53 protein-coding genes and 1 pseudogene (2 of these 54 only partly in view) are annotated in these 56386 nt (G+C 60.1%); 31 read left to right on the forward strand and 23 right to left on the reverse strand.

All coding sequences use genetic code 11. From position 1 onward, the window contains the following. The 7 genes from ACJ8HT_RS06750 to ogt all read left to right on the forward strand — a co-directional run. Window positions 1-511, forward strand: partial view of a Gfo/Idh/MocA family protein gene (locus tag ACJ8HT_RS06750; RefSeq protein ID WP_197652896.1) — the final stretch only. 773 nt of this gene lie to the left of the window's left edge; the window shows 511 of its 1284 coding nt (coding positions 774-1284); the start codon falls outside the window, past its left edge; the stop codon is at window positions 509-511. A 17-nt stretch (window positions 512-528) separates the two neighbouring features. Beyond that, window positions 529-1434 (forward strand): ROK family protein, encoded by a 906-nt coding sequence (locus ACJ8HT_RS06755; protein ID WP_197652977.1) that lies wholly within the window; start codon window positions 529-531, stop codon window positions 1432-1434. A 332-nt stretch (window positions 1435-1766) separates the two neighbouring features. Continuing rightward, complete coding sequence (gene agaR / locus ACJ8HT_RS06760) at window positions 1767-2537, forward strand: transcriptional repressor AgaR (RefSeq protein WP_087762745.1); 771 nt, start codon at window positions 1767-1769, stop codon at window positions 2535-2537. A gap of 25 nt (window positions 2538-2562) precedes the next feature. Further along, a complete protein-coding gene (locus ACJ8HT_RS06765; RefSeq protein ID WP_197652897.1) occupies window positions 2563-3729 on the forward strand; it encodes an SIS domain-containing protein in 1167 nt (388 codons plus the stop codon). 9 nt (window positions 3730-3738) lie between these two features. Continuing rightward, window positions 3739-4593, forward strand: a complete 855-nt coding sequence (locus tag ACJ8HT_RS06770) for a tagatose bisphosphate family class II aldolase (protein WP_197652898.1) — start codon at window positions 3739-3741, stop codon at window positions 4591-4593. Between the two features lie 307 nt (window positions 4594-4900). After that, window positions 4901-5212: a hypothetical protein gene (locus tag ACJ8HT_RS06775; protein ID WP_197652899.1), complete on the forward strand. Its 312-nt coding sequence runs from the start codon at window positions 4901-4903 to the stop codon at window positions 5210-5212. A 219-nt stretch (window positions 5213-5431) separates the two neighbouring features. Continuing rightward, on the forward strand, window positions 5432-5962 hold the full coding sequence (gene ogt / locus ACJ8HT_RS06780; protein WP_049198299.1) for a methylated-DNA--[protein]-cysteine S-methyltransferase: 531 nt from the start codon (window positions 5432-5434) through the stop codon (window positions 5960-5962). Here the strand turns inward: ogt and ACJ8HT_RS06785 are convergent. Both ACJ8HT_RS06785 and ACJ8HT_RS06790 read right to left on the reverse strand, forming a co-directional pair. Continuing rightward, window positions 5959-6501 (reverse strand): YMGG-like glycine zipper-containing protein, encoded by a 543-nt coding sequence (locus tag ACJ8HT_RS06785; RefSeq protein WP_197652900.1) that lies wholly within the window; start codon window positions 6499-6501, stop codon window positions 5959-5961. The genes ogt and ACJ8HT_RS06785 overlap by 4 nt on opposite strands. 16 nt (window positions 6502-6517) lie before the next feature. Further along, a complete protein-coding gene (locus ACJ8HT_RS06790; protein ID WP_060418645.1) occupies window positions 6518-6853 on the reverse strand; it encodes a hypothetical protein in 336 nt (111 codons plus the stop codon). A gap of 393 nt (window positions 6854-7246) precedes the next feature. Between ACJ8HT_RS06790 and ACJ8HT_RS06795 the strand changes: the two genes are divergently transcribed. After that, window positions 7247-8011, forward strand: coding sequence for an FNR family transcription factor (locus ACJ8HT_RS06795; protein ID WP_004938278.1), 765 nt, complete (start codon window positions 7247-7249; stop codon window positions 8009-8011). A gap of 126 nt (window positions 8012-8137) precedes the next feature. Further along, complete coding sequence (gene uspE, locus ACJ8HT_RS06800; RefSeq protein WP_004938281.1) at window positions 8138-9100, forward strand: universal stress protein UspE; 963 nt, start codon at window positions 8138-8140, stop codon at window positions 9098-9100. 56 nt (window positions 9101-9156) lie between these two features. Here uspE and pntB read toward each other — a convergent pair whose 3' ends face one another. From pntB to ACJ8HT_RS06815, 3 genes are all read right to left on the reverse strand, one after another. Further along, the gene (gene pntB / locus ACJ8HT_RS06805; RefSeq protein WP_049198296.1) at window positions 9157-10551 is read right to left on the reverse strand and encodes a Re/Si-specific NAD(P)(+) transhydrogenase subunit beta; all 1395 of its coding nucleotides are present in this window, start codon (window positions 10549-10551) and stop codon (window positions 9157-9159) included. Window positions 10552-10561: 10 nt separating this feature from the next. Beyond that, the gene (gene pntA, locus ACJ8HT_RS06810; protein ID WP_197652901.1) at window positions 10562-12091 is read right to left on the reverse strand and encodes a Re/Si-specific NAD(P)(+) transhydrogenase subunit alpha; all 1530 of its coding nucleotides are present in this window, start codon (window positions 12089-12091) and stop codon (window positions 10562-10564) included. A 149-nt stretch (window positions 12092-12240) separates the two neighbouring features. Then, entirely contained in the window at window positions 12241-12510 is a 270-nt protein-coding gene (locus ACJ8HT_RS06815; protein WP_194572271.1) for a hypothetical protein, read from the reverse strand. Between the two features lie 118 nt (window positions 12511-12628). On the opposite strand from ACJ8HT_RS06815, the gene ydgH reads away from it, so the two are divergent. From ydgH to ACJ8HT_RS06835, 4 genes and pseudogenes are all read left to right on the forward strand, one after another. Continuing rightward, complete coding sequence (gene ydgH / locus ACJ8HT_RS06820) at window positions 12629-13579, forward strand: DUF1471 family protein YdgH (RefSeq protein ID WP_197652902.1); 951 nt, start codon at window positions 12629-12631, stop codon at window positions 13577-13579. A gap of 243 nt (window positions 13580-13822) precedes the next feature. Beyond that, window positions 13823-15191, forward strand: a pseudogene (locus tag ACJ8HT_RS06825) (amino acid permease). Between the two features lie 223 nt (window positions 15192-15414). Next, the gene (locus ACJ8HT_RS06830; protein ID WP_197652903.1) at window positions 15415-15900 is read left to right on the forward strand and encodes a hypothetical protein; all 486 of its coding nucleotides are present in this window, start codon (window positions 15415-15417) and stop codon (window positions 15898-15900) included. Between the two features lie 33 nt (window positions 15901-15933). Then, a complete protein-coding gene (locus ACJ8HT_RS06835) occupies window positions 15934-16329 on the forward strand; it encodes a pyridoxamine 5'-phosphate oxidase family protein (protein ID WP_197652904.1) in 396 nt (131 codons plus the stop codon). A gap of 100 nt (window positions 16330-16429) precedes the next feature. Here ACJ8HT_RS06835 and ACJ8HT_RS06840 read toward each other — a convergent pair whose 3' ends face one another. Next, on the reverse strand, window positions 16430-16840 hold the full coding sequence (locus ACJ8HT_RS06840) for a hypothetical protein (protein WP_038880297.1): 411 nt from the start codon (window positions 16838-16840) through the stop codon (window positions 16430-16432). Window positions 16841-17024: 184 nt separating this feature from the next. Between ACJ8HT_RS06840 and folM the strand changes: the two genes are divergently transcribed. The 4 genes from folM (at window position 17025) to ACJ8HT_RS06860 (ending at window position 21383) form a co-directional block, all read left to right on the forward strand. Continuing rightward, entirely contained in the window at window positions 17025-17747 is a 723-nt protein-coding gene (gene folM, locus ACJ8HT_RS06845) for a dihydromonapterin reductase (protein ID WP_060418637.1), read from the forward strand. Window positions 17748-17822: 75 nt separating this feature from the next. After that, the gene (gene rstA, locus ACJ8HT_RS06850; protein ID WP_197652905.1) at window positions 17823-18548 is read left to right on the forward strand and encodes a two-component system response regulator RstA; all 726 of its coding nucleotides are present in this window, start codon (window positions 17823-17825) and stop codon (window positions 18546-18548) included. Continuing rightward, complete coding sequence (rstB, locus tag ACJ8HT_RS06855) at window positions 18545-19849, forward strand: two-component system sensor histidine kinase RstB (protein ID WP_049198288.1); 1305 nt, start codon at window positions 18545-18547, stop codon at window positions 19847-19849. The genes rstA and rstB overlap by 4 nt, the downstream gene beginning before the upstream one ends. A 34-nt stretch (window positions 19850-19883) precedes the next feature. Then, window positions 19884-21383 (forward strand): carboxypeptidase M32, encoded by a 1500-nt coding sequence (locus tag ACJ8HT_RS06860; RefSeq protein ID WP_197652906.1) that lies wholly within the window; start codon window positions 19884-19886, stop codon window positions 21381-21383. 168 nt (window positions 21384-21551) lie between these two features. On the opposite strand, the gene ACJ8HT_RS06865 is transcribed toward ACJ8HT_RS06860, so the two are convergent. Then, window positions 21552-22457 (reverse strand): alpha/beta fold hydrolase, encoded by a 906-nt coding sequence (locus ACJ8HT_RS06865; protein WP_194572265.1) that lies wholly within the window; start codon window positions 22455-22457, stop codon window positions 21552-21554. A gap of 185 nt (window positions 22458-22642) precedes the next feature. Between ACJ8HT_RS06865 and asr the strand changes: the two genes are divergently transcribed. Together asr and ACJ8HT_RS06875 are read left to right on the forward strand one after the other, a co-directional pair. Then, complete coding sequence (gene asr, locus ACJ8HT_RS06870) at window positions 22643-22918, forward strand: acid resistance repetitive basic protein Asr (protein WP_025302975.1); 276 nt, start codon at window positions 22643-22645, stop codon at window positions 22916-22918. 294 nt (window positions 22919-23212) lie between these two features. After that, the gene (locus tag ACJ8HT_RS06875; RefSeq protein WP_197652907.1) at window positions 23213-24025 is read left to right on the forward strand and encodes a trypsin-like serine peptidase; all 813 of its coding nucleotides are present in this window, start codon (window positions 23213-23215) and stop codon (window positions 24023-24025) included. Between the two features lie 38 nt (window positions 24026-24063). Here the strand turns inward: ACJ8HT_RS06875 and ACJ8HT_RS06880 are convergent, their stop codons facing one another. Then, window positions 24064-24840 (reverse strand): AraC family transcriptional regulator, encoded by a 777-nt coding sequence (locus ACJ8HT_RS06880; RefSeq protein WP_060418628.1) that lies wholly within the window; start codon window positions 24838-24840, stop codon window positions 24064-24066. A gap of 101 nt (window positions 24841-24941) precedes the next feature. On the opposite strand from ACJ8HT_RS06880, the gene ACJ8HT_RS06885 reads away from it, so the two are divergent. Beyond that, on the forward strand, window positions 24942-26099 hold the full coding sequence (locus ACJ8HT_RS06885) for an MFS transporter (RefSeq protein ID WP_197652908.1): 1158 nt from the start codon (window positions 24942-24944) through the stop codon (window positions 26097-26099). Here the strand turns inward: ACJ8HT_RS06885 and hrpA are convergent. Then, window positions 26077-29964: an ATP-dependent RNA helicase HrpA gene (gene hrpA, locus ACJ8HT_RS06890; protein ID WP_197652909.1), complete on the reverse strand. Its 3888-nt coding sequence runs from the start codon at window positions 29962-29964 to the stop codon at window positions 26077-26079. The genes ACJ8HT_RS06885 and hrpA overlap by 23 nt on opposite strands. A 269-nt stretch (window positions 29965-30233) precedes the next feature. Here hrpA and azoR point away from each other — a divergent pair, with 269 nt between their 5' ends. Then, a complete protein-coding gene (gene azoR / locus ACJ8HT_RS06895) occupies window positions 30234-30839 on the forward strand; it encodes an FMN-dependent NADH-azoreductase (RefSeq protein ID WP_019452650.1) in 606 nt (201 codons plus the stop codon). A gap of 97 nt (window positions 30840-30936) precedes the next feature. Here azoR and ACJ8HT_RS06900 read toward each other — a convergent pair whose 3' ends face one another. From ACJ8HT_RS06900 to ACJ8HT_RS06910, 3 genes are read right to left on the reverse strand one after another with little or no spacing between them, the layout of a single operon-like run. Then, on the reverse strand, window positions 30937-31260 hold the full coding sequence (locus ACJ8HT_RS06900) for a YdbL family protein (protein WP_126179477.1): 324 nt from the start codon (window positions 31258-31260) through the stop codon (window positions 30937-30939). Between the two features lie 8 nt (window positions 31261-31268). Then, the gene (locus tag ACJ8HT_RS06905; RefSeq protein WP_197652910.1) at window positions 31269-31466 is read right to left on the reverse strand and encodes a YnbE family lipoprotein; all 198 of its coding nucleotides are present in this window, start codon (window positions 31464-31466) and stop codon (window positions 31269-31271) included. Beyond that, window positions 31463-34075, reverse strand: coding sequence for a YdbH family protein (locus tag ACJ8HT_RS06910; protein ID WP_197652911.1), 2613 nt, complete (start codon window positions 34073-34075; stop codon window positions 31463-31465). Before ACJ8HT_RS06910 ends, ACJ8HT_RS06905 begins: the two co-directional genes overlap by 4 nt. 468 nt (window positions 34076-34543) lie before the next feature. Between ACJ8HT_RS06910 and ACJ8HT_RS06915 the strand changes: the two genes are divergently transcribed. Then, window positions 34544-35536 carry a 2-hydroxyacid dehydrogenase gene (locus tag ACJ8HT_RS06915; RefSeq protein WP_194572258.1) on the forward strand — a complete coding sequence of 331 codons (993 nt, stop codon included), beginning with the start codon at window positions 34544-34546 and terminating at the stop codon, window positions 35534-35536. 50 nt (window positions 35537-35586) lie between these two features. Continuing rightward, window positions 35587-36015: a heat shock protein HslJ gene (hslJ, locus tag ACJ8HT_RS06920; protein WP_194572257.1), complete on the forward strand. Its 429-nt coding sequence runs from the start codon at window positions 35587-35589 to the stop codon at window positions 36013-36015. 29 nt (window positions 36016-36044) lie between these two features. Here the strand turns inward: hslJ and ACJ8HT_RS06925 are convergent, their stop codons facing one another. Both ACJ8HT_RS06925 and ssmE read right to left on the reverse strand, forming a co-directional pair. Continuing rightward, on the reverse strand, window positions 36045-36299 hold the full coding sequence (locus tag ACJ8HT_RS06925; RefSeq protein ID WP_197652912.1) for a DUF333 domain-containing protein: 255 nt from the start codon (window positions 36297-36299) through the stop codon (window positions 36045-36047). 499 nt (window positions 36300-36798) lie between these two features. Then, window positions 36799-37131 (reverse strand): multidrug efflux SMR transporter SsmE, encoded by a 333-nt coding sequence (gene ssmE, locus ACJ8HT_RS06930; protein WP_004930487.1) that lies wholly within the window; start codon window positions 37129-37131, stop codon window positions 36799-36801. A gap of 238 nt (window positions 37132-37369) precedes the next feature. On the opposite strand from ssmE, the gene nifJ reads away from it, so the two are divergent. From nifJ to ACJ8HT_RS06950, 4 genes are all read left to right on the forward strand, one after another. Then, window positions 37370-40903, forward strand: a complete 3534-nt coding sequence (gene nifJ / locus ACJ8HT_RS06935; protein ID WP_197652913.1) for a pyruvate:ferredoxin (flavodoxin) oxidoreductase — start codon at window positions 37370-37372, stop codon at window positions 40901-40903. 242 nt (window positions 40904-41145) lie between these two features. Beyond that, entirely contained in the window at window positions 41146-42066 is a 921-nt protein-coding gene (locus ACJ8HT_RS06940; RefSeq protein ID WP_197652914.1) for a GNAT family N-acetyltransferase, read from the forward strand. A 249-nt stretch (window positions 42067-42315) separates the two neighbouring features. After that, a complete protein-coding gene (gene ttcA, locus ACJ8HT_RS06945; RefSeq protein ID WP_110157925.1) occupies window positions 42316-43254 on the forward strand; it encodes a tRNA 2-thiocytidine(32) synthetase TtcA in 939 nt (312 codons plus the stop codon). A gap of 147 nt (window positions 43255-43401) precedes the next feature. After that, the gene (locus ACJ8HT_RS06950) at window positions 43402-43800 is read left to right on the forward strand and encodes a VOC family protein (protein WP_123895062.1); all 399 of its coding nucleotides are present in this window, start codon (window positions 43402-43404) and stop codon (window positions 43798-43800) included. 218 nt (window positions 43801-44018) lie between these two features. Here ACJ8HT_RS06950 and zntB read toward each other — a convergent pair whose 3' ends face one another. After that, window positions 44019-45002: a zinc transporter ZntB gene (gene zntB / locus ACJ8HT_RS06955; RefSeq protein ID WP_049198274.1), complete on the reverse strand. Its 984-nt coding sequence runs from the start codon at window positions 45000-45002 to the stop codon at window positions 44019-44021. 228 nt (window positions 45003-45230) lie between these two features. On the opposite strand from zntB, the gene ACJ8HT_RS06960 reads away from it, so the two are divergent. After that, window positions 45231-46253: a hypothetical protein gene (locus tag ACJ8HT_RS06960; RefSeq protein ID WP_424141730.1), complete on the forward strand. Its 1023-nt coding sequence runs from the start codon at window positions 45231-45233 to the stop codon at window positions 46251-46253. A gap of 194 nt (window positions 46254-46447) precedes the next feature. After that, window positions 46448-46696 (forward strand): hypothetical protein, encoded by a 249-nt coding sequence (locus ACJ8HT_RS06965; protein WP_033648443.1) that lies wholly within the window; start codon window positions 46448-46450, stop codon window positions 46694-46696. Between the two features lie 158 nt (window positions 46697-46854). Here ACJ8HT_RS06965 and ACJ8HT_RS06970 read toward each other — a convergent pair whose 3' ends face one another. Then, the gene (locus tag ACJ8HT_RS06970) at window positions 46855-48489 is read right to left on the reverse strand and encodes a peptide ABC transporter substrate-binding protein (protein WP_197652916.1); all 1635 of its coding nucleotides are present in this window, start codon (window positions 48487-48489) and stop codon (window positions 46855-46857) included. A gap of 159 nt (window positions 48490-48648) precedes the next feature. Continuing rightward, the gene (locus ACJ8HT_RS06975) at window positions 48649-48999 is read right to left on the reverse strand and encodes a hypothetical protein (RefSeq protein ID WP_025302994.1); all 351 of its coding nucleotides are present in this window, start codon (window positions 48997-48999) and stop codon (window positions 48649-48651) included. Window positions 49000-49205: 206 nt separating this feature from the next. Here ACJ8HT_RS06975 and mpaA point away from each other — a divergent pair, with 206 nt between their 5' ends. After that, window positions 49206-49913, forward strand: a complete 708-nt coding sequence (gene mpaA / locus ACJ8HT_RS06980) for a murein tripeptide amidase MpaA (RefSeq protein ID WP_194572049.1) — start codon at window positions 49206-49208, stop codon at window positions 49911-49913. Window positions 49914-49916: 3 nt separating this feature from the next. Here mpaA and ycjG read toward each other — a convergent pair whose 3' ends face one another. Further along, window positions 49917-50891 carry an L-Ala-D/L-Glu epimerase gene (ycjG, locus tag ACJ8HT_RS06985; RefSeq protein WP_060418587.1) on the reverse strand — a complete coding sequence of 325 codons (975 nt, stop codon included), beginning with the start codon at window positions 50889-50891 and terminating at the stop codon, window positions 49917-49919. 225 nt (window positions 50892-51116) lie between these two features. Here ycjG and tpx point away from each other — a divergent pair, with 225 nt between their 5' ends. Further along, the gene (gene tpx, locus ACJ8HT_RS06990; RefSeq protein ID WP_004930536.1) at window positions 51117-51620 is read left to right on the forward strand and encodes a thiol peroxidase; all 504 of its coding nucleotides are present in this window, start codon (window positions 51117-51119) and stop codon (window positions 51618-51620) included. A gap of 57 nt (window positions 51621-51677) precedes the next feature. Here tpx and tyrR read toward each other — a convergent pair whose 3' ends face one another. The 5 genes from tyrR to pspC all read right to left on the reverse strand — a co-directional run. Further along, a complete protein-coding gene (gene tyrR / locus ACJ8HT_RS06995; RefSeq protein WP_102984598.1) occupies window positions 51678-53249 on the reverse strand; it encodes a transcriptional regulator TyrR in 1572 nt (523 codons plus the stop codon). Window positions 53250-53563: 314 nt separating this feature from the next. Beyond that, window positions 53564-54625, reverse strand: a complete 1062-nt coding sequence (locus tag ACJ8HT_RS07000) for a YcjF family protein (RefSeq protein WP_004930545.1) — start codon at window positions 54623-54625, stop codon at window positions 53564-53566. Then, the gene (locus ACJ8HT_RS07005; RefSeq protein WP_038880359.1) at window positions 54622-56019 is read right to left on the reverse strand and encodes a YcjX family protein; all 1398 of its coding nucleotides are present in this window, start codon (window positions 56017-56019) and stop codon (window positions 54622-54624) included. Before ACJ8HT_RS07005 ends, ACJ8HT_RS07000 begins: the two co-directional genes overlap by 4 nt. Beyond that, a complete protein-coding gene (pspD, locus tag ACJ8HT_RS07010) occupies window positions 56000-56266 on the reverse strand; it encodes a phage shock protein PspD (RefSeq protein WP_072035771.1) in 267 nt (88 codons plus the stop codon). The genes ACJ8HT_RS07005 and pspD overlap by 20 nt, the downstream gene beginning before the upstream one ends. Window positions 56267-56362: 96 nt before the next feature. Continuing rightward, a protein-coding gene (pspC, locus tag ACJ8HT_RS07015) for an envelope stress response membrane protein PspC (protein WP_004930552.1) crosses the window boundary here: on the reverse strand, window positions 56363-56386 show its 3' portion. Its footprint extends 336 nt past the window's final position; 24 of the gene's 360 nt are visible here — the last part of the coding sequence; the start codon falls outside the window, past its right edge — the gene reads right to left on this strand; the stop codon is at window positions 56363-56365.

Consider the following 56386-nt stretch of genomic DNA (forward strand, 5'->3'; position numbering starts at 1 on the left):
CCACAAGGCCACGCCCGGCTTTCTGCGCGTGCTGACGCCAGAACCCGACCAGACGACGCTGCGGGCGGCGCTGCGCGACGGGCCCTACGGCCGCTGCGTTTACCGCTGCGACAATAACGTGGTCGATCATCAGGTGGTCAACATGCAGTTCGCCGGCGGCCGCACCGCGTCGTTCACCATGACGGCCTTTACCCGCCACGAAGATCGCCACACCCGCATCTTCGGCAGCCGCGGCTGCCTGGAGGGCGACGGCCGCCATATCCGCATCACCTCGTTCCTCGACGACGGCGAAACGCATTACGACACCGACGCCGGCCAGGATCTGCACGTCATGGCCGGCCACGGTGGCGGCGACTACTACCTGATGCAGCACTTTATCGCGGCCATTCGCACCAACGATCCGAGCCAGGTGCTGGCCGGCCCGGCGGAAGCGCTGGAGAGCCACCTGATGGTGTTCGCCGCCGAACGCGCGCGCCGCGAAGCGGCGGTGATCGCCCTGAACGGAGCCTGACCATGAGCACGAGAGAGATGCGTTACGGCTTCGACATCGGCGGCACTAAGATCGAAATGGCCGCTTACGATCGCCGGCTCAATCAGGTGCTGCTCCAGCGCGTGCGCACCCCAACCGGCGATTATGGCGAGTTCGTGGCCTGCATCGCCGGGCTGGTCGAACAGGCGGACCGCGAGCTGCATACGCGCGGCAGCATCGGCATCGGCCTGCCGGGGATCACCGATCCCGTCAGCCGCCGCCAGCTGGCGGTCAACGTACCCTGCCTGACCGGGCATTGCCTGGCGGATGATTTGACGCAGGCGCTGGCGCGGCCGATCGCCATCGAGAACGACTGCCGCTGTTTCGCGCTGTCGGAAGCCAGCACGCCGCAAACCGCCCATCTGCCGCTGGTGTTCGGCGCCATCATCGGCACCGGCGCCGGCGGTGGCCTGGTGGTGAACCGGCAACTGCACAAGGGGCGCAACGGGCTGGCGGGCGAATGGGGCCATATGCCGATCTCCGCCCAGCTGGCGCAGCGTTACGATCTGCCGCTGTTCGGCTGCAACTGCGGGCTGACCGGCTGCTTTGAACGCTACGTCTCCGGCAGCGGGCTGCTGGCGCTGAGCCGCCACTTTGCCCATCCGGCCGCCGACGTGCCGGCGCTGGTCGCCAGCTATCGCGGGGGGGATCCGCTCGCACAGTGGCTGATGACCGTCTACGTCGACATTCTGGCCAGCGCGCTGGCCGGTTTGCAGCTGCTGCTGGACGTCGATGCCTTCGTGTTGGGCGGTGGATTGTCGAACGTCGGCGAGCTGTATCGGCTGCTGCCGACGGCGATGCGGCGCTGGCTGCTGCCGGGCGTGGAACCGGCTGCGGTATTCCCGCCGGTGCACGGTGACAGCAGCGGCGTGCGTGGCGCGGCGCTATTACAGGCGGCGGCATAAAAAAACAGTGAAAGCCCGGCGGCTGTCGAATGATCGCTGCGGCTTTCGCCGCCGCAGGGCCGAATAAAGCCATCGCGAGAATTGTCGACTGAAAAATAACGAATTTGCCGTTTTCACTTTGTGTTAATACCGCTTTCGGTTACCGCTAAACCGAAAGCAAAATTAAATATAACCAACTGATAGATATAGATATTTTAAAATTAATCGATTGCATTTCAGTGTTTCGTTTGCTGTAATTCGCCACGAACAACTGAAAGCGCTCCGGTCGGTATCGCTGCGGCTTATTAAGCCGCGGTCGGGCACGGCTACAGGTAAATCAGGAGTCTGCGTTAATGATCAATACCGCAAAACGCCGGGAATTAATTATCGACCAGCTGTGCCGCGAAGGCTCGGTGCGCGTGGAACAGCTCAGCCAGCAGTTTTCGGTGTCCAGCGTCACCATCCGCAGCGATCTGCGCCAGCTGGAAAAGCACGGCTGCGCGGTGCGCGCTTACGGCGGCGCCATGTTGAACAAACAGTTCGCCTTCGATCGCCCGCTGCAGGACAAGGGCCGCATCAACCGCGACGTAAAACACGCCATCGCCTGCGCGGCGGCGGCGCTGATTGAAGACGGCGACGCCGTCATCCTCGACTCCGGCTCCACCACCAGCCAGATGGCGCCGCAGCTGGCGGGCAAAAAGGATCTGGTGGTGATGACCAACGCGCTGAACATCGCCTTCGAACTGGCCAACAACGAGCAGATCGATCTGATGGTGGTCGGCGGCAGCGTGCGCCGCAAGGCCTGGTCGCTGTACGGCCCCGCCGCCGAACAGCAGCTGCGCCAGTACCGGTTCGACAAACTGTTTCTCGGCGTCGACGGTTTCGATCTGGCGGGCGGCATCACCACGCCGGATCCGGGCGAAGCGCAGCTGAACCGCGTGATGTGCGAGGTGGCGCGCGAAGTGATCGCCATCGCCGACGCCAGCAAATTCGGCCGCACCAGCTTTTGCATGATCCGCGAAATCGGCCAGATCCACCGCCTGGTCACCGACGGCCGCATTCCGGAACACTATCTGCAGGCGCTGCACCATTTAGGGATCGACGTGATTATCGCCGACCGTTAACCGAGGCTTTTAAGGAGTTGTCATCATGAACGCGTATTTCTCTTACGAGGCGGATTGGCTGAAGCAGCGCAACGCCTGGCACACCGCCGCAGAGATTTGGCAGCAGCCGGATCTGTGGGCGGCGCTGCACCGGCAACTGCAGGAGCAACAGGCGCAGTGGCAGCCGTTCCTGGCGCCGCTGTTGGCCAATCCTCGGCTGCAAATCGTGCTGTGCGGCGCCGGCAGCTCGGCGTTCGCCGGTCGCGCCCTGGCGCCCTGGCTGCGCGAACGAACCGGCCGCGACGTGGCAGCCTACGGCACCACCGATATCGTCGCCAACCCGCGGCAGTATCTCGATCCTGAGCGGCCGACGCTGCTGGTCTCCTTCGCCCGCTCGGGCAACAGCCCGGAGAGCGTGGCGACGGTGGAGCTGGCCGACCAACTGCTGCCGGAAAGCTACCACCTGATGCTGGTCTGCAACCCGGACAGCAAGCTGGCGCAGTATGCGCATCGGCGCGACAACGTCTGTTCGCTGGTGATGCCGCAAGGCTCCAACGATCAGAGCTTCGCCATGACCTCCAGCTTCAGCTGCATGATGCTGAGCGCAGCGCTGCTGCTCGGCCCGCTTTCGCTCGAGGCCGCCCAGGCGCCGCTGAACGCCATGGTGCAGCGCTGCCGCGCACTGCGCGAAACGCTGCAGCCACAGGTAAAGGCGCTGGCCGCCAGCGGTTTCCGCCGTTATATCACCCTCGGCGGCAGCTGCTTTACCGGCCTGGCGGAAGAGGCCTCGCTCAAGATGCTGGAGCTGACCGCCGGGCACATCGTTACGCGCTACGACTCGCCGCTCGGCCTGCGCCACGGCCCGAAATTTATGGTCGACGGTCAAACATTGGTGGTGGTGATGTTCTCCCACGGCGACTACGCCCGCCAGTATGACCGCGATCTGTGGAACGAACTGCAGCGCGACGGGCTGGCGATGCAGTTGGTCGGTTTGACCGGCGAACGCCAACCCCTGTCCGATGCCCTGCTGTATATGCACGACGCGGCTGACGATATCTGGCTGCTGTTCCCGTACCTGCTGTTCACCCAGATGCTGGCCTTCGAGAGTTCGCTGGCGCTGGGGTTGACCCCGGACAACCCTTGCCCGACCGGCGAGGTCAACCGGGTGGTGAAAGGCGTGACGATTTACCGTTTTCCTTCCCCAGAGCTGTAAGGAGATCCCATGTATCTGATAGCCAACCGAGAAATGCTGCTCAAGGCGCAACGCCAGGGTTACGCCGTCCCGGCGTTTAACGTTCACAATCTGGAAACCGTGCAGGTGGTAGCGGAAACCGCCGCCGAGCTGCGCTCACCGGTGATCATGGCCGGCACGCCCGGCACCTTCAGCTACGCCGGAACCGACTACCTGATCGGCATTTGCCAATCGGCCGCGCACCGCTACGATCTGCCGCTGGCGCTGCATCTGGATCATCACGAAGTGCTGGACGACATCGAGCACAAGGTGAAAAGCGGCATCCGCTCGGTGATGATCGACGGTTCCCATCTGCCGTTCGAGCAGAATATCGCCAAGGTGGCCGCCGCAGTGGCCCTGTGCCACCGCTATGGCGCCAGCGTGGAGGCAGAACTGGGCCGCCTGGGCGGGCAGGAAGACGACCTGATCGTCGATACGGCGGACAGCTTCTATACCGACCCGGTGGCGGCACGCGAGTTCGTCGCCGCCACCGGCATCGATTCGCTGGCGGTGGCGATCGGTTCCGCCCACGGCCTGTATCACGGCGAGCCGAAGCTGGACTTCGAGCGCCTGGCGCTGATCCGCGAACAGGTGGACGTGCCCCTGGTGCTGCACGGTGCCTCCGGCATTCCGGAAGCGATGGTCAAGCGCGCGATCTCGCTCGGCGTCTGCAAGGTCAACGTCGCCACCGAATTGAAAATCGCCTTCGCCGATGCGGTGAAAAGCTACTTTTCACAGCACCCGGATGCCAACGACCCGCGCAAATACATCGTCCCCGGCAAGCTGGCGATGAAAGAAGTGGTGGCGGAAAAGATCCGCATCTGCGGCAGCAGCGGCATGCTGTAAGCCTGCTCTCGCCCCCGGTTTCTACGGCCGCACCACGGGGGCGAAAACATCCCGCCATTCCCCGCTTTCCTGAGAGAGCGATCACAGCCTTTTACCCTGCCCGTGCCGGAAACCATTAACCAGTCTTCACTATGATCCAAATCATGGTTTTGCTCACCCTACCTCCCTATTATCAAATTCATTGGATGCAGGCAGTAGGAATTTTGCCCATTCGTTTTTATTTCGCCAGGCGAAATAGCTTATTTGATGAAAACAAGCGTGCTTGTTTTTTAATTGGCAGTATTTTTCACTCTAAGAGGAACAGCATATGAACCATTACTTAGCTGTATTAAGCGCATTGGTCATTCTGCCCTTCGCTCTGCAAGCAAAACCGCTTTCCGGCAGCCAGGTCACCTCCGGCGTCGTGCGCTTCACCGGCGCCATTACCACCCCGACCTGCACCATCACACATCAGGATGAACAGCTTATCTCCAACTGCTTCGGTAAAGTGACGGAATATCAGAACGGGTATATTTCCTCTTCGTTAAAAGAAATGCCAAAAGAATTAGTCTCTGCCGTCACCAGCGAAATGGTGAATAACAATCCCCATTTAAAGCGCGTGACCATCAGCTATAAGTAACGCCAACGCGTTAATGTCTGATGAAATAATAAACAAGACACGATCTGTCTTGATTACTTATAAATTTATTTTATAAATTTAACGTGCAATGACTCCCCGGCTTACCCTGAGCCGGCTATTTGGGCAACCCTGCGGTTGCCCATCAGCATGTCCGAAATCCGCCATCGCTTCCCCCGCTTTCATGCGATAATCGCCATACCAAACCGAGGAGTGATCCAGATGCAGACTTTTTTGATTGATCGTACCGCCACGCCGGTGGGAGAACTGGTGCTGATTGCCGATGAACAGGGGCGCCTGCGGGCGATTGACTGGACCGATCACGAAGCGCGCCTGATGAAGCTGCTGAATACCCACTACCGCGCCGATCGCTTCACCCTGCGCGAGCAGCGCGATCCCAGCGGGCTGACCGACGCGATGCAACGCTATTTCGCCGGTGAGCTGAGCATTATCGATCGGCTGCCGGTGATGACCGCCGGCACCGAGTTCCAACGCACCGTGTGGCAACAGCTGCGCCAAATCCCGTGCGGCGAGATCCTGACCTACGGCCAGCTGGCGCAACGTATCGGCCGCCCGACCGCCTCACGCGCGGTCGGCATGGCCAACGGTTCGAATCCGATCAGCATCGTGGTGCCCTGCCACCGGGTGATCGGTTCGCAGGGTGCGCTGACCGGCTATGCCGGCGGCGTGCAGCGCAAGCAGTGGCTGCTGCAGCACGAAGGTTACCTGCCGCAAGATCTGCTCTCGCGCTAGCGCGGCACATAGTCCGGCGGGACGCCATCCGCCGGGGCGGCGGGATAGTAGTCCGGCGGCACCGGCGATGAGGTGGCCTCACCATAACCGTAGGCCACCGGCACCTTGTTACCTTTGGCGTACATGCACTGCGTATACACGGTATCATAGCGGTCTTGCAGGTCATCGCTGCTGCGCCAGGCCGAGTTATTGGCCATCGCGCTGCCGACCAGCAACCCGCCACCCGCGCCGATCAGCGCGCCGGGGCCGGCATGACCGGATGCGGCGCCAATCAACGCCCCTGCCGCCGCGCCGACGGCCGTTCCCGCCACCGCCGTTCCCGTCGCCGCCGTTCCCGTCGCCGAATTGGCCGCCGTTTGCGTGCCGCCGCCAAGGCTGTTTTGCGCATAGCCGCGGCACATGGCCTCATCGCGATTGAATTGTTCGTAACTTTTCCCCGTGCCGGGCAGCGCGGTGACCCCGGGCCCGGAAGGCGCAGAGACGCAGCCGGCCAACAGCCCGGCCAGCGCCACTATCGGGAAAGCAAAAGAGTGTCTCATCACGCACCGCCTTTAATCACCGGGAGAACGGACCGTCTGGCACCACTTTCATCCAACCGTCAGGACAACGCGGCACCTGGGGGTAATAGCCCGCCGGGCGGCGGCAGTAGTAGGCATAGCTCGGCGGCTTTTCAATATAGGTCTGCGGCGGCGGCGGCGTGACATACACCACCGGCGGCGGCGGGTAATAGAGCGGCGGCGGCCCCCAGGGCACGCCGATCACCACGCGCGGCCCGCCGTAGTAATAACCGTGCCGGTAGTAGCCGTGGCCGTAATAGCCGTGGGCGAAGGCGGCGGCGCTGGCCGTCATCAACACCGCGGCGGCCGCCATCAACAGTATGCGCTTTTTCATCATCCACTCCCGAACAGGATCGTTCACCTGCCTTTCTGACCTTCAGCTTAACGCCGATGCGGCGCGGCTTTGCGGTGAGGATTCGGATGAATGCGACAAGCTTTCGCCAGTAAATGTGTCAAAGGATGATTGATTCACGCCGCTAAAACCTGTCAATGCGAGCCGCGCAGACCACCCGCGCCGATTGCCCTGCCTTATGCCGCCGGAATGGCGACCGCACGTTGCGCATAAGTGCCAAATAAATCTAGCGACTTCAGCGCGATACAGAATAATCGGCGGCATGTGTGCGCAAAATTCGCACACAATACCCCTATTCATGCTAATGCCACCCTTATCAGCTGCAGCAAAAGATGTTAAAATTGACTCATATCAATTATTGAATGAGCGTAATCTATGATCCCGGAAAAACGCGTGATTCGTCGTATCCAGTCTGGTGGTTGTGCGATCCATTGCCAGGACTGCAGCATCAGCCAGCTGTGCATTCCTTTCACCCTTAATGCCCACGAGCTGGACCAGCTCGACAACATTATCGAGAGGAAAAAGCCCATCCAGAAAGGCCAGACCCTGTTCAAGGCCGGCGACGAGCTGAAATCGCTGTACGCGATCCGTTCCGGGACCATCAAAAGCTACACCATCACCGAGCAAGGCGACGAGCAGATCACCGGTTTCCACCTGGCGGGTGACCTGGTGGGCTTCGACGCCATCGGCGGTCTGAAGCACCCAAGCTTCGCTCAGGCGCTGGAAACCTCGATGGTGTGCGAGATCCCATTCGAAACCCTCGACGATCTGTCCGGCAAAATGCCTAATCTGCGTCAGCAGATCATGCGACTGATGAGCGGCGAGATCAAAGGCGACCAGGACATGATCCTGCTGCTGTCGAAGAAAAACGCCGAAGAGCGCCTGGCGGCGTTCGTTTACAACCTGTCGCGCCGCTTCGCGGAGCGTGGCTTCTCGCCGCGCGAGTTCCGGTTGACCATGACCCGCGGCGACATCGGCAACTACCTCGGCCTGACGGTGGAAACCATCAGCCGCCTGCTGGGCCGCTTCCAGAAAAGCGAAATCCTCAGCGTGAAAGGCAAATACATCACCATCGAAAACGCCGACGCCCTGTCGGTGCTGGCCGGTACGCCACGCATCAACGTGACCGTCAACGCCTGATTCCCCTGCCGGATCAACATTTCACCGAAATTGTTGATCCGGCACGCTTCTGTTGTTGTTCTGTTTTTCAATGTTGGGTTACTCTGTAAATTAACAGACTGTTGATTTCAGCTGTAAGGAGGCCCTATGGCGAAGTATCAGAATCTTCTGGTGGCTATTGACCCCAATCAGGACGATCAGCCGGCATTGCGCCGCGCCGTGTACCTGGTAAAACGGAACGGCGGGCGCATCAAAGCCTTCCTGCCCATTTATGACTTCTCTTACGAAATGACGACCCTGCTCTCCCCGGACGAAAGAACGGCGATGCGGCAAGGTGTGATCAGCCAACGCGCCGCCTGGATCAACGAGCAGTGCCGCTTCTATCTCAACGACGGCGTGCCGATCGAAATCAAAGTGGTCTGGCATAACCGCCCCTTCGAAGCCATCATTCAGGAAGTGCTTTCCGGCCAGCATGACCTGCTGCTGAAAATGGCGCACCAGCACGACCGGCTGGAGTCGGTGATCTTCACCCCCACCGACTGGCACCTGCTGCGCAAATGCCCTTGCCCGGTGTGGATGGTAAAAGACCAACCCTGGCCGGAAGGCGGCAAAGCGCTGGTGGCGGTCAACCTGGCCAGCGAAGAACCCTATCACGATCCGCTCAATATCAAACTGGTGCAAGAAACCGTCGAACTGGCGCAGAACGTCAACCAGACCGAGGTTCACCTGGTCGGCGCCTATCCCGTTACCCCGATCAACATCGCCATCGAGCTGCCCGATTTCGATCCGAGCGTCTACAACGACGCCATCCGCGGCCAGCATCTGATCGCCATGAAGGCGCTGCGGCAGAAATTCTGCATTAAGGAAGAGTTCACCCACGTGGAAAAAGGTCTGCCGGAAGAGGTGATCCCCGATCTGGCCGAACACCTGCAGGCCGGCGTGGTGGTTCTGGGCACCCTGGGCCGCACCGGCATTTCGGCGGCCTTTATCGGCAACACCGCGGAACATGTGATCGACCATCTGAAATGCGATCTGCTGGTGATTAAGCCGGAGAACTTCAACTGCCCGATCGAGGCGGATGAAGACGATGAGCACGACGACGAAGATTAACCTTCACGCATAAAAAACGGGCCGCTAATAAGCGGCCCATTTTTTTGGTTGCTCAACTACTTCTGCAATGCCCGCAGAATCGCTTCCACGCTGTCTTTGGCGTCGCCGAACAGCATCTGGGTGTTCTCCTTGAAGAACAGCGGGTTCTGCACGCCGGCGTAGCCGGTGTTCATCGAGCGTTTAAACGCGATCACGTTCTGCGCTTTCCACACTTCCAATACCGGCATGCCGGCGATCGGGCTGCGCGGGTCTTCCAGCGCCGCCGGATTCACCGTGTCGTTGGCGCCAATCACCAGCACGGTGTCGGTATCCGGGAAATCTTCGTTGATTTCATCCATCTCCAGCACCACGTCGTACGGCACCTTCGCCTCCGCCAGCAGCACGTTCATGTGGCCCGGCAAACGCCCCGCGACCGGGTGAATGCCGAAGCGCACCTTAACGCCGCGCGCCCGCAGTTTCTCGGTGATTTCCGCCACCGGATATTGCGCCTGCGCCACCGCCATGCCGTAACCCGGCGTGATGATCACCGAGGTGGAGTTCTTCAGCTGCTCGGCCACCTCTTCCGCCGTGGTTTCACGGTATTCGCCCATCTCTTCGGCATCGCCGGTAGACGAACCGTCACTGCCGAAACCGCCGGCGATCACGCTGATAAACGAGCGGTTCATTGCCTTACACATAATGTAAGACAGGATCGCCCCCGAAGAGCCCACCAACGCGCCGGTGACGATCAGCAGATCGTTGCTCAGCATGAAGCCCGCCGCGGCCGCCGCCCACCCCGAATAGGAGTTGAGCATCGACACCACCACCGGCATGTCGGCGCCGCCGATCGAGGCCACCAGATGCCAGCCGAACGCCAGTGCGATCGCCGTCATCAACAGCAGCGTCACCACCTGCCAGCCCACGCTGTCGGTACGCACGAACGCCACCAACAGCAGGAACGAGATCACCAACGCCGCCAGATTCAGCTTGTGGCGGTTCGGCAGCATCAGCGGTTTGGAAGAGATGATGCCGCGCAGCTTGCCGAAGGCGACAATCGAACCGGTGAAGGTTACCGCGCCGATAAAGATGCCGAGGAACACTTCGGTCAGATGGATGTTCGCCATCACCGGCTCCATCGGCGCACCGTGATCCAGGTAGCTGTTAAAACCGACCAGCACCGCTGCCAGGCCAACGAAGCTATGCAGCACCGCCACCAGCTCCGGCATTTCGGTCATCTCGACCTTTTTGGCCAGATAGACGCCGATCGAGCCGCCGATGATCATGGCGATGATGATCCAGCCGACGTTGCCGGAATCCGGCCCCAGAATGGTGGCGATCAGCGCGATCGCCATACCGGCGACGCCGAACAGGTTGCCCTGCTTCGACGTTTCATGGCGCGACAGGCCCGCCAGGCTGAAAATAAACAAAATAGCGGCAACAATGTATGCAGCTGTAACCAATCCTCCAGACATTTGTTACCCCTTAGTTCTTGCGAAACATCTTCAGCATGCGCTGAGTGACGGTGAACCCACCGAAAATATTGATGCTGGCGATCAGCACGGCGACAAAGGAGAGGAAACTCACCCAGCCACCATGGCCGATCTGCAACAGCGCACCGACCACGATAATCCCTGAGATCGCGTTGGTGACCGACATCAACGGGGTATGCAGCGCATGGCTGACGTTCCAGACCACGTAGTAACCGACCACGCAGGCCAGCGCGAACACGGTAAAGTGCGACAGGAACTCTTTCGGCGCCGCATCCGCCAGCCAGCCGAACAGCAGGATCGCCAGGGCAATCAGGCCGTACTTCAGCCACGGCGAGGTCGGTTTGGCTTCGGGTTTGGCCACCGGTGCGGCGGCGGGTGCCGCTTTCGGCTGGGCGGAAACCTGGATCGGCGGCGCCGGCCAGGTGACTTCACCGCTGCGCACCACGGTAACGCCGCGGATCACCGTATCGTCGAAATCGATGTCGATCTCACCGTTTTTCTCTTTCGACAGCAGCTTCAGCAGGTTGACCAGGTTGGTGCCGTAAAGCTGCGAAGATTGCGTCGGCAGGCGGCTCGGCAGGTCGGTATAGCCGATGATTTTCACGCCGTTGTCGGTCACGGTAATGGTGTCGGCCACCGTCAGTTCGCAGTTGCCGCCGGTTTGCGCCGCCAGATCGACGATCACGCTGCCCGGTTTCATCGACGCCACCATCTCTTTGGTGATCAGCTTAGGCGCCGGTTTACCCGGGATCAGCGCGGTAGTGACGATGATATCGACCTCTGCCGCCTGCGCGGCGAACAGCGCCATCTCGGCCTTGATAAAGGCTTCGGACATCACTTTGGCGTAGCCGTCGCCGCTGCCCGCTTCCTCTTCAAAATCCAGCTCGAGGAATTCCGCGCCCATGCTCTGCACCTGCTCTTTCACTTCCGGGCGGGTGTCGAAGGCGCGCACGATGGCGCCGAGGCTGCCCGCGGCGCCGATCGCCGCCAGGCCGGCCACGCCGGCGCCGATGATCATCACCTTGGCCGGCGGCACTTTGCCGGCGGCGGTGATCTGGCCGGTGAAGAAGCGGCCAAATTCATGCGCCGCTTCGACGATCGCGCGGTAGCCGGCGATGTTGGCCATCGAGCTCAGCGCATCCATCGACTGGGCGCGCGAGATGCGCGGCACCGAGTCCATCGCCAGCGCGGTGACGTTGCGCGCCGCCAGCTTGGCCATCAATTCGGGGTTTTGCGCCGGCCAGATAAAGCTGACCAGCGTGCTGCCTTCGCGCATCAAGGCGATTTCGTCGTCTTGCGGCGCGTTGACTTTCAGGATCAGATCCGACTGCCACACTTCGTTTTCGTCGACCAGCGCCGCACCGGCGGCTTCGTAGGCGACGTCCTCAAAACTGGCCAGTTTGCCCGCCCCGCGTTCAATCGCGACGGTAAAACCCAGCTTCAGCAGTTGTTCCACCGTTTTCGGCGTGGCTGCGACCCGGGCTTCATTGGCCAACCGCTCTCTTGGTACACCAATACGCATAATGTTCCCTTCTCACCTGTCTTGGATGATGTTTATTATTTTCCTGCCCATAGCATGACGCCAACGGCGAGCGAGGCGTTAACTTGCCCGCAGTGATTTCAGACGCCAACTATAACCTACTGAAAATAAGGTCGATGATCCATAATTGCTTACGCATTCAGCTCTGTTTTTACATAAAAACGCCGCGCGTGATATGACAAATCGCAATTTACCGTGAAAAAATCCATACAGAACAGCGCATTCTGCGTGACAAGAGGTTTACGCCCGGCGTAACGATTTATGGCCACGCGCGGCGAAAAAGCATAAAAGTTATCATTTTGTGAATAATTAACACTAATGACACCAAAGCCGTTATTATGGAAACTTATGGCGATGCCGCCATCCGTGCGGCCCGCGTCTCCGTCGGCGATTTGTCGCACGGGATAACATAAAATGCTGAGACAGTTTTCAGAATTACATGTAATAATCGACGGCTGAATTACACTTAAACAGTTCAGTACGTTATAAACGTTAATGCGCTAGGCGAAAGGATTTTTTATGAAGCTGAAGACCACGATCATCGCGTCAGCCTTGTTATCACTCACCGCGCTGTCTGCTCATGCGGCGCAGGAGTTAACTCCTGAGAAAGCAGCGGCGCTGAAGCCGTTTGATCGCATCACGATTACCGGCCGCTTCAATGCCATCAATGAAGCCGTCGACGCCGTATCCCGCCGTGCAGACAAACTGGGTGCCGATTCCTTCTATATCCAGGACAGCAACAACAGCAACAACGGCGGCAACTGGCGCGTCACCGCAGACCTTTATCATAAAGATGCGCCAGAAGTGAGCAAAGCACCAAAATACCGCGTATTTAACGGCGTGAACGAACTGCCTAAAGATGAAGCCTATCTGCTGGAGCCTTACGATACCGTGAGCGTCAGCGGTTTCTACCGCAGCCAGCCGGACATCAACGACGCCATCTCCAAAGAAGCGAAGAAAAAAGGCGCTGCATCCTTCTTCATCGTGCGCCAGGTTGACGCCAACTCCGGCGGTAACCAGTTCGTCACCGCCTACATCTATAAGGCCGATGCGCCTAAACGCCGCGTGCAGAGCCCGGATGCCATTCCGGCCGATTCTGACGCCGGCCGCGCCGCACTGGCCGCCGGTGGCGCCGCTGCCGCGAAAGTCGAAATTCCTGGCGTCGCGTCTTCCGGTTCGCCAAGCCGCGACGTGGGCCGTTTCTTCGAAACTCAGTCCTCTACCGGCCAGCGCTATACCGTCACGCTGCCTAACGGCACCAAGATCCAGGAAGTTAACAACGTGACCGCCGCGCAGATGGTGCCGTTCGATTCCGTCACCTTCACCGGCCACTTCAACAGCATGACCGATGTCTCCACCGAAGTGGCGAAACGCGCGGCCGAGAAAGGCGCCAAGTACTACCACGTCACCCGTCAGTGGCAGAACAAGAGCGGCGGCAACCTGACCGTCAGCGCCGATCTGTTCAAATAAAACCCGCTTTTCGGTTTACCATCGGGCAGCCCTTGAGCTGCCCGTTTTTATTGCCGCTTTTTTCATCGCACGTTGAATAGTTTTTTGTAAATTCCGCATATTCAATCATTGCATCTCTAATCATCCCTCCGTAAAATTTGCCCAATTTTTAGGGCTATTGTCTATTCGCGCAGTGGTTGTTAATACATTGTTGCCGCCAAGCAGTTCCCTTCCAGTTGTTTATTCTGCGTTCAGGATCCGTCATTGGAAAAAAAACTCGGTCTTACCGCGCTAACCGCTTTGGTGCTCAGCTCGATGCTGGGCGCCGGCGTGTTCAGTCTGCCGCAAAACATGGCGCAGGTCGCCAGCCCCGCCGCGCTGCTGCTGGGCTGGGGGATCACCGGCGTCGGCATTCTGTTTTTGGCCTTCGCCATGCTGCTGCTTACGCGTTTGCGTCCGGATCTGGACGGCGGCATCTTCACCTACGCCAAGGAAGGGTTCGGCGAGCTGGTGGGCTTCTGCTCCGCCTGGGGTTACTGGCTGTGCGCCGTGATCGCCAACGTCTCGTATCTGGTGATCGTGTTCGCGGCGCTGAGTATCTTCACCGATCGCGGCGGCAGCGTCATTCTCGGTGACGGCAATACCTGGCAGGCGCTGATCGCTGAATCCGCCCTGCTGTGGATCGTGCATGCGCTGGTGCTGCGCGGCGTGCAAACCGCGGCCAGCATCAATCTGGCGGCCACCCTGGCCAAGCTGCTGCCGCTGGGGATGTTCGCCGTTCTGGCGGCGATCGCCTTTAAAATGGACGTGTTCACGCTGGATTTCAAAGGCATCGCCCTCGGCAAGCCGGTGTGGGAACAGGTCAAGGACACCATGCTGATCACCCTGTGGGTGTTTATCGGCGTGGAAGGCGCCGTGGTGGTTTCCGCCCGCGCCCGCAATAAGAAAGACGTGGGCCGCGCCACCATGCTGGCGGTGCTGTCGGCGCTGGCGGTGTATCTGATGGTCACGTTGCTGTCGCTGGGCGTGGTGCCGCGCAGCGAACTGGCCGAAATGCGCAACCCGTCGATGGCGGTGCTGATGGTGGAACTGATCGGCCCGTGGGGAGACGTGCTCATCGCCGCCGGCCTGATCATTTCCGTGTGCGGCGCCTACCTGAGCTGGACCATCATGGCGGCCGAAGTGCCGCTGCTGGCCGCGCAGCACGGCGCGTTTCCGCGCGTGTTCGGCAAGCAGAACCGCCATCACGCCCCGTCCTCTTCGCTGTGGCTGACCAACATTGCAGTGCAGCTGGCGCTGGTGCTGATCTGGCTGACCGGCAGCAACTACAACTCGCTGTTGACCATCGCTTCAGAAATGATCCTGGTGCCTTACTTCCTGGTCGGCGCGTTTCTGTTCAAGGTGGCTTACCGCCGCCGCGACCGGCGCCTGCGTCTATGGTTTGTGGCTGCTGTACGCGTCCGGGCTGATGCACCTGCTGATGTCGGTGCTGCTGTATGCGCCAGGGCTGTTGGTGTTCATGTATGCCCGCCGCGGCCACCGGGATATCAATCTGCTGAATCGCCTGGAAAAGAGCAGCATCTTCTTGCTGCTGGTGGCCACGCTGCCTGCCGGCTGGTTTATGTTGCACTAACATCGTCTGCCAATGCGGCTGCCCTGCAGCCGCATTTCGTTTCGCCGCTTCCCTCTTTTTTACCTCTCTCCCCGTTGTTGATCGGTCAATTGCCATGCTTGCGATCTTAAATGCAATTAATTATCATTATCATTTATAGCATCACCGGCAGGACACAGGTGAGGCCCCCGATGGCAAACATCAGGAGGTCTTGTTAAGACAGGCTGAAAATGGAAGGCATTTCATGGCTGAAAAACTGCTGCACGCACTCCCCCTGTTTGCCGCCTGGGAAGCGCTGATCGCCGAAGGCAACACGGCGTTCAATCAGCAACGCGATCGCCTGGCAATGACGCACTATCAACAGGCGCTGGAAGTCGCTCAGGCGATCCTCGCCGAGAAACCCTGGTTAAATGCGGACTATACCGCCAGATTTGAAGCGCTGAATATTTTCGAGTCAGCCCTTGCCGCGCTGATCGTCACGTTCAACAACATGACCCATCTGCGCCTGCGGCAAAAGCCCCTGCGCGGCGTTGAGCCGCACGTGCATCAGGCCCGGCTCGCCATCGAGCAGGTGATGGACGATACCTCGCTGTGCGAACAGATGCAGCAGGTCGCCGAACGGCACCTGCTGCGTTTCCGAATAGAGACGCTGCAGGTGCTGCGCGAACACCGGCTGCCGGAAACCAGCGTCTGCGCACTCACGGTAAACCATTCCGCCACCGTGCATTAACAACGACACCACGACCTGAGGGGTAATCTGCCAATGAATGAATTGAATGACGACATGAAGAAAATGCTGGCCAAACAGCTGCCTGTACAGGCAACCAGCAGCCCGAACGGCGTGCCCGATATCGGCCCCAAACGTTCTCTGCGCCTCTATGATGACCGTACGCTGATTTACAACGAAAATACCGGTGGCCAGACGCTGCAAAATATCAGGGAGGGATCGAAAATGGCCGTCGTGGTCATCGACCGCGAGGCGCTGGACGGTTACCGCTTCGTCGGCACCCCGGAACTGTTCCTGGCGGGCAAGCCGTTTGACAACGCGTTGGCATTTGCAGAAAAAAATGGAATGAAGCCGCCGAAATACGCGGTGCTCATTCATATAGACAGTATTTATACCCTGCGCTCCGGCCCCAATGCCGGGACCCGGCTTTAAAGGCAGGCCGCTACGCGGCGCGGAATTTCACGTTCATGGTTAGGCCATCGCGGTCAGTCAATTGCCTAACCATGAACGGGCGGCCGGTCGATGCAACCGGTCAGCTTTTAGGGGGAATGGTGACGGTCATACGCTCACCCACCAGGGCGATCGCGATGCCTTCCGCGCACTCTTTCTGAATGGCCGCCAGCTGTTGAGTCTCCAGCGCATAGGGCAGCTGAATATCAAACACCGTCAGGCCCTGCTGCTGCGCCAGGTCAATCAGGCGCACGATATTGGTTTCATCGCTGACCTGCGTTGACACCACCTGCAGCGCCAGCTCTTTCAACTGCTCTTTGCGCGTTTGTGACGTGGTCACGCGCGATTTCAACACCATGCCGAAGATCGGCATCACACCATAAATAGCATCAACAAAGCGCCAGTGCTTCCTGCACGATGCGGACAGAAAATCCATGTAGTCGAAACAGATTTTCTCACTGCGCGCGATGGATGCAAGGTGATTGCTGTTCATCCCCTCATTCCTCTCATGGCCAGTGTTAACCCGTGGTCTTTCAAGCCGCCGCCGGGCGGCAACCTGAAATGCATTGGGGATCTTACATCCAGAAATGGATAATCATGCGAAGCTTTAACGACTTTCCGCCGTATAATGGCATAATTCCCCTATTGTTTGCCAGTCTGTCCAGGAGCTTTAATCAATGGAACACCCCAACTCTGCCCCGGTGCTGATTACCGGCGGCGCGCGGCGCATCGGGCTGGCGCTCGCCAAAGCGTTTCTCGAGCGCGGCGTTCCCGTCATCATCGCCTATCGCAGCGAATATCCGGCGATGGCCGAGTTGAAAACCTTGGGCGCCTGCTGCATTCAGGGCGACTTTTCCACGCACGAAGGCATCTACCTTTTCGCCGACCGGGTGCGGCAGGTGGCACCCAAACTGCGCGCGGTGATCCACAACGCCAGCGCCTGGCAGGCCGAGTCGCCGGAGGTGCCGCCGGAGCAGGTAATGGCGGCGATGCTGCAGATTCACGTCTATACGCCCTATTTGCTCAATCAACTGCTCGAATCCTGCCTGACCGGCCAGGGCCAGGCCGGTGCCGACATCATCCATCTGACCGACTACGTGGTGGAAAAAGGCAGCGACAAACACATCGCCTATGCCGCCAGCAAGGCCGCGCTGGACAATATGACCCGTTCGTTTGCCCGCAAGCTGGCGCCGGAGGTCAAGGTCAACGCCATCGCGCCGGCGCTGATCATCTTCAATGCGGGCGACGATGAAGCCTATCGCCAGCAGGCGTTGGCGAAGTCGCTGATGAAGGTCGCGCCGGGCGAGAGCGAAGTGGTCAACCTGGTGAACTACCTGCTGGAGAGCCGCTACGTGACCGGCCGCACCCACGGCGTCGACGGCGGGCGGCCGCTGCGCTGACGCAAAGATCCGCATGGCGCATCCTCGCGGGCCGCGCTATGCTGAAATCCGCTTTTCTTATTAAAACACGGGCATATGCATAAAATTGTTTTTGTGGAAGACGATCCTGAAGTCGGCAAACTGATCGCCGCCTATCTGGGCAAACACGACATCGAGGTGCTGATCGAGCCGCGCGGCGACAGCGCGCAAGCGCGCATCGAGCTCGAGCAACCCGATTTGGTGCTGCTGGACATCATGCTGCCCGGCAAAGACGGCATGACGCTGTGCCGCGATCTGCGCCCCACCTTCCCCGGCCCGATCGTGCTGCTCACCTCGCTCGACAGCGACATGAACCATATCCTGTCGCTGGAGATGGGCGCCAACGACTATATCCTGAAAACCACACCGCCGGCGGTGTTGCTGGCTCGCCTGCGTTTGCACCTGCGCCAACACAGCCAGCAGCCGAAAGAAGAGTCGGTTCAGCCACTCACCCAGCACAACGCGCTGCATTTCGGGCTGTTGTGCATCGATCCGGTCAACCGTCAGGTCACGCTGGGCGAAGAAACCGTCACCCTGTCCACCTCGGATTTCGATTTGCTGTGGGAACTGGCTACCCACGCCGGGCAGATCATGGATCGCGAGGCGCTGCTGCAAAACCTGCGCGGCGTGAGCTATGACGGTATGGACCGCAGCATCGACGTGGCGATCTCCCGCCTGCGCCGCAAGCTGTACGACAATGCGCTGGAGCCGTTCCGTATCAAGACCGTGCGCAATAAAGGTTATCTGTTCGCCCCTAACGCCTGGGCATCGGTGCAACAATGAGAAAACTTTTCGTCCAGTTCTTCCTGTTGCTGTTCGTCTGTTTTCTGGTGATGGCGATGCTGGTCGGCCTGGTGTACAAAGTGACCGCCGAGCGCGCCGGCCGCCAGTCGATGGACGACCTGATGAAAAGTTCGCTGTACCTGATGCGCAGCGAGCTGCGCGAAATCCCGCTGAAGGACTGGAACAAGACCATCGCCACGCTGGATCTCAACCTGTCGTTCAAGCTGCATATCGAGCCGCTCGGCAAACAGGCGCTGAGCGAGGATCTGAAAAAACGGCTGCGGCTGGGGGAAATCATCGCCCTCGACGATCAGTACACCTTTATGCAGCGCATTCCGCGCAGCCACTACGTGTTGGTGGTCGGCCCCATTCCTTATCTGTTCTATCTGCATCAGATGCGCCTGCTGGATCTGGTGTTGCTGGTGTTTATCGGCATGTCGCTGGCGCTGCCGGTGTTTCTGTGGATGCGGCCGCACTGGCAAGACCTGCTCAAGCTGGAAAACGCCGCCCAGCGGCTCGGCGCCGGGCATCTGGATGAACGTACCCACTTCGATCCCACCTCCAGCCTGAGCCGGCTCGGCGTGGCGTTCAACCAGATGGCCGACAACGTCAACACCCTGATCGCCAGCAAGAAACAGCTGATCGACGGCATCGCCCACGAGCTGCGCACGCCGCTGGTGCGCCTGCGTTACCGGCTCGAAATGAGCGATAACCTGTCCGAAAGCGAGCAGCAGGCGCTGAACCGCGATATCGGCCAGCTGGAGTCGCTGATCGACGAGCTGCTGACCTATGCCCGTCTGGACCGTCCGCAGGTTGCGTTAAACATTGAACCCATCGATCTGCCAAAGTGGCTCGAGGACAAGGTCGATGATATCCGTCTTATTCATCAGGAACGCGACATCCAGCTCGATATCCCGCACGTCGGCGACTTCGGCGGCGTCGATCTGCGCCTGATGGAGCGCGTGCTCGACAACCTGGTCAACAACGCGCTGCGCTATTCCGAACAGCGTCTGCGCGTGGGCCTGTGGTTTGACGGCGACCTCGCCTGCTTGCAGGTCGAGGATGACGGGCCGGGCATCCCGCCGGAAGAGCGCGAACGGGTGTTTGAACCTTTCGTCCGTCTCGACCCCAGCCGCGATCGCGCTACCGGCGGCTGCGGGTTGGGGCTGGCCATCGTCCATTCCATCGCCGTCGCCTACCAGGGACAGGTGTTCGTCGAAGGCAGTTCGCTCGGCGGCGCCAGCTTCCGTTTCTGCTGGCCGGTGAAGCCGACATTCAGTTTAAAAGCCGATCTGGCGTAATACCGCCGGACCTTCTCATTGGAGCCGAATAATAATGACATCTGCACATTCCAACACGTCTGCTTACGATCACCTGCGCGCCCTGTTCAGCCGGCTGTCGCGTTTCGGCCACCTGTCCGCCATCGCCGGCTGGGACATGCAAACCATGATGCCGCCGGGCGGCAGCAAGGCGCGCTCCGAAGCGCTGGCCGAGCTGAGCGTGCTGCAGCACCAGATTTTAACGGCACAAAGCACCGGCGAGCTGTTGGATCGCGCACAGCAAGAGACGCTGGACGAACTCGATCGCGCCAACCTGCGCGAAATGCGCCGCCAATATGAAGACGCCGTGCTGCTGCCGGCGTCGCTGGTCGAAGCCAAGTCGCTCGCCGGCGCGCGCTGTGAACACGCCTGGCGCGCCCAGCGCCCGGCCAACGATTGGGACGGCTTCGTCGAGAACCTGCGCGAGGTGGTCAAGCTCAGTCGGGAAGAGGCGCAGATCCGCGCACAGGCGGCCGGCACCAGCCGTTACGACGCCCTGCTCAACCTGTATGAACCGGGCATGCGCAGCAGCGATCTCGACCGCATCTTCGGCGATCTGAAAACCTGGCTGCCGGATCTGCTGCAGCGCGTGGTGGCCAAACAGGCCAATGAGCCTTGCCAGACGCCGCAGGGCCCGTTCAATGTGGACACCCAGCGCCAACTGAGCCTCAGCGTGATGAAACTGCTCGGTTTCAACTTCGACAACGGCCGCGTTGACGTCAGCGCCCACCCGTTCTGCGGCGGCGTGCCGGAAGATGTGCGCATCACCACCCGTTACAACGAGAAAGAGTTTTTGACCGCGCTGCTCGGCATCGTGCATGAAACCGGCCACGCCCGCTACGAGCAGAACCTGCCGCGCGATCTGCTCGGCCAGCCGGTCGCCCTGGCCCGTTCCACCGCTATCCACGAATCGCAGAGCCTGCTGTTCGAAATGCAGCTGGCGCGCGGCAATGAATTCCTGAAAATCTTGCGTCCGCTGGTGACCGCGCAGTTTGGCGAACAGCCGCCGCTGGAAGAAGCCAACTTCATTCGCCTCAACCAGCGCGTTAAACCGGGCCTGATCCGCGTCGACGCCGACGAGGTGAGCTATCCTGCCCACGTCATCCTGCGCTACGAAATTGAAAAAGCGCTGATCGAAGGCGATATCGAAGTGGAAGACATTCCGGCGCTGTGGAATGAGAAGATGCATGCTTACCTCGGCCTCGACACCATCGGCAACTACCGCAACGGCTGCATGCAGGATATTCACTGGACCGACGGCGCTTTCGGCTACTTCCCGACGTACACGCTCGGCGCGATGTACGCCGCGCAGCTGTTCCACAGCGTGCGTCAGGCCCTGCCTTCTCTCGGCGAGGACATCGCCGCCGGCAACCTGCAGCCGCTGTTCCACTGGTTGCAGCATAACATCTGGCGCCACGGCAGCCGTTTCCCGACCGAGACGCTGATCGCCAACGCGACCGGCGAAGCGCTCAACCCACGCTACTTCCGTCAGCATTTGGAAAACCGCTACCTGTAATCTCCTCTGGCGCGGCCCTGCCGCGCCCTTTTCCCGCCTGTATGACCGGATAATGCTTCATAACGCACGTTCTGTGCCGACATCGCCTTGGCTACAGAGTGGCGGATGGCCACTCTGTATCAGTATGTTGTAACTAAAATAGCAAAAAAACGCCGGCGTTCCGGCCTCTCATCCCAGCGCATGACGGGCGATCATCGCTGCCAGCTGCGGCCTCAACGGGGCCGGCAGGTCATGCCCCATGCCCGGCATAATATGCAATCTGGCGTTGGCGACCGCGCGGGCGATCGCTACTCCCCCCGCCTTGCGCACCAGCCGATCGCGATCGCCGTGAATGACCAGCGTCGGCGCGGCAATGCGCCGGCTGTAGCGACGCAGATCGCCGCTGCCGAGCAACGCGGAAAGTTGCCGCTGCATGCCTTCCGGATCTACGCCCCGCTTCAACAGCCGATGCACCAACGCATCCAGCTCCGCCTCCTCCGGCGGGTAAAACCGGGTGCCGAGCGCGCGCATGAAGGTTTTCATTCCCTCGTGGCGCTGCTGCAGCGTCAAATCGGCCGCAGGCCGGCGCACCAACAGCCGCAGCAGCGAAGGTGCCGGCGGCGGCAACAGCGGCTGATTGGTGCTGGAGAACAAGATGCACAACGAGGCGACACGCTGCGGATAGTCGGCGGCCAGCACCTGGGCGATCATCCCCCCCATCGAAGCGCCCAGTACGTGAGCCCGTGGGATGCGCAAGTGATCGAGCAGATGCGTCGCGTCCGCCGCCATGTCCGCCAGGGTATAAGGCACCGGCGTTTGCCAACCGAGCTGGGCGCGCAGCATCAGCAGCCACAACGGCTGCGTGCGTTGCGCCTGCGTTTTGCCGGAAAGGCCGACGTCTCGGTTGTCATAACGGATCACCCGAAATCCCTTCTCCACCAGGGCGCGGCAGAAATCGTCAGGCCACAGCAGAAGCTGCGCGCCGATGCCCATGATGAGCAGCAGCGGCGGGTGCGCCTCATCGCCCCAATCCTCATAGGCCAGCGGCACCTCGCCCTGTTCAGTCACGCCACAGCGAATCGTTATCTCGTTCATTTTAAATCCCTTTTATCGCGCCTGGTGGTCATTATAGCAGCCATCCCCCTTGCCGCCGCCGCCCTGTACATTAGGTTACAAGCCGAAACCAATCACTCACGGAAAGCCGGGCGCCGTTTGCCTACTATCATCTCAACGGCCCCGCAGTGGGGTTGATACCCAAAAGTCATGTTGAGGATTCTGCGATGAAAAAAGTATTAGCTCTGGTTGTTGCCGCTGCAATGGGTCTGTCTTCCGTGGCTTTCGCTGCCGAGGCTGCCACCACCGCACCTGCGGCTACCGCAACCACCGCCACCGCTGCGCCGGCTAAAGCTCAGGTGAAACACCACGGCAAGAAAGCCCCGGTTCAGAAAGCTCAGGCGGCCAAAAAGCATCACAAAAAAGCCGGTAAGAAAGCCCCGGCTCAAAAAGCCCAGGCGGCTAAAAAGCACCACAAGAAAGCCAGCCACAAAAAAGCGTAATGACGTGAGGGTCCCCTCACCGCTTCAGGCTTGACGTGTACGACACCCGGTTCGCCGGGTGTTTTTTCATCAGGGGGTTCTCATTGATGCTGCGCCGCTACCTGTTCGAGATCGTTCTGACCGCCCTGATCCTTTGTGGACTGATCGCCGTCTTTTTTTACCTGTAGCCTGCCGCGTCGCCGGCGGGAAATTATTGAAAAATCAATTATTGCCCATCCACATGGCTGCTAAATCAGTCTATAGTTAGCATTCAGTGTGTTTATGGATGATCCGTATTTGTCAGGCAAGAGATCTATGCGCATATCCGTTTTACTGTTGCTGTGCTCACTCCCGCTCATCGCTGCTCAGGCGGCACGCGCCGACGGCCCGTCCAAGGCCGAGCAAACGCGTCTGTTTTTCGGCAAAGATGAACGAATCAAGGTCACGGATACCGCCGCCCAGCCGTGGCAGGCCATCGGCCAGGTCGAAACCGCCAGCGGCAATCTGTGCACCGCCACGCTGATCTCCCCGCACCTGGCGCTGACCGCCGGCCACTGCGTACTGGCGCCGCCCGGGCAACTGGATAAAGCCATCGCTTTGCGCTTCGTGGCAGGCAATAAATCCTGGCAGTATCAAACCGGCAATATCGAGACCCTGGTCGACAGCAAGCTGGGCAAAAAGCTGAAGCCGGACGGTGATGGCTGGATCGTGCCGCCCGCCGCCGCCGCCTATGATTTTGCGCTGATCCGGCTGAAAGACAAAAAGCCGTTGCCGATCGCACCGTTGCCGCTGTGGCAAGGCGACAGCAAGGCGCTGACCCAGGCTCTGAAACAGGCCAAACGGCTGATTACTCAGGCGGGTTACCCGGAAGATCATCTGGATGACCTTTACAGCCACCAAAACTGCAAGGTGACCGGCTGGGCCCAGCAAGGCGTACTGTCGCACCAATGTGATACCCTGCCCGGCGACAGCGGTTCACCGCTGCTATTGAAAACCGCCGACGGCTGGCAGCTGATCGCCATCCAAAGTTCGGCGCCGGCAGCGAAAGATCGCTATCGTGCCGATAACCGCGCCCTGGCAGTGCCCGGCATCCGCGAAGCGCTGGACGCCCTGGCCGCAGGCAAATAATCCTCTCTCAGCGGCGCATTATGCGCCGTTGTGCTTTTTCACCCCCCTTGCATATAGCGCCGCGGCGTGGTGCCGGTGAACTGACGGAAAAAGGCGATAAACGCGCTGTCGCTGGAAAACCCCAACCGCTGCGCCACCGCGCTGACCGACGGCAACGTCGCCAGCAGTTCGATCGCGCGCATCAACCGCCACTGCTGGCACCACTGCTGATAGCTCAGGCCGGTTTCCCGCACAAACAGCCGCGTCAACGTTTTGGCGTGCAGATTCAAGCGCTGCGCCAACGCCGCCAACCCCGGCAACTCGTCACTCTCCGGCAACGTGGCCAGCCAGGCGGCAAGACGCCTATCCTGCGGCAGCCGCAGCTGGGTATTCTCGCGCTGCGCCTCGCTCAGCTCATTGATCAGCACCGCCAGCAAATCGCGCGCCTGGGGCTGCGCCAACGCAGAGTCCAGCGGCCAGTGCGCGATGCGCTCGACGATCGCCGCCAACAGCGGGTTCACCGCCAGCACCGCAGCCTGTGGCGGCATGGCGGCGGTCAGCGCCGGATCGAAATACAGCGAGCGATACGCGACGCGGCCGCGCAGCTGCACCCGATGCGCAATGCCGCCCGGTATCCAGACGCCGCGCGTCGGCGGCAGAATCAGCCACTGCTGCGCCAACGTGACCGTCATGCACCCCTGCGGCGCATACAGCAGCTGCGAGCGCTGATGCCAATGCAGCCCGGAGTCGTGCTCCGCCAGTTCGGCCGCAATGCCGAGCACCGGCGCCGGCAGCCGATCCGGGTCGAACGGGTGATGCTGTTGAATCAGCGCCATCAAATTGTCCTATATCCGTTGTTTTTTGTCCGAATGATTGTAATCGAACAAAATGTCGCTCCCTATACTGGCCGCATTAACTTTTAGGGAGAATGTGCATCATGCAACGCTTATCTTTACCGCTGCTCGTCACCGCCATCATGACGCCGCAGATCCTGGAAACGCTGTACAGCCCGGCGCTTACCGCCATCCGCAGCGATTTCGGCATCAGCGCCGCGCAGGCCGGGCAGACGTTATCCATCTATTTCTTCGCCTTCGCCCTCGGCGTCGCCTTTTGGGGAGCCTTCTGCGATCGGTTCGGCCGCCGTCCGGCGATGCTGGCCGGCCTGGCGCTCTATCTGGTCGGCGCCGGCATCGCGCTGCTGAGCGGCAGCTTCACGCTGTTGCTGGCCGCCCGTGCACTGATCGCCTTCGGTGCCGCGGTCGGTTCAATCGTCACGCAAACCATGCTGCGTGACGTCTATCAAGGCCCGGCGCTGGGGCACATGTTCGCGTTGGTCGGCATCGCGCTTTCCATCAGCCCGCTGCTGGGAATGCTTGCCGGCGGCGCGCTGGTCGCCTGGGGCGGCAGCGCGGCGATCTTCATCGCACAGGCGGCCTGGGCGCTGGCGCTGCTGCTGTGGAGCTACGGCACATTGCCGGAAACGCGGCAGCGGCAGACCGCAACGGCCGCCGCACCGGGCATTGCCCTGACGACGATGTTGCGCGATCGGCACATCTGGTGTTCGGCACTGCTGGTCGCCAGCTTCAATATCATGGTGTTCAGCTACTTCAGCCTGGCGCCGTTCATGTTCGAAAGGCTGGGGTTGAGCAGCCAGCAGTTTGGCTACTCGGGCGTGATGCTGGCGCTGGGCAGCCTGGCGGGAGCGCTGTTGAACCGCCACCTGCTGGCGCGCGGCGTCAGCGCCAAGCGTCAGATCCTGCTGGGCGGGTTGCTGGCGGTGGCCAGCGGCGTGGCATTGTTCTGGTGGCAACACAGCCTGTGGATGCTGCTTCCCTGCGCGCTGGTGATGCTGGCGTTCGGGTTGGCTATCCCGAATGTGCTGAGCCAGGCGCTGACCCGCTACCGGCAGCAACTCGGCACTGCCGGCGCGTTATTCGGGCTGCTGTACTATCTGCTGATCGGCCTGGGGTTGACGATCGCGGCACGCGGGCAGGATTTGGCCGCCACGCTGCTGCTGTGCGGCCTGTTGAGCCTGTGGTGTGCCGGCCGCTTGCCGGCCGGCGCACCTGAGCTTAGCCCGAAAGCTGCTCGATAGTTTGCAAAATGCGCTTGTCGGAGATCGGGTAAGGCGTACCCAACTGCTGCGCAAACAGGCTGACGCGCAGCTCTTCGATCATCCAACGCACCGCTTTCACCTCTTCCTCCTGCTGTCGCTTCGGCGGCAGCTTGTTCAGCCACTGCTGCCAGGCCTGCTGCACCTGTTCCACCCGCAGCATCTGCGCGCGATCGCGGTGCGGATCGATAGCCAGTTTTTCCAACCGACGCTCGATCGCCTGCAGGTAACGCAGCGTGTCCGGCAGGCGTTTCCAGCCGTTGCCGGTCACGAAACCGCGGTAGACCAACCCGCCGAGCTGGGTCTTGATGTCCGACAGCGCCAGCGCCAACGACATGTCCACCCGGCCTTTCAGCCGTTTGTTGATGTTGAAGACCGCTGTCAGGATCTGCTCAACCTGCTTGGCCACCTCGACGACCGTGTCGTTCAGCTCGGCGCGGATCTGTTCCTGCAGGCGGGCAAAGCCTTCCTCTTGCCAGACCGGGCCGCCGTGTTCGGCGATCAGCTTATCGATGCCACACGAAATGCAGTCGTCGATCAGCTCCAGCACCTTGCCGTACGGATTGAAATAGAGCCCCAGCTTGGCCTTGTTCGGCAGCTTTTCATGCAGATATTTGATCGGCGAAGGAATATTCAGCAACAGCAGGCGGCGCGTGCCCTGCCACATCGCCTGTTGCTGCTCGCTTTCGCTGTCGAACAGGCGGATCGCCACGCTGTCCTTTTCATCCACCAGCGCCGGGTAAGCCTTCATCGAATAGCCGCCGCGCTTCTGCTCGTAAAACGCCGGCAGTTGGCCAAAGCTCCAGACATGCAGATTGCTCTGCTCCAGCCCGTCGTCGGCCACCGCCGACAGCGTCTCCTGCACCTTCTCTTTCAGCTGCAGGCGCAACGCGGCCAGGTCTTTGCCTTCGCGCAGCGTCTGGTTTTTCTCGCCCACCACGCGGAAGGTCATCTTCAGGTGATCGGGCACCTGATCCCACTGCCAATCATCACGTGACACGGTCACGCCGGTCATGCGCCGCAGCTCGCGCTCCAGCGCGTCCAGCAGCGGCAATTCCAGCGCAGTGACGCGGCCAAGGAACGCCTCGGCGTAGTTCGGTGCCGGCACGAAGTTGCGGCGCACCGGCTTCGGCAGCGATTTGATCAGCGCAATCACCAGCTCGCGGCGGATGCCGGGGATCTGCCATTCGAAGCCCTGCTCCTCCACCTGGTTGAGGATCGGCAACGGAATGTGCACCGTCACGCCGTCGGCGTCGGTGCCCGGCTCGAACTGGTAGCTCAGCCGCAGCTTGAGGTTGCCCTGATGCCAGAAATTCGGGTAGTCGAGCGCGCTGATCTTGTTGGCGCCGTCCTTGATCAGCATCTCTTTTTCGAAGTTCAGCAGGTCCGGCTGCTGTTTGGCCGCGCTCTTCCACCAGCTGTCGAAATGACGGCCGGAAACCACGTCGTTGGGGATGCGGCGATCGTAGAAGCCGAACAGCGTTTCGTCGTCCACCAGAATGTCGCGGCGGCGCGATTTATGCTCCAGCTCTTCCACCTCGGCGCGGAGCTTTTGGTTGTCGCGGAAGAAGGCGTGGCGCGTCTGCCAGTCGCCCTCCACCAGCGCATGGCGGATAAACAGCTCGCGGCACAGCAGCGGATCGATGGCGCCGTAATTGACCTGGCGCGCCGCGACGATCGGCAGACCGAACAACGTGACTTTTTCGCTGGCCATCACCGCCCCCTGCGATTTCGACCAGTGCGGCTCGCTGTAGCTGTGTTTCACCAGGTGCTGAGCCAGCGGCTCAATCCATTCCGGTTCAATGCGCGCGGCGATGCGCCCCCACAGGCGGCTGGTTTCCACCAGTTCGGCCACCATGGTCCACTTCGGCGGCTTCTTGAACAGGCCGGAGCCGGGGAAGATCGAGAAGCGGGCGTTGCGCGCGCCGGTAAATTCCTGCTTGTCCGCATCCTTCTGGCCAATGTGCGACAGCAAGCCGGTCAGCAACGCGGTGTGCACGCTGCGGTAGTCGGAAGGCGTGCTGTTGATCGGCAGCCCCAGCTCTTTCACCACCTGGCGTAGCTGGGTATAGATATCCTGCCACTCGCGCACCCGCAGGTAGTTGAGGAAATCGTTGCGGCACAGCCGGCGGAACTGGCTGGAAGAATTCGCCTTTTGCTGCTCCTGCAGATAATCCCACAGGTTGACGAACGCCAGGAAGTCCGAGTCCTTGTCGGCAAAGCGGCGGTGTTTTTCATCCGAGGCCTGCTGCTTGTCCATCGGGCGCTCACGCGGATCCTGAATCGACAGCGCGGCGGTGATGATCATCACCTCGCGCACGCTGCCGCTCTTCTGCGCCTCCAGCACCATGCGCGCCAGACGCGGGTCGATCGGCAACTGCGCCAGCTGGCGGCCCTGCGGCGTCAACTGATAGTGGCCGTTATCGGCGGTGGTGATCGCCCCCAGTTCTTCCAGCAGGCGCACGCCATCCTGAATATTACGCTTGTCCGGTGCCTCGACGAACGGAAACGCGGCGATGTCGCCCAGCCCCAGCGAGGTCATCTGCAGAATGACCGACGCCAGGTTGGTGCGCAGAATTTCCGGATCGGTAAACGCCGGCCGTGACAGGAAGTCCTGCTCGGAGTACAGACGGATGCACACCCCTTCCGACACGCGGCCGCAGCGCCCTTTACGCTGGTTGGCGGAGGCCTGCGACACCGGTTCGATCGGCAGGCGCTGCACCTTGGTGCGGAAACTGTAGCGGCTGATGCGCGCGGTGCCCGGATCGATAACATACTTGATGCCCGGCACCGTCAGCGAGGTTTCCGCCACGTTGGTGGCCAGCACGATGCGCCGGCCGTGGTGCGACTGGAACACCCGGTTCTGCTCGCTGTTCGACAGGCGTGCATACAGCGGCAGCACTTCGGTGTGCGGCAGATTGAGGCGGTTCAGGGCGTCGGCGGTATCGCGGATCTCGCGCTCGCCGCTCATGAAGATCAGAATATCGCCCGGACCTTCGCGCCCAAGCTCATCCACCGCATCGAAAATCGCCTGCAGCTGATCGCGATCGGTATCGTCGCCGTCGTCGACCACCGGGCGGTAGCGCACCTCCACCGGGTAGGTGCGGCCGGAAACCTCGATGATCGGCGCATTGTTGAAATGGCGCGAGAAGCGCTGCGGATCGATGGTCGCCGAGGTGATGATCACCTTCAGATCCGGGCGCTTCGGCAACAGTTCGCGCAGGTAGCCGAGAATAAAGTCGATATTGAGGCTGCGCTCGTGCGCTTCATCGATGATCAGCGTGTCGTACTGCATCAGCAGGCGGTCCTGCTGAATTTCCGCCAGCAAGATACCGTCGGTCATCAGCTTGACCAGGGTATTTTCCCCCACCTGATCGTTGAAGCGCACCTTGTAGCCGACGCTGCCGCCGAGCGGGGTTTCCAGCTCGTCGGCGATGCGGTTGGCAACGGTGCGCGCCGCCAGGCGGCGCGGCTGGGTATGGCCGATCAGCCCTTTCACCCCGCGCCCCAGTTCCAGACAGATCTTCGGCAGCTGGGTGGTTTTCCCCGAGCCGGTTTCCCCGGCGACGATCACCACCTGGTGATCGCGAATGGCGTTTAAAATGTCCTGCTTTTTTTGGCTGACCGGCAGGCTTTCCGGATAGGTAATGCGCGGGCAAGACGCGGCGCGCGTCTGCACTTTTTGCCGCGCCGCCGCGATGTCGCTTTCTACTTCGGCGGCAACCGCCAGCTGGGCATCGGGATTTTTGATTTTTCGTGCGCCCTGCAGGCGACGACGCAGGCGTTGTTGATCGCGGAGCATCAGCTCACCCAGTTGGGCCGGCAGTGCCTCGAGCGGAGATTTCACGTTCGGTGTTCCTTGTTTCTTCGCCGCCAAGGCCAGGCTTAGCAACGGTTTGGTGTTTTTTTAGCGATTTTTTTACTTTAGCCGCACAGCCTATCACAAACGGCTTTCTCCCCCTACTTCCGCGAGTAAAGCGTCGCCATGTCATTCAATAAAATCGAACGAAGATCTCGAAATATTGCGCTATCACTGTTGGGGGAATGTGAATAGCATGTACTTCATGCAAGGGACGCTGAGTCCTGATGTCACTGTCACAACGTAAGGAATTATCGATGAGCAAAGTATTGGTTCTGAAATCAAGCATCCTGGCGACCTACTCTCAGTCTAACCAACTGGCCGATTTCTTCGTAGAGCAATGGAGCAACGCCCACAGCGGCGACACCATCACCGTACGCGATCTGGCCGCGCAGCCAATCCCGGTGCTGGACGGTGAGCTGGTCGGCGCGCTGCGTCCTTCCGATGCTCCGTTGACCCCGCGTCAACAAGAAGCGCTGGCCCTGTCGGACGAGCTGATCGCCGAGCTGCAGGCCAATGACGTCATCGTGATTGCCGCACCGATGTACAACTTCAACATCCCGACCCAGCTGAAAAACTATTTCGACCTGGTTGCCCGCGCCGGCGTTACCTTCCGCTACACCGAAAACGGTCCGGAAGGCCTGGTGAAAAACAAACGCGCCGTGATCCTGACCAGCCGCGGCGGCATCCATAAAGGCACCCCAACCGACCTGGTAGAACCTTACCTGCGTCTGTTCCTGGGCTTCATCGGCATCACCGACGTGGAGTTCGTCTTCGCGGAAGGCATCGCCTACGGCCCGGAAGTGGCGACCAAAGCCCAGGAAGACGCCAAGGCGGCCCTGTCTCAGGTGGTTGCTGCCTAAGCCCCTGCCGGACAAGACTCCAGTCCTGTCAAACCCGCACTACCCTCATAATAATCATCTATCCGTATCTCTTGGCGCGCCAGACGGCGCGCTTTTTTTATTTCTTCAGCCACTGGCCGTTGATGCCGCGTACATACTCGCCGCTCTGCGCCCGCGTCACCAGCTTCTGCCCGGCCATGCGCGCCACTTCGTCGACCGCGATATGGTTGCCGTCCGCCACTTCCTGATACTTCTCGGCGCGGCCGGCGTTGATGCGCTTCACCAGCGCCAGCGTTTCCGCGTCCTGCTTCACCGGCGCAATGTAGCCGCTCAGGGTTTCGCCTACCCGCCCTTGCTGCTTCGCCTCATCCAGCGTCAGCGCCATCGCCACGCTGCTGAACAACCAGGCGGCGCCGGCCAGCCACAAATAACGTTTTTTCATGTCGGCTCCTAGAACAGACCGCTTTGGGTTTTCAGCAGGTTTTCGACGTCCTTATCCACCTTGATATGAATTTCATGCTCGATCTTGACGTTCATATTGATGGTGATCGGATCCTTCGGCGTCGCCACCTCGATGCGCGGCACGCAGCTGCTCAGCAGCGAAACGCACAGCACCGCTGCCAGCGCCGGCACACTCATGATTTTCATTGTTGTTCCCCAGGTTGTGAGAGGGCCTGCTCCAGCCACTCCTGTAAATTGTCGCCGAAGCGCAAACTGCGCCACAGCTGAAACACGTTTTCCTGATGGCGATAGTTCAGGATCACCTCGCGCTTGGCGCTCTTCTGCGGATTGATGCCGTCGATGCGCGCGCTCAACGTCAGCTCGCCCAGGTTGTCGAGATCGACCCGGGCGTGCGAACGGTTGATTTCCATGTAGCGCAGCCAGTCGATCGCCGCGCCGGTCGCCAGGTTGTTGCTGCCGATGGCGTCGGCCATGTCTTTGTCCAGCCGCAGCGTCAGGGTGCCGGCATTGGCGATCCAGCCGTTTTGCACCAGCCATTTCGGGTGGTTCAGGAACAGCGGCAGCTCGCCGTCGACGCGGCCGGACATGGCGAACTGCTTCGGTTTCAGGGCGGTGAACAGCGCGCTGAGATCGACCTTGTCCAGCTTCAGCACCGCGGCGTCATGCTGCGGCAACCGCAGCGCCGACAGGCTGATATGCCCGTTGAGCATGTCCACGCCGACGTTGCTCAACGTCAGCGGCTGCCTTTCGCTGTAGGGATAAGTGCCCTGCAGATCGGCGGAAATGTTCTGCATCTCGAACAGGTTGGTGAAGGACTTGATGCGCAGCGATACCGGCTGTTTGGTACCCAGCAGCCACTGATGCTGCTTGAACCGGTACGACAGGATGAAATCCAGACCGCTCATTTCGCCGTCCTTCAGCCACATGCCGCCGTTTTTCACCACCCAGTGGCCGCCGGCTTCGAAGCCCTGCTCGCGGGCGGCGGAAAACGCCGACTGCGCATAAAACTCGCCCTCGCGCAGCGTGAGATTGAGATCCGGCGCGAGCAGCGGCTGGAAGACCTTCAGCGACTGTTTCGGCCACCAGCCTTCGCCACGCAGGCGTTCACCGTCCCAGCGGCCGCGCAGCGCGATCGGCCCGATCTGCTGCGCCTGCAGTTTGCCCTGCAGCTGGAAACTGTCCGGCGAACGGCCGTTCAGCTGCAGCGCCAGCACCGGCGCCGGCAGATGGCCGCCATCGCTGAAGCTGACCTTATCCGCCGCCAGCTGCAGCTCGCCGTTGAACTGCGGGTTTTGTTCATCGCGCCGCCAGCGCAGCGGTTGGTTGAGGCTCAGGCGCGGCGCGGCGACCGTCACCAGACCGTATTTCAATTTGTCGAAGCCGGTGGAGAGTTTGTCGAGCACCAGCTCGCTGTCCTGCCAGCGGCCACTGCCGGCAACGTCCCAGGCGGCCTGCAGCGGCGGCAACCGGCCATTGCCCCAGTAGCGCCACTGCCAGTCACCCTTGTCCGGCCAGAAATCCTGCGCCTGGCCGTCCAGGTGCAGCTTGAAGCGCCCCCAATAACTGTCGCTGGCGCTCAAAATCGCCTGCAGGCGGCCGGTGATACCGGCGGCGGTCACCTTCACGCCCGCCAGCGGTAAACGCGCCTCCTCCAGCTTCATTTCCGACGTCACCTTGCCCCACAGGCGCAGGAGCGACCCCGGCTGCAGCACCAGCGTCGGATTAAGAATGCTGCCGCCAATCACGCCCGGAATCGACGCGGTGGTGGAGAAATCGGCCAGATTGGCCTGGCCGGTCAGCTGGAAGCGCAGATCGCTGTCGGTCAACCCTACCTTGCCCGGCCCGAGGGTGAGCACCGCATTGCCCTTGCCGTTGTGGCCGGCGGTGATCACGTTCAGCCGCGCGCTGATCTCCGTTTCATCCCACCCTTTGCTCCAGTCATGCAGCGCGATGTTCAGGCCGCCGTTCAACGGCTGCCCGCTGTACGGCCAACGCCACTCGCCCTGCTTGATGCTGAGCCGCTGCGGCGCGATTTCCCACGGCAACACCGCCAGCGGGCGATCGTCGCCTTTTTCGCTCACCGTCAACACGCCCTGCTGCTGCTGCCAGCGTATGTCCAGCAACACCGGTTTTTCCAGATAGGCGGTCTGCATTTCCCCCTGCAACGCCCCCTGCGTCGGCAGGCTGGCCAAATCCAGCGGAATGGTTATCTTGCCGGCGAGGTGCAGCGGTTGCGTGCTGTTGGGCGGGACAATGGTCAGACTTTGCAACGTCAGCTGCTGTTTTTCATCCAGCTGCGCCTCGGCGCTGAGATTCGGCCCCTGATAATGCAGGCGTTGCCCGTCAGGGCCGGAGGAAAGCTGCAGCTTGCCGGCGTAGCGCTGCCAGGGAATGAGCGTCAGATCATTAAGGGTGAGATCCAGCGACGGCAGCTCCCGCTGCAGCTGATCGAGCGCCAGCGGCGCGCTGTTGGCGTCGCCGCCCGGCAGTTTTGACAAACAGGCGCTGTCGACGCTGACCTTATCGCTCGACAGCTGCCAGCGGCCCTGGTGATAAGCCAGCCGCGTCGGCCCGACGTTGGCCAGCAGGCAATCTTGCGCGGTGAAACGCGCCCCCGCCAACGCCAGGCCGCCCTGACGCCAGTGCAAATTGCCCTGCAATTCCAACCGGCTCCCCGCCGGCAACCAATGCGATAACACTCCCGGCAGCCAGCGCGGCAGGGTTTGCCACAACGCCAATACCAGAATTGCGCAACCTGCCACCGTCCCTATGAATACTTTCAATCGCCTGGTCATTAAATGATTGCTTCGTTCCTGAGTTAGGCATTCGTTAAGTCTATGCCTGAATTGACAATAATGATGGCACGAATTTGACATAGGGTGAAGCTGAGTGCGGTTCCAGAAGCGATTTGCACCTTTTTGGCGCAAACGTGTGCGGGGTTGTAGATTTTCGTTACATATACATCACATAAATAGGACAGTTTTCAGACTTTTGTTATTGTCGTTACCGTTGATGATTAATAGTCTTGCAACCATTCTAATAAAAGTTTAGCTGCTAGCTAACTGTGTACTAGAGAAGCCATTCCCCACACCCCCGTGGGGATTTTTTTGCCGCCTGCCACCACCGTCGCCTTCCCTCAACCGTATCATGCCTCCGCAACTGCCCGGCAGCGGCCATATCGCCCGCGTCGCAAGGGGCTAACCAATTGTCGAATTTACTAAAATCTGTTAAATTGATCACAAAATCACGGTGGAGAAACCACGATGAAATTGGCGATATACAGTACTAAACAGTATGACCGTAAATATCTCGAACTGGTGAATCAGCAGTTTGGCTACGAGCTGGAATTCTTCGACTTTTTACTCAGTAAAAAAACCGCCAAAACGGCCGCCGGTTGCAAGGCGGTGTGCCTCTTCGTTAACGACGACGGCAGCCGTGAAGTGCTCGAAGAACTGGCGGCGCTGGGCGTCGAGATCCTCGCCCTGCGCTGCGCCGGTTTCAATAACGTCGATCTGGACGCCGCCAAAGAGCTGGGCATCAAAGTGGTGCGCGTGCCGGCCTATTCGCCGGAGGCCGTGGCAGAGCACGCGGTAGGCATGATGATGTGCCTGAATCGCCGTATTCACCGCGCCTATCAACGCACCCGCGACGCCAACTTCTCGCTGGAAGGGCTGATCGGCTTTAACATGCATAACCGCACCGCCGGGGTGATCGGCACCGGTAAAATCGGCGTAGCGACGATGCGCATTCTGAAAGGCTTTGGCATGAAGCTGCTGGCCTACGATCCCTTCCCGAGCGAACAGGCCCTGGAACTGGGCGCGGAGTATGTCGATCTGAAAACGCTGTACGCACAGTCCGACGTGATCACCCTGCACTGCCCGCTGACGCCGGAAAACCACCATCTGCTGAATGCCGACGCCTTCGCGATGATGAAAGACGGCGTGATGGTGATCAACACCAGCCGTGGCGCGCTGATCGACTCCACCGCCGCCATCGACGCGCTGAAGCAGCAGAAAATCGGCGCGCTGGGGATGGACGTTTACGAGAACGAACGCGATCTGTTCTTCGAAGACAAGTCGAACGACGTGATTCAGGACGACGTGTTCCGCCGCCTCTCGGCCTGCCACAACGTGCTGTTTACCGGCCATCAGGCCTTCCTGACCGAAGAGGCGCTGACCAGCATTTCTCAAACCACGCTGCAGAACATCAGCCAGTTGGAACGCGGCGAAGCCTGCCCGAATCAGTTGAACGCCTGAGCGTAACCTCGGGGCGCCCTTGCGGCGCCCTGTTTATTTGAGAGAACGCGATGAGAAAAACCACGGTAGTCGCCCTTGCGGCGCTGGCCTTAGCGGGGTGCAGCATGAAACCACACACGGCCGTCACGCCAGGCGATCTGTTGCATCACAACTTTGTGTTGCAGAGCGTGGATGGCGAAACGGCGAAACCACCGGCGGGCGGCGGCCTGCTCAATCTGGAGTTCGGCGAGAGCCTGCATGTCTCCGGCACGATGTGCAACCGCTTCTTCGGCCAGGGACAATTACGCGACGGCGTGCTGACGGTGAAACCGCTGGCCACGACACGCAGGCTTTGCCCTGATGAACAGCGCAACCGCTGGGATCGGGTGATCGGCACCGTGCTCGAAAACGGCGCCGAAGTGACGCTAAACGCCCAGCAGCTGACGCTCAACGGCAGCGGCCACACGCTTATCTATACCCTGCGCGATTGGGTGTATTGATCCTGCACGCCAGGCCTGGCGCCGCGGGCTTACCCGGCGCACCTGCCCAGGCCCAGCGTGCGTTCTTCGCACTGCTTGCCGTTCGGCATCTGGCACATGCGCAGCGCTTCACCGTTCAGGTTGTGCGCGATGGTGGTGACGCCGCCGACCGCCGCGCAACCGGCACTGGTCTGCAACGTATTGATTCTGGCACTGTTGCCCTGCTGTACTGGCTCTTCGTTATTGCTGCTGCAGGCGGCTAAAAGCAGCACGGCGCTGGCAAGCAGCCATTTTGATGTCGTCATTATCCCACTCCTGAACCCGGAACTGCGCTGTGTAAAATCGCCATTGCTGATAACGCGCGTCACTTGGCGGACACGTTTCGCTATCTTTGATGCAAACTTGTTTAATCTAGCTCGATATATAAATAATGAAAATATATTCCAGCCATTATTTGTCGTTTTTTTGCGCCGACGGGACATTTATTTTGTTTGCAGAATATTTCCGCACCGGCGCGCGGCGCCAAACGTGACGGCACCACCCGCTGCCAAGCCCCGCCCGGACGCAGAAAGTGATAACGTCACCGCGGCCGATGGGGCATTTTCTCCCGCAATATCGGTATTCATTATCTTCGCGTGCTTTCAGTATGACGGCGCATTTTTTGCTACCGGAGAGGAGGATATTTGCGTCTATGCTGACGGCGCTAAGTAATTAGCATTCCACTATTTTCAGTGAATGATGGCTGAATTCTTCAACCGGCGCGACTTGCTGTCACGCCGGGCTTTTTTCACATTAAAATAACACTCAGTGCACCGAGGCTTTGGACAGTAAATTAATCACCAGCACGCCGGCAATAATTAATCCCATGCCGACGATCGCCGGCCAATCCAATTTTTGCTGATAAACGAATACCGCGGCGACCGACACCAGCACGATGCCCATGCCCGACCAGATCGCATATACGATGCCCAGCGGCATGCTCTTGACCACCATCGACAGCCCCCAAAATGCCACGCCGTAGCCCAGCACCACTAGCAGCGACGGCCACAGGCGGGTAAAGCCTTCGGAGGCTTTCAACATGGTGGTGGCGATCACTTCCGCGACTATCGCCATCGTCAAATACATAAATGCGCTCATGGTTTTCTTCTGTCAGTTTGCCGATGCGCAATTATGACGCGCCGGCAATAAATTGTCTTTAAACGGTGAAAACAATTTATTGCCGCAGCCATACAATCGGCGAGGAAATACCCCTTTGACGATTTATCACCCGCCACACAAACACGATAAAGCCACGTTCAAACCCTCTGTTAGACTTTTTTCCATTACTGCGAAAGTGCGCTTTCGCGGCTTTGTGAGCAATGAAAAGGTAACGTCGATGATAACTACAGATGGTAATAATGCAGTCGCTTCCGTGGCCTATCGCACCAACGAAGTGATTGCCATCTACCCTATCACGCCGAGTTCCACCATGGCGGAACAGGCGGATGCCTGGTCCGGCGATGGCCGGCAAAACATCTGGGGCGACATCCCCCGGGTGGTGGAAATGCAGTCGGAAGGCGGCGCGATCGCCACCGTGCACGGCGCCTTGCAAACCGGCGCGCTGTCGACCTCATTCACCTCATCGCAGGGTCTGCTGTTGATGATCCCGACGCTGTACAAACTGGCCGGCGAGCTGACGCCGTTTGTGCTGCACGTCGCCGCGCGCACCGTGGCCACGCACGCGCTGTCTATCTTCGGCGACCATTCGGACGTGATGGCGGTGCGCCAGACCGGTTGCGCCATGCTGTGCGCCGGCAGCGTGCAGGAAGCGCAGGACTTCGCGCTGATCTCGCAGACCGCCACCCTCAACGCGCGCGTGCCGTTCATCCATTTCTTCGACGGGTTCCGCACCTCGCACGAAATCAACAAGATCGTACCGCTCAGCGACGATACGCTGCGGCAAATGCTGCCGCAGGCGGCGATCGACGCTCACCGCAGCCGGGCGCTGTCGCCGGATCATCCGGTGGTGCGCGGCACTTCCGCTAACCCGGACACCTATTTCCAGTCGCGTGAAGCCACCAACCCGTGGTATGACGCCACCGGCCAACACGTGATCGACGCCATGGAGGCCTTCGCCGCCCTCACCGGCCGCCACTATCGGCCGTTCGACTATTACGGCCACCCGCAGGCCGAGCGCGTGGTGGTGGTGATGGGATCCGCCGCTGGCACCTGCGAAGAGGTGATCGACACCCTGCTGACCCGCGGCGAGAAAGTCGGCGTGCTGAAGGTGCGGCTGTTCCGGCCATTCTCCGCCCAACATCTGCTCGGCGCGCTGCCGGACAGCGTGCGCAGCGTCGCGGTACTCGATCGCACCAAAGAACCGGGCGCGCTGGCCGAGCCGCTGTATCTGGACGTAATGACCGCGCTGGCGGAAGCCTACAGCCGGGGTGAACGCGCCACGCTGCCGCGGGTGATCGGCGGCCGTTACGGGCTGTCGTCGAAAGAGTTCGGCCCGGACTGCGCGCTGGCGGTGTTCCACGAGCTGGCCCAGCCGCAGCCGCGCCCGCGCTTTACCGTCGGCATCTTCGATGATGTCACCGGGCTTTCACTGCCGCTGAGCGACGAAATCCTGCCGCAGCGCGCCTCGCTGGAAGCCCTGTTCTACGGTTTGGGCAGCGACGGCTCGGTCTCGGCCACCAAGAACAACATCAAGATCATCGGCAACGCCACGCCGCTGTATGCCCAGGGCTATTTCGTCTACGACTCCAAAAAGGCCGGCGGCCTGACGGTGTCGCACCTGCGCGTCAGCGAGCAGCCGATCAACTCGGCCTACCTGGTCAGCCGCGCGGACTTCGTCGGCTGCCACCAGCTGCAATTTATCGATAAGTACCAAATGGTTGAACGCCTGAAGCCCGGCGGCACCTTCCTGCTCAATACCCCTTACGGCGCCGACGAGGTCTGGTCGCGCCTGCCGCAGGAGGTTCAGGCGCTGTTGCACCAACGCCAGGCGCGTTTCTATATCATCAACGCCGCCAAGCTGGCGCGCGAATGCCGGCTCGGCGCGCGCATCAACACCGTAATGCAGATGGCGTTTTTCCACCTGACGCAGATCCTGCCGAGCGACGTGGCGCTGCAACAGCTGCAAGACGCCATCGCCCGCAGCTACAGCAGCAAGGGTCAGGAGATCGTCGAGCGCAACTGGCAGGCGCTGGGTGCCACCCGCGCCGCGCTGACCGAGATCCCGCTGCAGCCGGTCGACGCCAGCAGCCCGATGCGCCCGCCGGTGGTCTCGGACGCCGCGCCGGACTTCGTCAAAACCGTCACCGCCGCGATGCTGGCCGGGCTGGGCGATGCGCTGCCGGTTTCCGCCTTCCCGCCGGACGGCACCTGGCCGGTGGGCACCACCCAATGGGAAAAGCGCAACATCGCCGAAGAGATCCCGGTATGGCAGCCCGACCTGTGCACCCAGTGCAACCACTGCGTCGCCGCCTGCCCGCACTCCGCCATTCGCGCCAAGGTGGTTCAGCCGGCGGAGATGGAGCACGCCCCCGCCTCCCTGCAGTCACTGGATGTCAAAGCGCGCGATATGCGCGGCCAGAAATACGTGCTGCAGGTAGCGCCGGAAGATTGCACCGGCTGTAACCTGTGCGTCGAGGTCTGCCCGGCGAAAGATCGCCAGAACCCGGAGATCAAGGCCATCAACATGGCTTCGCGCCTCGATAATCTGACTGCGGAGAAAGACAACTACGACTTCTTCCTGCAGCTGCCGGAAATCGATCCGACGCAGCTGGAGCGCATCGACATTCGCACTTCGCAGCTGATCACGCCGCTGTTCGAGTATTCCGGCGCCTGTTCCGGCTGCGGCGAAACGCCGTACATCAAGCTGTTGACCCAGCTCTATGGCGACCGTTTGCTGATCGCCAACGCCACCGGCTGTTCGTCGATCTACGGCGGCAACCTGCCGACCACGCCGTACACCACCAACGCCGAAGGGCGCGGGCCGGCGTGGGCCAACTCGCTGTTCGAAGACAACGCCGAATTTGGCCTGGGCTTCCGCCTGACGGTCGATCAACATCGTGCGCGGGTGCTGCGCCTGCTGAATTCGCTGGCGCCGCAGCTGCCGGATCGGTTGGTCAATGCCCTGCAGATGGACGACGTGGCGCCGGAGCCGCGCCGTAAGCAGATCGCCGAACTGCGCACGCTGTTGGCGAGTCTCGAAGGCGAAGACGCGCGCCAACTGGCGGCCGACGCCGACTACCTGGTGGATAAATCCATCTGGCTAATCGGCGGTGATGGTTGGGCCTACGACATCGGCTTCGGCGGTTTGGATCACGTGCTCAGCCTGACGGAAAACGTCAACGTGCTGGTGCTCGACACCCAATGTTACTCCAACACCGGCGGCCAGCAGTCGAAGGCCACGCCGCTCGGTGCGGTGACCAAGTTCGGTGAACACGGCAAGCGCAAGGCGCGCAAGGATTTGGGCGTCAGCATGATGATGTACGGCCATGTCTACGTCGCGCAGATCTCGCTGGGAGCGCAGCTTAACCAAACGGTGAAAGCGATTCAGGAGGCCGAAGCCTATCCGGGCCCGTCGCTGATCATCGCCTACAGCCCGTGCGAAGAGCACGGCTACGATCTGGCGCTCAGCCACGATCAGATGAAACAGCTGACCGCCACCGGCTTCTGGCCGCTGTACCGCTTCGATCCGCGCCGCAGCGCCGAAGGCAAGGCCGCATTGGCGCTTGACTCCCGGCCACCGAACAGCAGCCTGACGGAGACGCTGCTGAAAGAACAGCGTTTCCGTCGCCTGAACTCGCAGCAGCCGGAAGTGGCCAGCGCGCTGTACCAAGCCGCCGAGAAAGAGCTGAAGGAGAAATACGACTTCCTCAGCCTGCTGGCCGGCAAGGCGGAAAAATCCGCCACCGAGTAATCCCCTTCAGGGCGCGAGCGATTCGCGCCCTGTTTTTTACCGCTCGTGAAACGTTTACGGCAGAATTTACTTATCAACAAATAATCAACAGTGATGATTATCGTTTTCAAGAATTGACATTCTGAATGCTAATATTTAACCAAAACGGCAATAAGCATAAAAATGCGAGCTGTAACCCTTAATTTTTGTGTTGATGGCGTGTATACTCCCTGCCGCTGAATACTGACGATAAAAAAATAATCATGATACGGAAATTACTTTCTTTCGCCGGGGGTTGGCGTAAAGGCACAGCAGAAGAATATAGAGCATGTTACAACCTTTATGGCGGCAGTTTTGTCACTCATCCTGACGTTTTAAACTTCATGCAGCGTCAGTTACATCTGCGTCATAAGTACTACGTCAAGCACGCCCCCAATGGTGTGCTCCTCGGTGGTTTCTGCACCAATGGTAATAAAGAAATCGCCCTCGTTGGCCGAGGTTCTAAAAAAATCGGCATCGATAGCTTCATGTTTAATAAAGACGAAATGATTTTACCGATCAATCGTCGGATTAAAACGCTTATTCCCTATCGGTCTAAAATTCTTTCTTCCATCAATGGCCGTTCCGTTATTAACTCAACGTTTTCGCTGAACAGTCAAAGAGAGATATGCCTCGCGAAAACCTGCGGCAAGGGCGGCTATTCATCATCGACCAAGAACAGCAGAAACCGCGAATTAAAAAAATTCCTAAATTCCGGAGGCGATGTCGTGGATCAGGCGCTATTAACGCCGATCCAGCTGGCTGATATTTATTTGGAGCTGTTTGAGAAGCGTTGGGGAGTCAAACCCGATAATAAGCAACAAATGGTGGATATGATTACGTCGCTGCGTGACATGATATTCGGCTATGTGTTGTTTTATAACGGCCAGCCCTGTGCATTCCAGTTCATAACCAGAGCGGACAGCCCCAAATGGATTTGCTTTGACTATGTCAACGGGGGATATGATCGCGAACAGGATGGTTTTTGTCCTGGAACCATCGTCACTTGGTTAAACGTTCGGGCCGCCTATGAACTATGCGAGCGGGAAGGTAAAGAAATGCGCTATTCCTTCGGCAAACCAACGGCGCCGTATAAAGACCGCTGGTGCGAGCGCGCGCCGCTGGGACGCACGCTGGCGGTGTAAGCCGCCAGCCGTTTTCAGCTCTGCACGCCCCTTCCCCAAACGTTATTCCGATCCTGCAGTCTCCGTCTGGGCGAATCTGTCGCTAAAACCTGCTGGCATTCCTGCGCGCAATCCGTACCATACAGGCCTCGCGTCGGGCGCGTGGAAGCATGATGATGAATAATGATCAAAATCGGCCGGTTGAATGGTAAACTCGCGGTCTAAAACGCCATGCCCCTAGTGCCCCCTTTAAGAATGAGCACGATTTAAATGTCAGAAAAGCAATCCGTTAGCCAAAAAGAGCAGTACAACCTCAATAAATTGCAAAAACGCCTGCGCCGCAACGTGGGCGAGGCGATCGCCGATTTCAATATGATTGAAGAAGGCGACCGCATCATGGTCTGCCTGTCCGGCGGTAAAGACAGCTACACCATGCTGGAGATACTGCGCAACCTGCAACAGAGCGCGCCGATTAACTTCTCGTTAGTCGCGGTGAACCTCGATCAGAAACAGCCCGGCTTCCCGGAGCATATTCTGCCCGCCTACCTGGAAAGCCTGGGGGTGGAATACAAGATCGTCGAAGAGAACACCTACAGCATCGTTAAAGACAAGATCCCGGAAGGCAAAACCACCTGTTCACTGTGCTCGCGCCTGCGCCGCGGTATTTTGTATCGCACCGCCACCGAACTGGGTGCCACCAAGATCGCGCTGGGCCACCACCGTGACGACATCCTGCAGACGCTGTTCCTCAACATGTTCTACGGCGGCAAGATGAAAGGCATGCCGCCCAAGCTGATGAGCGACGACGGCAAACACGTGGTCATTCGCCCGCTGGCCTATTGCCGCGAGAAAGACATCGAGCGTTTCTCTATCGCCAAAGCCTTCCCGATCATTCCGTGCAACCTGTGCGGTTCGCAGCCTAATCTGCAGCGCCAGGTCATCGGCGACATGCTGCGCGACTGGGACAAGCGTTATCCCGGCCGGCTGGAAACCATGTTCAGCGCCATGCAAAACGTGGTGCCTTCACACCTGAGCGATATCAATCTTTTCGATTTCAAAGGCATTCACCACGGTAGCGCCGTGGTGGACGGCGGCGATTTGGCCTTCGATCGCGAAGACATTCCGATGCAGCCGGTCGGTTGGCAGCCGGAAGACTCAGACGATGCGGCGCCTGCGCCGGAGCGGTTGAACGTGCTGGAAATCAAATAACCTTCCCTCGCCGCTTGCCACCCTGCGAGCGGCGACATTTCCTTCTCTCAGCGATCTCGATCCTGTTCACAGTTTGCGCAAAATTTACTGGGCGATGCCGTTTTTACCCTATACTGTTTATTTATACAGTTACATGGAGATCGCGCAATGAATATCACCCCTTGCTTATCCCACGTCTCGCTAGGCTCCAACGATTTCGAAGCCGCCGCCGCCTTTTACGATCGCGCGCTGGCTGCCTTGGGTTGCCGACGCGTACTGGAGCATCCCGGCGCCATCGGTTACGGCCGCGACTACCCGGAGTTCTGGCTGCAGGTGCCGATCGACGGCCGGCCCGCCACGCCCGGCAACGGCACGCACGTCGGCTTTTTCGCCACCAGCAAGCAACAGGTGGATGAATTCCATCGTCAGGCGCTGCTGGCCGGCGCCGTCGATGAAGGCGCGCCCGGTTCGCGGCCGCACTACGGTGAGGCTTACTACGGCTGCTTTGTTCGGGATTTGGATGGGCACAAGATTGAAGCCAGCTTCTGGGATGAAAGCGCGGCCTGAAGCAGTGTGAAAGCCGAATAAAAAAATGCCGGTGATTAAACCGGCATTGTACGAATCAAATGTGCTATGCAGTAATTCAAAAATAAGAAAGTAAGACAATTATGGAGCGCAACGCCCATCGCTTGACGTTGCATTCACCTGCGAGAGAGATCATGCCCCATTTCCCCCGGCTAAATGTTGATATTGCTCAATGTTAACCGGGTTTTCGTCATTTTTGCCTACAGCCAGCGGCTGCGCTTCAGCCACCAGGCGACGCCGCCCACCAGGGCCAGCAGCATCAGGCAGAAAGTGCCGAAGCCGAACGGCGCGCTATTGCCCGGAATGCCGCCGAGGTTGACGCCAAACAGCCCGGTCAGGAAGGTGGTAGGTAAAAAGACCATCGCTAACAATGACATGGTGTAGGTGCGGCGGTTCATCGCGTCGGCCATCACCGTGGTGATTTCGTCGGACAAGATGGCGGTGCGCGCAATGCTGCCGTCCAGATCGTCCAATCCCCGCCCCAGACGATCGGCGATGTCCTGCATGCGGCGGCGATCGTCGTCGCTCATCCACGGCAGGCGATCGCTGGCCAGTCGAGCGAAGACGTCGCGCTGCGGCGCCATGTAACGGCGCAGCACGATCAGCTGTTTACGGATCAATGCCAGCTGGCCGCGCTCCGGCACCTGCTGCTCCAGCAAGGCGTCCTCCAGATCGATAATCTTGTCGTGCAGATCCTCGATAAATTCGCTGGTGTGATCGGTCAACGCATCGGAAATCTCCACCAGCCAGCTGCCGCTGTTGGTCGGTCCGGCGCCGCTCTGCAGATCGTTCACCACCTGATCGATGGAATACACCTTACGGTGCCGGGTGGAGATAATCAGTTTGTCGGTGATGTACACCCGGATGGTGACCAGCTGATCCGGCCGGGAGTTGGCGTTGAAGTTAATGCTGCGCAGGGTAATCATGGTGCCTTCACCCTGGCGGCTGACGCGCGGCCGCGAGCTTTCGCCGGAGAGCGCCTCGCGCACCGAATCCGGCAGCAGCGGCGTAGTGCTCAACCATTCGGCGCTGGCCGGGTGCGCATAATCGAGATGCAGCCAGCACGGCACGTCGCAGGTGATCTTGTCATCCTGCTCGATCGGCGTTACGCCCCCCTTGCCGTCCAGCTGATAAGCGTAAACCGCATCGGCGACCTGCAGCTCGCTCCCCTCAATCACATCCATTCATTTATCCCCTCAGTCTTGCTTATGTTGCTGAGTCTAGCGTTAACGCCTTGGAGAGCAAAGGCCAAGCTGTAACGCCAGTTTTCACGCCGGGCTAAAAGCGTGCTCTATACTTCAGGCGAAGCCACATTTGCGAACGGGTGAGGAACGACGATGGCGGGAAGTAGTGAATCAGGCGCAAGACATTTTGCATTGAACCTGGCTGTGCTGCGGCGCCTGTTCTGTACCATGGCGGCGCTGTTGCTGTTCGCCAGCCAACCGCTGCGCGCGGAGTCGGCGCTGGAACGCATATCTACCCCTTTACGGGTCACGACGGCCGGCGGCAATTTTTCTTACTATGTCGCCCAGAAGCACAGCGCCCAGCCACGTAACGCACTGGTGGTGATGCACGGTCATCCACGCGACGCCGTTAAAACGCTGCAAGCGGCGATCGACGCCGCGCAGGCGGCAGGAGCGGGAGGCGATACCTTACTGGCCGCCCCGCTGTTCCAGGTGCCGGAAAAACTCGCCGTCCACTGCCATTCCGCCGGTCTGCCCCAGCCGCAAGACGGCGACGCCCTGTGGCGCTGCGGCTCCTGGATCGAGGGTGGTTTGGATAATGCCGGGAAAACCGGCTCATTCAACGCCATGGATAACCTGCTGGCCGATATGAAACGGCGCTGGCCGTCGCTACAGTCGATAACCGTGGCCGGTTTCTCTGCCGGCGCGCAGTTCGTGCAACATTATGTCGGCTTTGCCCATCCGCCAGGCGGGGTGCGGCTGCGCTATGTGGTGGCCGACCCCGGCAGCTGGCTCTATTTTGATAATCTGCGCCCCCAACCAATAAACGGGGGGAGCTGCGGCAGTGAAACAGCCTGCCGTTTCCGTTGGCAAACGCTGAACGCCGGCCAGTGCCCACAGGCCAACCGGTGGAAATACGGCCTGGAATCGCTGCCCGCTCACCTGCAGCGCACTGCCGATGCGGCCCGCGGGCGCTATGCCGCTGCGGATATCTCCTACCTGGCCGCCGCCGGTGATACCGGCACCGCGCCGGGCGCCTACTATCGGATACTCGACAAATCCTGCTCTGCCCAGCTGCAGGGCCCCTATCGATTGCAACGTGCCCTAGCCTATGCCGATTATGACCGGCGTTACCTAGCGCCGGATAAGCCTCATCGGTTAACGATCGTTCCCGGCTGCGGGCACAACGTCACCTGCGTCTTTCCCGCCCCGGCGGCCAAGCAGGCGCTTTTCCCCATTAATGCAGACTAATAATAACGGTAATGAAATAAACCATTGCCGATAAATCAGGCGATATTACCGATAAAGCGCTGGCAATGCCGTTATTATTATGACTTAACATATTATTATCATTTTTAATTCAAAATGATAATAATAAATCAACACAAAGCTGTTTCAGCGCAAATTTTAGGGGCATATACTTTTCTCACTACGAGGAGGTAGTTATGTTACGCGACCATTTAAAAATAAACGCCAGCGATACGCTGGAAAAAATCAGTAATATCCATTTGCAAAACCAGGGCCAGGAAGAGATCAGTGAGTTTGTGGTGAAAAACGCCGCCGGCCTGCAGATTGGCAAGGTCTCCGTCCACGATCGTTTCAGCACCCGACGCTCGTACCCCACCAGCTACCGCATCACCCAGACCGACATGAACGGCCGCGTGGTGGTGGATGCCATGCGGGACTGTCTATAAGCGTAACCTCTCTTTGAAATAGCGAAATAATCATGTGATGATGGCACCCTGTTTATTATTAAACGGGGTTTATCTCGTGGGAAAATTAATTATCTTCTTCGTTGCATCGTCGATAAAATAAAGCCCCCGCATTAACCGGGGGCGATAAATAAATCGACTCAGTGTTTGATGATATACATCGTCTGGCTGTAGGCCACGTCTTCCGGGTTGGTGATCGGGTAGCCTTTTACCCACGGTTTGATCAGGCGGCCGTTGGTGTACTGGTAAATCGGCGCGATCGGCGCCTGGTCGGCAATGATCTGCTCCATCTTGTTGTAATCGGCGGTCACCGCCGCAGGATTGGTTTCCCGCCCCGCCTGCGCCAGCAGCTTATCGTAGTCCGCGTTCTTGAACTTGGCGATGTTGCCGCTGTGGGTCGAGGTCAGCAGTGACAGGAAGGTCGACGCTTCGTTATAGTCACCCACCCAGGAGGCGCGGATCACGTCGAAATTGCCGGTGTTGCGGCTGTCGATATAGGTTTTCCACTCCTGGTTTTGCAACTTGACGTCAATGCCGAGCTTCTTCTTCCACATAGAGGCCACGGCGATGGCGATCTTCTGGTGGCTTTCCGAGGTGTTATACAGCAACGTCAGCTTCAGCGGGTTGTTCGGGCCGTAACCGGCCGCCTGCAGCAACGCCTTGGCCTGCGCATCCAGCTCCGCCTGCGGTTGCTGTTGCAGCAAACTCGCCTCCGGTTTGAACCCGGCGGTCACGTCCGGCGTGAAGTGATAGGCTGGTTTTTCTCCGGTGCCCAACACTTTTTCCGCGATAATCTTGCGATCGATGGCGTAAGACAAGGCCTGGCGCACCCGCACGTCGTTGGTCGGCGCGCGCTGGGTGTTGAACGCGTAGTAATAGGTGCCGAGCTGATCCGGCGTGTACACCTGGCCCGGAATGTCTTTCAGCAGCTTCTGATACATGTTTTTCGGGAAGGATTCGGTGATGTCGATGTCACCCGCCAGGTAACGCTTGGTGGCGTTGGATTCCTGGTTGATCGGCACGAAGGTCACTTTGGTCAGCACGGTATGCGCATGATCCCAGTAATGATCGTTAGGCGTCAGCACCAGCTTCTCGTTCACCACCCGCTCCTGCAGTTTGAACGCGCCGTTGCCCACCAGATTGCCGACCTTGGTCCAGTCGTTGCCGTATTTTTCCACCACCGCCTTATTCACCGGGAACAGACTGAAGTTGGCCGTCAAGCTGACGAAATAAGGCACCGGCTTGTCCAGTTGCACTTTGAGCGTGTAGTCGTCCGGCGCCGACACGCCTAAACGATCGGCCGGCAATTTGCCGCTGATGATCTGCTCGGCGTTCTGGATCCCCGCCAGCTGCGCGAACCAGGCGAACGGCGACAGGTTTTTCGGCTCTACCAGCCGCTGCCAGCTGTAGACGAAATCCTTCGCCGTGACAGGGTCACCGTTTGACCACCGCGCGTCTTTACGCAGATGGAAAATGTAAGTCTGGTTGTCGCTGGTCTGCCAGCGCGTGGCGACGCCGGGGATCACTTTCCCGTTGGCGTCCTGATTGACCAACCCTTCGAACAGATCGCGCGCCAGCTGGGCCTCCGGCAGGCCAACCGCTTTGATCGGATCGAGCGAGGCCGGTTCGTCTTTAATGTGGCGCACGATTTCCTGTTTGGCCGCCAGCGCGGTGCCCGGGGGAACCTGCGCCGCCATGGCGCCGCTCATACAGGCGCCGATCGCCGCCGCGCAAAGCGCCAAACGAAAACCTCGTTGCATTTTTCTTCCCGTCATTATGATGTTCCCCCGTTAACCATCTGAATTTTTTATCATATAGCACAAGATCCGTCCGGCCTAGCGCTCACGGCCGAGAAGTTGCAAAAAGTGCGATTCAGGCGATAAAAAAACCCGTGCGGCGCAGGGCGGCACGGGCGGTGTTTGCAGCAGCGACCGTCAGTCGTACAGGTGGATGCTGTTGATGCGGTAGCTGAACTCTTCACCCTCTTCTTCATCGAACACGGTGAAAAAGCCTTTCTCGGCCAGCGGACGGGCCGAAATATCGGTTTTTTGCAGCTGGCGCGCGTCGGCGTCGTCGTAGCCGTAATCAAGGTAGAAGACATCTTTCTGGTAATCGATATGCAGGGTGAACGGATAATTCGATTCGTCCCCGCGCCCGTCGTCGTTTTTCACCACGCCGAACCACTCCCCCTGGCGGATCTGGTTTTCAGCGTCCACGCCGCACAGCAGCGTGATGGTGTCATTTTCATTTTCGCTATAGCTGGCGATGATTCTGGCTACTGGCATGTTAAATCCTCTTGCGGGTGATTGGCTTAGCACTGCCGTTAGTATAACAACAGCGTCAGGCCAGGTGCGGTTTAATTGGCGTTTTCGCCGCCGCAGCCTCACAGATCGCGCAAACGCCGCACAATTGCGATGGGAAAGATGTCTCAAAGCGTAATACACTGAATAAAATGATAATGACTCTCGACCTTTAACCCAGGGACAACACCATGACCGAACATCGACCGCGCAGTGAACGTGGCCAGTTGGCCATCGCAGGAGAGAACTATGGCAGCTCGCTGCTGGGCGCACCGCTGCTCTATTTTCCGGCGGCGGTCAGCGGCCCGGAGACCGGGCTGATCATCGCCGGCACCCACGGCGATGAGAGCGCCGCCATCGTGACTCTCTCCTGCGCGCTGCGCAGCATCGCCCCCGAGCGGCTGCGCCACCACGTGGTGTTGGCGGTTAACCCCGACGGCTGCCAGCTGGGGCTGCGCGCCAATGCCAACGGTGTCGATCTTAACCGCAACTTCCCGGCCGCCAACTGGCGCTCCGGCGACACCGTCTACCGTTGGAACAGCGCGGCTCCAGTGCGTGACGTCAAGCTCTCCACCGGCGGGCGCCCCGGTTCCGAACCGGAAACTCAGGCGCTATGTCACCTTATCCATCGCCTGAAGCCGCACTGGGTGGTGTCGTTCCATGAGCCGCTGGCCTGCATCGAAGATCCCGCCAGCTCGCGGCTCGGCGTTTGGCTGGCGCACAAGTTCGAGCTGCCGCTGGTGACCAGCGTCGGTTATGAAACGCCCGGTTCGTTCGGCAGCTGGTGCGCGGATCTGTCGCTGCCGTGCATCACCGCCGAATTCCCGCCGATCTCCGCCGATGCCGCCAGCGAGCGCTACATCGACGCGATGACCGAGCTGCTGACCTACCCGAATTAATCCCTACGGGGCGATATCGACGATCGCCCCGCATTCGAACGCCAGGCCCGGTTCGACGTCCCGCGCCAGCCAGGTCGGGCCGTCCAGATCGACGAAGCGCGCCGCCGGCGCCAGCGGCAAGGCGGCGGATATCGCCCGCGACGTACACAACATGCAGCCGAGCATGATGGCGAACCCCTGTTCGCGCGCGGCCTGCGCCAGCGCCAACGCCTCGGTCAAGCCACCGGTCTTGTCCAGTTTGATGTTGACCATCTGATAGCGCTGCGCCAACCGAGGTAGATCGGCGCGGGTGTGGCAGCTTTCATCGGCGCAGATCGGCAGCGGATGAATAAAGTGCTCCAGCGCGGCGTCGTCACCGGCCGGCAGCGGCTGCTCCAGCATCGCCACGCCGAGATCGGCCAGCAGCTGGCAGCGCGCCGCCAGCCCTTCCGCCTGCCAGGATTCATTGGCGTCGACGATCAGCGTCGCCTGGGGTACCGCGGCGCGGATCGCGACCAATCGTTCGCTGATATAGTGATCGTCGAGTTTGATCTTCAGCAGCGTAGCGCCCTGCTGCTCCAGTTCACGCGCGGCGAAGGCCATCGCTTCCGGCGTGCCGATGCTGACGGTCTGCGCCATACGGATATGCGCCGGGGCCGTCACGCCGCTGAGATGCCACAGGCTCTGCCCGTGCAGGCGACACTCCAGATCCCACAGCGCCGAATCCAGCGCGTTGCGCGCGGCGCCCGCCGGCATCTGCACCCGCAGCTGTTCGCGGGTCATGCCTTGTGCGATCGCCGGTGCCATCTCCGCCAGCTGCGCCATCACCGACTCCTCGCTCTCGCCATAGCGCGGGTACGGCGTGCACTCACCGATGCCGCGCACGTCCTGCTGTTCGATTTCGACCACCACCACCCGGGCTTCGGTGCGGCTGCCGCGCGCAATCACGAAGGCGGTATGCAGCGGCCAGGCTTCCGGGTAAAAACGCATGTCTCTCATAACGGCTCCTGAGCGAAAACTGCGCATTCAGCCAGGCTGATGCGCCGGTGATGTTTTATAGAACAGCCTAATATATACAACTATTTAGCAAACTTTGATATCCAATCCGCCCCGGTTGTCATAAACTGGTGCCAGGGTGTGAACCTGATGTTAAATGCCGTTGCCGGTGCGCCGTTTCATCAGGTTCATGCCCTTTGTATAAACACCTGTAAAAGGAATCTAGCAATGACTCAGACAGTACATTTTCAAGGCAATCCGGTCAGCGTAGCGGGCAAACTGCCACAGCAGGGCGAACAGGCCAAGGCCTTCTCACTGGTTGCCAAAGACCTGTCAGACGTAGCGCTGAGCAGCTTCGCGGGTAAACGCAAAGTCCTGAACATCTTCCCAAGCATCGATACCGGCGTCTGCGCGACTTCGGTGCGTAAATTCAACCAGCTGGCCAGCGGCCTGGATAACACCGTGGTGCTGTGCATCTCCGCCGATCTGCCGTTCGCGCAGTCTCGCTTCTGCGGCGCGGAAGGCCTGAGCAATGTGGTCACCCTGTCCACCCTGCGCGGCGCCGAGTTCAAGCAGGCGTACGGCGTCGAAATCGCCGAAGGCCCGTTGGCAGGCCTGACCGCGCGTGCGGTCGTGGTGCTGGATGGCCAGGACAACGTCCTGTACAGCGAGCTGGTGAACGAAATCACCACCGAGCCGGACTACGACGCAGCGCTGGCTGCGCTGAAATAACAAAGCCGGCGAACGCCGGCTTTGGAAACCCGTTAAAGGCGCCGCAAGGCGCCTTTCTTATTCCTCGCCCTCGGCGCCGCCTTTACGGCTGCTCAGGCCATACTCGCGCAGCTTGTTGGCGATGGCGGTATGGGAAACGCCCAGGCGCTTCGCCAGCTTGCGGGTGCTGGGATAGGTGCGATACAGGCGCGTCAGCACCGAGCGCTCGAAACGCTTGCTGATGTCGTCCAGCGAGCCGTCTAGCACCTCGTCGCCCAGCGACATCTCCACCTCGAACTCCGGCAACACGATATCCTGCGGCCGCAGCTCGTAGCCTTCGGTTTGCGTCAGCGCGCGGTAGATGGCGTTTTTCAGCTGGCGCACGTTGCCCGGCCAGCCGTACTTGCTGAGGAAGCCGCCCAGATCGCTCGCCAGCTTGGGCCGCGCCACACCCTGCTCATCGGCGAAGCGCGCCACGAACAGCTCGGTCAGCGGCATGATGTCCTGCGGACGCTCGCGCAGCGGCGGGATGGTGATGGTCAGCACGTTGAGGCGGTAATAGAGGTCTTCGCGGAATTCGCCGCGCTGCACCAGCTCGGTGAGGTTTTTCTGGGTGGCGCAGATCACGCGCACGTCGACGTGCACCTCATGCTCTTCGCCAACGCGACGGAAGGTGCCGTCGTTGAGGAAACGCAGCAGTTTGGTCTGCATGCGCGGCGACATTTCGCCGATCTCATCCAGTAGCACCGAACCGCCATTGGCCTGCTCGAAGAAGCCTTTCTTGCCTTCCAGCGCGTTGGGATAAGCGCCCGGCGCATGGCCGAACAGCTCGCTCTCCACCACGTCATCCGGCAGTGCAGCGCAGTTCAGCGCCAGGAATGGCTGTTTGCCGCGCGGGCTGCGCAAATGGCAGGCGCGGGCCAAAATATCCTTGCCGGTACCGGTATCGCCGACGATCAGCAGCGGCGCATCGAGCATCGCCAACTTGCGCGCCTGCTCCAGCACGTGACGCATCTTGGCGCTTACCGCGACGATGTGGTCGAATTCGGTATCGTCGTTCACCGACAGATTTTGCAGCTGGCGGCCCATGCGCGCGGTGGACTTCAGCATCACCACCGCGCCGACCGCGGCTTGCTGCTGCTGTTCGTCTTCCAGATAGATGGGCGTGATGTCCATCAGGAAGTCCTGGCTGCGAATCACCACCCGCTCGGAGTGCGGCGCCGTATGCTCGCTCTCCAGCCAGCGGCTGAAGTTATAGCCGCCGATCAGCGCTCCGGCGGTCTGGTTGCGGATCTTGTCTTCGTTCAGGCTGAACAGCGCCTGTGCCGCCGGGTTGGCCAGCTCGACCTTGCCCTTCATATCGATAGAGAACACCGGTTCCGGCATCGATTCCAGCAGCGCACGCAGCGCGCGATGCTCGCGTTCGGAAGGCATAAAGCTGACGGTGCGCACGTCGGTTACGCCGGCGATGCGGCGGATCTCCGCCATCAGCGCGCGGAAAGTATCGAAATCCAGCTGGGAGAAATTAAGGTAAATGCGGCCGATGGGATCGATCTCGATGCCACGTAAGTCAATGCTGCGCGATACCAAAAGATCGAGTAATTCTCGAGTGAGACCGAGGCGGTCTTCGCAAAATACTTCCAAACGCATCAGTGTTGGCCTTATCTCTGCAGGTGCGGGGATCGTTGACGATGATGATACTCCCTCGCACCGGGCGGTAGAAGCGATCTGTCAGCAAAAGTTGACAGAACTCTGATTTATTGCCGTGGTTGCTGATTTTAAACGCAAGCGGATAACAGCATCGGCGTCATTTTAGCCTACAAACAGATAGTTATCACAACCAGAATTAATTTTGCAGAGATTTATCATGCACTCACAGGGGGATCGACTATCGTCAAGTCTCGATTACGTCCGGCGTCAGCGCCGTTGAGAAAACGGCGCTCCTGAGAGCGCCGTCGTGGGGGTTATTTGGCCTTGCCGTCGCTCTTTTTCAGCGTGTCTTTCAACTGGCCGATCAGCTGGCTGCGGAAATCGCCAAGCTTCGGCTTTTCCCCTTCCAGCCACGGCAGCGGGCGGCACAGCTCCATCGCCTTGATGCCCAGCCGCGCGGTCAACAAGCCGGCGCCGATGCCCTGCGCCGCGCGCGCCGACAGCCGCGCCGCCAGATCCTGCGACATCCAGTCCATGCCCACTTCGCGCACCAGCTCGGAAGCACCGGCGAAGGCGATGTTCAACAGCACCAGCCGGAACAGACGAATGCGGCTGAAGTAGCCCAGCTCGATGCCGTAAAGCGCGGCGATGCGGTTGATCAAACGGATGTTGCGCCAGGCGATAAACGCCATATCCACCAGCGCCAACGGGCTGACGGCGATCATCAGCGTCGACTCGGCGGCGGAGCGACTGATTTCGCGCCGCGCCTGGTTATCGAGCACCGGCTGCACCAGTTTGGCGTACAGCTCCACCACTTCACGATCGTTTTGCGTTTCATGCAGCGACGCCTGCCAGCGCTGTAGCGCCGGATGCCCCTGATCCAGCCCGGCCTGACGCGCCAGCTTCTCGCAGAATTCGCGCCCTTGCCCCAGCCCGTGGCTATGCAACAGCTCGCGCGCCACGTCGCGCTCTTCCGCGCGCTGGCGCAGCCGATACAAACGCCGCCACTCGGTGACCACCGAACCGACGCCGGCGAACACGATCAGGCCGCCGGCCACGCCGCCGCCCATGGCGATCCAGTCCTGCTGCACCCAGGCGGTATGCACCCACTGCACACCCTGCGCCACCACGCTGACGCCGAACAGCGCCAGGCCGGCGGTGACCATTTTGCGCCACAGGCTGCGTTTAGGTTTCAGCGCGGCGTTGATGATGCCTTCGGCGCGCCCTTCTTCCTCTTCCTGCTGCAGCTCCGGCGCCGCCGGAAAGAAGCTTTCTGCCTGTTCGGCATCGAAAGCGACGCCGGCGCGCAACGCCGGCTCCTGCGGCGGCTGCAGCGGCTCGTCAAAATCGATACGCGGTTTGATCGGCTCGCTCATCGCAATTTGTCTCCCAATAAAAACTCCATCACCGCATCCAGACGGATGTGCGGCAACGGGCTGTCCACGCTCATGGCGCGCGGACGAAACTCATCGAAGTGGAACCCCTGGCTCTGCCAGAACGCCGGCCCCGGCAGGCGGGCGGGCACTTCGCCGGGGAACACCGTCAGCGGCGCGCCGTCGCTCAGGCGGTTGCCCTTCAGCGCCGGAATGCGTTGCCCCTGATGATCGACGATACCGCTCTCGGTCGCCTGCACCGAGGCCAGGCCGACGCAATCCATGCTGATGCCTTCGAACGCCGCGTTCTGCCACGCCTCCTGCACCAGCTGTTGCAGCAGCGACACCAGATTGGCGTGCTGATCGGCGGTGATATGATCCGCCTTGGTGGCGGCGAACATCAGTTTGTCGATGGTCGGCGAGAACAAGCGGCGAAACAGCGTGCGCTTGCCGTAATGGAAGCTCTGCATCAGCTGGGTCAGCGCCAGACGCATGTCGTTGAACGCCTGCGGGCCGCTGTTGAGCGGCTGCAGGCAGTCGACCAGCACGATTTGCCGATCGAAACGGACAAAATGCTCTTTGTAGAAGTTTTTGACGATCGACTGGCAGTAGTAGTTGAAGCGAGCGCGCAACATGCCGATGTTGGTGTGTTTGTCGGCCTGCGCCAGCTTCGATTCGCCGATCGCGGCCACGTCGGGCCAGGGGAAAAATTGCAGCGCCGGCGCGCCGGCCATGTCGCCCGGCAGCACGAAACGCCCCGGCTGAATGAAGTGCAGCCCTTCGCTTTTGCAGCGCAGCAGATAATCGGTGTAGGCCTGGGCGATCGCCGCCAGGCGGTTTTCATCGGCCGGGGCCAGCGGATCGCAGGCCTTGCACAGCTCAAGCCAGGGCTTGGCCCATTCGGCGCGTTCACCCTGCAGCAGCCCGGTCATCTGGCGCGACCAGGCCAGGTAATCCTGCTCGAGCATCGGCAGATCTAGCAGCCATTCGCCGGGATAATCGACGATCTCCAGGTACAGCGTGGAGGTGTCTTTAAAGTGGCGCAGCAGCGAGTCGTTGGAGCGGTAACGCAGCGCCAGACGAATTTCGCTGACGCCGCGCGTCGGCGTCGGCCAGGCCGGCGGCGTGCCGTACAGCTGCGCCAGCCCTTCGTCATAGGTGAAACGCTGGATGCCGAGATCGCGCTGCGGGATGCGTTTGACGCCTAGCAGGCGCTCTTCGCGCACCGGTGAAAACAGCGGCATGCGCGCGCCGCTGTGCACATGCAGCAGTTGGTTGACGAAGGCGGTGATAAAGGCGGTTTTGCCGCTGCGGCTCAGGCCGGTCACCGCCAGGCGCAGATGGCGATCCATTCCGCGGTTGACCAGCGAGGTTAACTCATTTTGCAGTCGTTTCATTGCTCTCCTTGACGTAACGCCCGAATGCCTTGTTCAGGCCTTTACGGAACAGCGGTTCCAGCACCAGCGCCAGCACGAAGCGCACCGGTTTGCGGCCGACGGTTTTCAACAGCCAGCCGGCGGCGCCCGCCGGGCCATAGTTCAATAACGCTATGATGATGACTTTAGCCAATGTCTTCAACATTGCCGCCGCTCCTCGTTTAAATCCACCCGTTTTGGCGGTGTTCGCGACATCGATTTTATTCATGACAATGCCCTCCGGCACAAGACGATTAAGGTTACATTTATGGGATAACGGCGGCGAAGATACCCGGCCTGTGCAGGCCGGGTATCGCAAGAAGGGTTACAGCTTGCGGAAACGGCTCTG

Source organism: Serratia sp. CY44782, from assembly GCF_052168715.1.
In the GTDB taxonomy this organism is placed as follows: Bacteria; Pseudomonadota; Gammaproteobacteria; order Enterobacterales; family Enterobacteriaceae; genus Serratia; species Serratia nevei.

Bases quoted from the DNA above. Each gene is read 5' to 3' on its own strand.
- nifJ (WP_197652913.1), top strand. From the start codon at position 37,370: ATGATAACTACAGATGGTAATAATGCAGTCGCTTCCGTGGCCTATCGC.
- ACJ8HT_RS06795 (WP_004938278.1), top strand. From the start codon at position 7,247: ATGATCCCGGAAAAACGCGTGATTCGTCGTATCCAGTCTGGTGGTTGT.
- ogt (WP_049198299.1), top strand. From the start codon at position 5,432: ATGCAGACTTTTTTGATTGATCGTACCGCCACGCCGGTGGGAGAACTG.
- ACJ8HT_RS06785 (WP_197652900.1), bottom strand. From the start codon at position 6,501: ATGAGACACTCTTTTGCTTTCCCGATAGTGGCGCTGGCCGGGCTGTTG.
- ACJ8HT_RS06880 (WP_060418628.1), bottom strand. From the start codon at position 24,840: ATGGCGCTGATTCAACAGCATCACCCGTTCGACCCGGATCGGCTGCCG.
- ACJ8HT_RS06965 (WP_033648443.1), top strand. From the start codon at position 46,448: ATGTTACGCGACCATTTAAAAATAAACGCCAGCGATACGCTGGAAAAA.
- ACJ8HT_RS06950 (WP_123895062.1), top strand. From the start codon at position 43,402: ATGAATATCACCCCTTGCTTATCCCACGTCTCGCTAGGCTCCAACGAT.
- ACJ8HT_RS06765 (WP_197652897.1), top strand. From the start codon at position 2,563: ATGAACGCGTATTTCTCTTACGAGGCGGATTGGCTGAAGCAGCGCAAC.
- pspD (WP_072035771.1), bottom strand. From the start codon at position 56,266: ATGAATAAAATCGATGTCGCGAACACCGCCAAAACGGGTGGATTTAAA.
- tpx (WP_004930536.1), top strand. From the start codon at position 51,117: ATGACTCAGACAGTACATTTTCAAGGCAATCCGGTCAGCGTAGCGGGC.
- azoR (WP_019452650.1), top strand. From the start codon at position 30,234: ATGAGCAAAGTATTGGTTCTGAAATCAAGCATCCTGGCGACCTACTCT.
- ACJ8HT_RS06960 (WP_424141730.1), top strand. From the start codon at position 45,231: ATGGCGGCGCTGTTGCTGTTCGCCAGCCAACCGCTGCGCGCGGAGTCG.
- rstB (WP_049198288.1), top strand. From the start codon at position 18,545: ATGAGAAAACTTTTCGTCCAGTTCTTCCTGTTGCTGTTCGTCTGTTTT.
- rstA (WP_197652905.1), top strand. From the start codon at position 17,823: ATGCATAAAATTGTTTTTGTGGAAGACGATCCTGAAGTCGGCAAACTG.
- ACJ8HT_RS06915 (WP_194572258.1), top strand. From the start codon at position 34,544: ATGAAATTGGCGATATACAGTACTAAACAGTATGACCGTAAATATCTC.
- ydgH (WP_197652902.1), top strand. From the start codon at position 12,629: ATGAAGCTGAAGACCACGATCATCGCGTCAGCCTTGTTATCACTCACC.
- ACJ8HT_RS06770 (WP_197652898.1), top strand. From the start codon at position 3,739: ATGTATCTGATAGCCAACCGAGAAATGCTGCTCAAGGCGCAACGCCAG.
- ACJ8HT_RS06900 (WP_126179477.1), bottom strand. From the start codon at position 31,260: ATGAAAAAACGTTATTTGTGGCTGGCCGGCGCCGCCTGGTTGTTCAGC.
- mpaA (WP_194572049.1), top strand. From the start codon at position 49,206: ATGACCGAACATCGACCGCGCAGTGAACGTGGCCAGTTGGCCATCGCA.
- ACJ8HT_RS06840 (WP_038880297.1), bottom strand. From the start codon at position 16,840: ATGAACAGCAATCACCTTGCATCCATCGCGCGCAGTGAGAAAATCTGT.
- zntB (WP_049198274.1), bottom strand. From the start codon at position 45,002: ATGGATGTGATTGAGGGGAGCGAGCTGCAGGTCGCCGATGCGGTTTAC.
- ACJ8HT_RS06975 (WP_025302994.1), bottom strand. From the start codon at position 48,999: ATGCCAGTAGCCAGAATCATCGCCAGCTATAGCGAAAATGAAAATGAC.
- pntA (WP_197652901.1), bottom strand. From the start codon at position 12,091: ATGCGTATTGGTGTACCAAGAGAGCGGTTGGCCAATGAAGCCCGGGTC.
- ssmE (WP_004930487.1), bottom strand. From the start codon at position 37,131: ATGAGCGCATTTATGTATTTGACGATGGCGATAGTCGCGGAAGTGATC.
- ACJ8HT_RS06755 (WP_197652977.1), top strand. From the start codon at position 529: ATGCGTTACGGCTTCGACATCGGCGGCACTAAGATCGAAATGGCCGCT.
- ACJ8HT_RS06940 (WP_197652914.1), top strand. From the start codon at position 41,146: ATGATACGGAAATTACTTTCTTTCGCCGGGGGTTGGCGTAAAGGCACA.
- ttcA (WP_110157925.1), top strand. From the start codon at position 42,316: ATGTCAGAAAAGCAATCCGTTAGCCAAAAAGAGCAGTACAACCTCAAT.
- ACJ8HT_RS06860 (WP_197652906.1), top strand. From the start codon at position 19,884: ATGACATCTGCACATTCCAACACGTCTGCTTACGATCACCTGCGCGCC.
- ACJ8HT_RS06865 (WP_194572265.1), bottom strand. From the start codon at position 22,457: ATGAACGAGATAACGATTCGCTGTGGCGTGACTGAACAGGGCGAGGTG.
- ACJ8HT_RS06775 (WP_197652899.1), top strand. From the start codon at position 4,901: ATGAACCATTACTTAGCTGTATTAAGCGCATTGGTCATTCTGCCCTTC.
- ACJ8HT_RS06905 (WP_197652910.1), bottom strand. From the start codon at position 31,466: ATGAAAATCATGAGTGTGCCGGCGCTGGCAGCGGTGCTGTGCGTTTCG.
- ACJ8HT_RS07000 (WP_004930545.1), bottom strand. From the start codon at position 54,625: ATGAGCGAGCCGATCAAACCGCGTATCGATTTTGACGAGCCGCTGCAG.
- ACJ8HT_RS06790 (WP_060418645.1), bottom strand. From the start codon at position 6,853: ATGAAAAAGCGCATACTGTTGATGGCGGCCGCCGCGGTGTTGATGACG.
- ACJ8HT_RS06835 (WP_197652904.1), top strand. From the start codon at position 15,934: ATGAATGAATTGAATGACGACATGAAGAAAATGCTGGCCAAACAGCTG.
- ACJ8HT_RS06910 (WP_197652911.1), bottom strand. From the start codon at position 34,075: ATGACCAGGCGATTGAAAGTATTCATAGGGACGGTGGCAGGTTGCGCA.
- tyrR (WP_102984598.1), bottom strand. From the start codon at position 53,249: ATGCGTTTGGAAGTATTTTGCGAAGACCGCCTCGGTCTCACTCGAGAA.
- agaR (WP_087762745.1), top strand. From the start codon at position 1,767: ATGATCAATACCGCAAAACGCCGGGAATTAATTATCGACCAGCTGTGC.
- pntB (WP_049198296.1), bottom strand. From the start codon at position 10,551: ATGTCTGGAGGATTGGTTACAGCTGCATACATTGTTGCCGCTATTTTG.
- ACJ8HT_RS06885 (WP_197652908.1), top strand. From the start codon at position 24,942: ATGCAACGCTTATCTTTACCGCTGCTCGTCACCGCCATCATGACGCCG.
- ACJ8HT_RS06875 (WP_197652907.1), top strand. From the start codon at position 23,213: ATGCGCATATCCGTTTTACTGTTGCTGTGCTCACTCCCGCTCATCGCT.
- hslJ (WP_194572257.1), top strand. From the start codon at position 35,587: ATGAGAAAAACCACGGTAGTCGCCCTTGCGGCGCTGGCCTTAGCGGGG.
- ACJ8HT_RS06830 (WP_197652903.1), top strand. From the start codon at position 15,415: ATGGCTGAAAAACTGCTGCACGCACTCCCCCTGTTTGCCGCCTGGGAA.
- folM (WP_060418637.1), top strand. From the start codon at position 17,025: ATGGAACACCCCAACTCTGCCCCGGTGCTGATTACCGGCGGCGCGCGG.
- ACJ8HT_RS06970 (WP_197652916.1), bottom strand. From the start codon at position 48,489: ATGACGGGAAGAAAAATGCAACGAGGTTTTCGTTTGGCGCTTTGCGCG.
- uspE (WP_004938281.1), top strand. From the start codon at position 8,138: ATGGCGAAGTATCAGAATCTTCTGGTGGCTATTGACCCCAATCAGGAC.
- ACJ8HT_RS06925 (WP_197652912.1), bottom strand. From the start codon at position 36,299: ATGACGACATCAAAATGGCTGCTTGCCAGCGCCGTGCTGCTTTTAGCC.
- ycjG (WP_060418587.1), bottom strand. From the start codon at position 50,891: ATGAGAGACATGCGTTTTTACCCGGAAGCCTGGCCGCTGCATACCGCC.
- asr (WP_025302975.1), top strand. From the start codon at position 22,643: ATGAAAAAAGTATTAGCTCTGGTTGTTGCCGCTGCAATGGGTCTGTCT.
- ACJ8HT_RS07005 (WP_038880359.1), bottom strand. From the start codon at position 56,019: ATGAAACGACTGCAAAATGAGTTAACCTCGCTGGTCAACCGCGGAATG.